Raw genomic sequence first — 57,671 nt, forward strand, 5'->3', positions numbered from 1 at the left:
GCCCTGCATTGCCAATCGGTGCATTCGCTTGGTCGCAGGGCCTAGAGAGTGCATTTGAGCTTGGCTGGGTATGTAATGAGGCTGAGCTTGGCGAGTGGTTAGAGGGCGTACTTGACGATGGTATGTCCCGCTGCGAACTACCAGTGCTGGCACGTTTGCAAACCTGCTGGGAGAATGGTGACAGTGAAGGCCTTGCCTTTTGGAATGACTGGATACATGCCAATCGTGAGACCGCTGAGCTCAGCGATGAAGACACACGTTTGGGCCAAGCATTGATGCGTTTGCTCAATAGTTTAGAGTTGCAACCGCAGACAGCCTTAGGTCATGCCAAGCTACCAGAAGAGCCTGGTTATGTGACCGTTTTTGCTTGGACCGCCCATCAACGCCACGTGCCGATACGCCAAAGTCTACTCGGCTTTGCTTGGGGCTGGCTGGAAAACCAACTGGCAGTCGCCTGTAAAGCGATGCCATTAGGTCATACCGCCGCGCAACGTTTAAATGAGCAATTACGCCCGCAACTGGTCGCTGCCGTTGATACCGCGCTGGCATTAACTGATGAGCAATTGGGTCCAATTTTACCAGGCTTAGCACTTGGTAGTGCCCAGCATGAAACCCAATATTCAAGATTATTCAGAAGCTAATCATTTTTATTTTGCAACCGTTTCTATTTTACGATCGCTTTAATTTTATAACAGCTTTTACTAATATATAAGGAAAGATAGCCATGAAACATTGTTTAAGAATAGGTGTCGGTGGGCCCGTTGGTTCTGGCAAAACGGCCTTATTGCGCCAGTTATGTGGCGCTTTAAAAGATCATTACGACATTGCCGTGGTCACCAATGATATCTACACCCGTGAAGATGCTGATTTTTTACTTAAGCACGACGCCTTGCCTGCTGACCGTATTCTTGGTGTGGAAACGGGCGGTTGTCCGCACACTGCTATCCGCGAAGATGCTTCTATGAATCTGGCCGCAATCGATGATTTGCAAACGCGTCATCCTAATCTAGAGCTGGTGTTAGTAGAATCTGGGGGCGATAATTTAGCGGCTACTTTTAGCCCAGAGCTTTCTGATTTAACCCTATACGTCATCGACGTCGCTGCTGGTGATAAAATCCCTCGTAAAGGCGGCCCGGGTATTACCAAATCAGACTTGCTAATTATCAATAAAATTGACATCGCTGAATATGTACACGCCTCCCTAGATGTGATGGAACGTGACTCGAAAAAAATGCGCGGCGAGCGTCCTTTTATATTCACCAACTTGTATGACGGTGTGGGCGTAGAAGAAATCATTAGCTTTATTTTAAAGCAGGGCATGTTACCTGAGCGTCGTCCTGACAAGCTAAGGGCTGATGCTTAAGGGCTGATGCTTAATTATCAGTGCCTTGTTCTCAGTGCTTAAACGCCTTTATAGTACAAGTAAGATATAAATAACAGTTATATACCAGTTCACAATAAACAAAAATAACAGAGGGAGAACACCATGAATAAGATGACCAAGTTGCCAGTGGCAAAGCTATTAATGACTATCGGGCTGATGCTGACGGCTACTTTAGCCATTGCCCACCCAGGCCATGGCGAGACCGTGAGCAATGGATTCATGAGTGGGTTATTACATCCACTCATGGGTCTTGACCACTTATTAGCCATGGGTGCGATTGGTTTTTGGAGTATTCGCCAAAACACCACGATGAAACGTGGCACGCCTTTATTCGTCGTCGGCGGCATGATAGCGGGCGCAGGTCTTGCTTGGGCTGGTGTCAATTTGGCTGGAATAGAGACAGGCATCGCCATGTCAGTACTGCTAGTCGGTGTGCTCATCGCAACGCTTGCCAAACTGCCGACGGCTGTTGGCGGCACGTTGGTTGCGCTGTTTATGGTCGCTCACGGTTATGCTCACGGAACTGAGATGACCCAAGGTTCAAGCTTACTGCTTTATATGGCAGGCTTCGTTGTCGCAACTTTAGCCATTACCTTTGTGGGCCGGGCTCTAGGCACAGCGATGCTCAAAGCCGATAATCGTATGACTCGTGCACTGGGCGGCGTGGTTGCTATCATTGGTGGAGTATTGGCTGCTGGCTAATCGCTACTAGCTGGTCCCTACTGATACAGCAATCCAGTTATCACGATAAATCTAAAAAGCCGCACAGATTTCTTGCGGCTTTTTGAGTTTAATTTTCTTGCCTTATTCCAAAGCTCGCTTTTTATGAAACACGATAAAACTTCATCAAACTGAGACTTATATAAAAACACATATCAAATAGGGAATATCGATATGAATGACACTATCATAAAAGTATCAAGAAACACGGACATTGCCCCGCAAAATTTACTCTCTACCCAAACCGTTGCTTTTTCGCACTACAACTATATTTCAGCGCAATTACCTGTCAATATTACCACTGGTGATTTGGTCGCGAATGATATAAAAGTGCAGGCCGCGCAGTGCTTAAAAAACATCAAAACCATTGTAGAAAGCATCGATCATGACATGAATGATGTGATTAAAATTAATATATTTTTGAAAAATATCGAAGATATTAAAGACATAGATACGATTTATCCTGCATTTTTCCAAGGCTATCTGCCGACACGGACGGTCATAGCAGTAGCAGCGTTACCTATGGAAAATGCTCTAGTACAAATGGACGCTGTAATCTCAAACGGTGAGGGTACTTATCCGCAAGAACCCGTCGAGCTGGTAAAAGTGCCAAAAAATAATGAAAAAGTACACAAGGATTCAGTATCGCCGCATACGATCGCTTTTTCTCATTACAATAATATCTCAGCGCAACTGCCTGTAGATATTGAAACTGGTGAGCTGGTCGCTGGTGGTGTTAAAGAGCAGACGCAGCAATGCCTACAAAACATCGAAGCGATTTTAGAAAGTATCGACGTTCCTCTCCATGAAATCGTCAAAGTAAATATCTTTTTAAAGAATATTGCCGATGTGGACATGGTAAATGACGTTTACAAAGAATTCTTTCCAGAGTCGACCAGTGATGGAAGCGCGGCCTATTTACCGGCCCTGACGATGGTTATAGCATCAGATTTGCAGCTGGATGCTTTGGTACAGATTGATGCTATCGTGTCTCACGGAAATGGCACGCCGCCACAAGCTGTTGAAGATAAACATGGCATCACTATTAAGGCTAACAATACCGATAAAGCGCCGAAGAACCCGCTATCCACACAAACGGTGGCGTTCTCTCATTACAATCACCTCTCAGGTCAATTACCTATCAATCCTGAAACGGGTAAAGTAATCGATGGTGATATAAAAGCGCAGACCAAGCAATGCTTAGAAAATATCAAAGCCATTGTAGAAAGTATCGACCATGTTATGGACGATGTGGTAAAAATGACCATCCAACTTACAGATATCACAGATATCGATGCGGTAAATGATATTTATAAGACCTTCTTCAATAGTGATCTGCCAGCAAGAACAGTGATTGGCGTCGCCGCTATTCCTATGGATGCTTTGATTCAGATTGATACTGTTGTATCTAACGCTGAAGGTACGCCACCAGCTTGAGAATAGTGATTCATGTTTTTCAGCAATAATTACTTTGACACTCACTTGCTAACGTCTCGCAATAGAGTTGTAATCAATAATTTACCTCAAATAGAAAAGGCCTTTAGATACTTGAAGGCCTTTGAATACTTAATTCGGTTGGATTGATTTCCATATTGTCAAACCCATATTAAGTGAGTCGCCTATATAAACTTAAAAATAGTAGATATCTCATAAGCCACAGTAGATGAATATCATCGATAAATTTGTAATATCAGAGATCCTAAATTAATCGACCACAACACTTAGTTACTAGGGCGTGTCCTCATTTTAAAAATGGTGATAAAAATGAGATAAATTGTGGCCAAACAAGGAAAATAGTGCCGTTAATATCGGGATATTACCCAGCTATTTGACGAAGTTTAGCCATTTTTAGCCCATTTAGATGTCCATCGATTGAATTGAGGACACGCCCTAGGTGTGATTTATCGCTTTATAGATGGATTAGTAATTATGATTGACAGTAAAGATGATTGATAATAAGAAGGTAATTTCAACTTCTTAAAATAGGGTAGTATTATTTTTAATACATTAATTTTATAGTTATGTATTAAAAATAACACATTAATGTGACCAAAAATGATTATGTATACTCAGTAAAAGGCTTTAATATACGCTAAAGGTCATTGCTATATTTTAGATTAAACCTTTTGCTGGTAAGGCTTTTGGTGTTGATATATATTAAAGGTGTTTAAGATAGTTTGTTGTTTCTAGCCTGTCACGCCGGGGGTATTCTCCGCTATCGATAATAATTTTAAAACTATATCTTGTAAGCTTTGGGCAAAAGGTCTAAAGAGGTAGCATGCTAACTTGTGAAGTATATATGATCGACATCTGAAACCTCGTTTTGGTTTACGTTAAGTATAAAAAACATGCTGCACTCTATGAGTTAGTTCTCTTGGTTATGAGCTATGCTGAAGAAAGCGTATAGATAAACTTGGTAAACTAACGACTAGATGAGGAGTTTACCATGAACAAAAAAACCAGAACTTATAGCACAGAATTTAAAGCAGAGGCCGTTAAGAAGATAGCGGACAATAGCGGCAACATCTCAGCGACCGCCAAACAGCTTGGCATTGCGGTGCAAACGCTATCCAACTGGCAGAACAAAGCCAATCAAGGCAAGCTTGTCGGGACTGAGCAGTATGCCCCTGAGCTTTAGCTGTTATAGAAGAGAACAAGTGCCTCAAACGACAGCTTAAAGTAGCTGAAGAGGAACGAGAGATACTAAATGAGGAGGGATAAAGCGAAGCACTGCTTCGCCCCGACGCAAGATGAGAGCTATACTCGAATGAGGCCACAGCGTACTTTGCGAAAAACAGTTAGTGAAGTATGCCTTTATAAAAACTAATAGACAGGTCTTTAGTATCGTCTCTATGGGCCGTGTACTGAGTGTTAAGCCGTCAAGCTACTACGACTGGATTAATCGTGATATCAGCGACCAACAAATACATCGCAACCATTGTGACAAGTGTTTAATAAAGACTGATAACTATGTATGGTAAGTGTTTAAAGGGCTTGAGGTAATGCGAGGTTATGTCTAAATACAATGATTGGTGCGCTTACAGGGACTCGAACCCCGATCGATCGCTTAGGAGGCAACTGCTCTATCCTGTTGAGCTATAAGCGCATAATGGAGTGCTATTGTAGAAAAAACCAGTTACAAAAGCAATGAGTAATCATTAAGCAGCGGGCTTTATGCTCACTTACCATTGCTAAGGGCGTCGGCGACATCTACTTTCAGCTCGCCTGTTGCTTGTTTGGCGCCTGAGCTCGGTTTGAATAAATTATCCATATCGTTCTTATAGCCATCGATATTGTTATAATCATGCTGGCTTAAGATGTCTTGTCCGGTACTTGAAAGTAAAAAGTTTCTAAAATTAATAGCAGCAGGGTTTGGCGTTAATACAACGCCATCTACTGCTTGCGTATCTTGTAACGCATAGCTAAATGAGATAAGGCTGCGGGTATCGGTATTGTCACTTTTAGCTTGAGTTGCCACTTCAGTATCAGTCTCATTATTTTCATTAAGAGCATCTTCCACTGTTGCCTCTTGAACGCTATTATTTTTCCCTTTGCTTTGATTGTGCTTATCTTGAGCTGCCTTTAATTGTTCTTGCAATGGAGATAGGCGCTCTTTTGACAGCTTGCTATTAGCAATAATTATATCGGTATTCACGACATAAGATGCGCGCTCATCGTCAGTGCGATGACTGTCGGCAAATTCACTGTCAGATAGCGTTAGAAGGGCCGCTGAAGTAACATAGTTTGTGACTATCTGCACATGCGGATAGCGTGATTGAAAGGTTGTGATAACAGCATCTAAAGGCACTTGTATCTTGTCTTCTGCTTGTATATGCAAGGTGCTTTTGGCAATGGCGTTTTCATCATCCGCTGTCGCCGTTGATGCGTCATTATCATTTGCCATAATAGGCAGAGGATCCATGTTTTTACGATTGCTGGTCCATAACCAAGTAAAGATGGCGATAAAAATAATCAGCAGCAGTAAAATAAGCCCGGCTAATAGCAGCTTGTAGTCTCTCATAAGTTACCGCTCTTTTTTTTGGTTAAAGTAATCAGTGATTTAAATGAATAACGAATGGTAGCAAATTTACTCATGCTGATTTAACACCTCATCCGCCAAATCAGCCAGCATATCAGCAAAAATATCTGTCGCTTCTACTGCAGGAGCTGTTGTTTGTTGCTCGCTACTTTTTTGTTTAATAGTACTGTTTTTCTTAGTGCTACTAGCGTTATTTAATGGCGCAGCTTGGTAGTTTGAAGGGGAAACCGTCTGCTTGTCAATCGCTTTTGCCACTGCTATTTTGGGCGCTACCGTTTGGTGTGCGGCTAAAGGCGATTCGCCTGTCGCAAGCTTATCTTTGAGCCATTTAAAACCATTTGTCTCCCACCATGCCTCAAAGCGTGGTAACGTACTGCCGCGAACCGCCGCTGGCAAGTTTAAAGTACGCAGTTTTTGGGCGAGCACGGGGTCGCTAATGGCTTGATGAATGCTTAAATAAAGCGAGCTGCTATCATCGGTATAGGGCTGTCTGTTTTGCCATGACCTATCATCAATTTTCATGCGCGGCAGTGCCCACAGCTCACCGCGATAGTATACAACATATAAACGTCGTTTAGGATGGACAAAGATGGCATCAATGGGACGCAAAGGCATAGTGTTATAGTATCTTGTCAATATAAAAAGATTAAATAGTTAAGTATCAACAACGGTAAACAGCGATATAAGACAATCAATTAAAATAACAACATCTTGTCTTGCAGAAAAATAGTCTTCAAGCAAATTAAGCAGCATAATAGCACGACACTTACTGTCGCGCGGTGTTTCTACCGCGATGAATAGACTGGTAAATAACCAGCATCAATGGCACACTAATATCCGCTTATTTTACAATTTCTCAGGCTTATGATTAATAAGTTGCTCGTCGTTAACTGTTGCTGTTATTTTTATGCGGCTATTTATTAGATTACGCTCAGTATGCTAGCAGAAATACAGTGCAGTAACGACCTAGAAACATAGATTGGTGAGTACTGCTTGTCGCATTTCTTAACCGCTATCAATGTGCGCTGTCTACTAAGAAGCTACTACAAAGACGGCGCTATAATAGTTAGCCATACTTCTCCACGTTACTTTTTTTCAATGTCAATTTTTTTTAACGCCATTTTATTATTCACCTTATCAATTCAATCAGACTATTCTTTATGTTTAAAATCATTCAGTCCCACCGTACCGAGCTTTTGGTTGAGCAGTTATTGGAGGCTTATAAGTCCAAAAACCAACCCATTTTTGAAGAGTTTGTGGTCATTGTGCCGTCAATGGTACTTGGTGATTGGCTAGATAAGTCTATTGCAAGCCAAGCGGGTATTAGCACCTTAGTGACGACAACGTTTTGGGGTCAGTATCAGTGGACATTGATGCAGGATGTGTTGAGCCGTCATAACACCTATATATTAGAGCAGAACCCTGACGCGGCAACGTTGAATGTGCCTGAGGTGGCAGTGCTGTCACCAACGGTAATGCAGTGGCGCTTATTTGGGTATTTGACCTACTATCAAGAGGCAATTGTCGCTGATGAAAAACACCCAGTTCATCCATTACTGGCATCTTTGATTGATGAGCCACAAGAGAAGATTCAGCAGAACAATGCTCAACAAGACAATGTACGACAGGATAAAGCGCAACAAGATGCGCGTATTTGGCAGCTAGCAAGTGATTTGGCAAGGGTGTTTAACCGCTATTTGACCCATCGTGAGGACTGGTTAGATCTGTGGTCACACAATAAGCCGCTTAATGTGGATGCGCTGATAGCAGATAAGGATGCACTATCTCTGCGCTTTGATAAGTATGCACGCGGCACCCCTGAGTGGTTGGTGGCGCATTATGAAGAGTTAGAGATCGCGCAGCGTTTCTTGTGGTCGCATTTGTTTGCCGATGTGCATCAGCACCGTGTGGCGCTTGAAGATACGTTTTGGTCAGCCTTAAAGGACAACAAGGCGAATGAGCGTGCTCAGTTGCCCAAAGTACTGCGCATTTTTACCATTCAGCAATTGCCGCAAACCGAGCTCGACTTTTTGCAGCGCTTGTCACAATACATGGATATCACACTACTGCACTACAACCCCTCCAAGCTATTTTGGGCAGATATTGTTGATAAGTCGTGGCTACAGCGTCAGCAAATTATTAACCCTGAAAGTGTGTTTTTGCGTGATTATGGTCACAGTTTGCTATCGCGTTTGGGTAAGCAATCACGCGATACCTTTGCCATGCTCGCTAATTTATCGGGTAATGAGCAATACCAAGATGCACTCGTCGAGTGGCAGGACATCTTTAATGAGGGCGATGATAACAATGATGGCTTGAGCAATGAGTTCAGTATTGGCTTTGATGACAGCGCTCACTATGTGCAAGATAGCCCAAGTTTATTAAAGCGTTTGCAAAATGATGTGTTGATGCTGGATGAGCAGTCTACCCAGCAAGCAACCGCAGCAAAAGTTTCGCAAGCAGTCAGCAAACAATTAGAGACAGGCTCTGATCAAGACGAGAAAGAAACGCCGTGGTATGACGATGAAGTGTTAGAAAATAAACGCTTTGAGAAGGAGCGTTTTTGGGCAATGTCTTCGCAAGATAATAGCCTAAGCATTCATTCGTGTCATAGTTTGCAGCGTCAGCTAGAAGTGCTGCGTATCATGATTGGGCGCTGGCTGAATGAGCCATTAAAACTTGGTGAGAAAAAACGCCATATATCCGATATTGTCGTTTTGCTACCCGATGTTGAGCGTCACCATGCGCTGATCAGCTCTATTTTCGTCAGTGGTAAAGGTCAAGACGGTTTGACCCTGCCCGCAAAGGTAACGGGTGTTGTCGATGCGGATATTCGTCAGCTATGGGAAGCCATTATTGGTTTTTATAAGCTATTAGGCAGCCATAGTGCCCGCTTTGAAGCGGCAGAGGTGCTTGATTGGCTAATGCTACCACCGCTGTATGAAAGTTTTGGCTTAACCCATGACCAGATGAGCCGTGGTTGTGATTTGCTGGTAGAGGCAGGCTTTATCCGCGGCTTTGATGAATGGCATCTTAAACAAACCCTAGATTGCAACGACTATGACTACCGATTTACCTTTGCTCAAGCGCTAGATAGATTGACCTTGGGTCTGGTGATGCCGGAGGCCAGCTTAAGCGATTGCTTATATCCTTTGGCACAGGAAGATTGGCCAAGCACTGCCTTGCCAGAGATGAGTTTGCCGCTGCCGCAAGTGAGCCTAAATGATGCGATGATTGTTGAAGCGCTTTGTCGTATCTATGCCGGCTTGACCGCGCGCCGTGATGATCATACACAAAAACTTAAAGCGGAGGATTGGCTCGATCAGATTGAGACACAGGTCATTCATCGCTATTTTGGTGATGTTGATCAAACGCGTACGATGCGCGCCATCTATAATGCGATGAATGGCTTTAAATCAAGCCTGAGGGCCAATCGGCACTATAGACAGTACGCCAGTAGCGATAGTGTCAGTAATGCTAACAAAAAAGAAGTAGAGCAAAGGCTGGCAGGCGTTGAGCAGTTGCCATTAAAGCTGAGTTTTATGTTGGACAGTATTGAAGCGGAGCTTGAGAGTCAGCAGGTCAGTGCCGAGCCGACTGGGGTGATTACCTTTGGTCGATTTGGTGCGTTAAGAAACGTGCCTTTTGATTTGGTGGTGATGCTCAATATGGATCTCTCTGAATTCCCTGGGCGTGATCTTGATAATCGCTATGATTTGATGAAAGCCACCAATGCCCGCCGCGGTGATAGAGTCAGTGAAGATGATGATAATGGTGCGTTCTTAGACGCATTGCTTTGTGCGCGCAGTGCTTGCTGGATATTTTATAACGGTCAAAGTCTGACGGATACCCACGAGCACCTGCCAGCCAACCCTGTCAGTGAGCTATTACAGTTTTTGCAAGGTGAGGTGCAGTGGCAGGTCAACTCGCTTGAAGCGTTAGACACATTACCTGAGAGTGTTGATTCTACCACCGAGAGCCTCAAACGCTATTTACCTAAATTGATTAAACAGTGGCTAGTGACTGAGCATCCAGCTTTACCTTTTCATGAGAGTTTGTTTGAAACAGACATTGAAGACGCAGATGTTTCTGAGCAAGCGTCTGACACTCTTAACTCTAATTCTAATCCCAATCCAAAACAGAGCGAGACTGTCGATAATCAGGATAACGTTCATAATAACAGTGTTATCGGTAATGCAGATGAGCTGGATGCTATTTTAAATACAGCCATGCGCAAAACCAAGCTTGCGCAAAAACGTCAGTTTCCACCTGCACCGCTTTGGCAAGCGGTGTTTCATACCTTAAAAGGCCGAGCATCTAGTGAGCATACACAACTGGTTGGCTTGCCTACCAAAGCACAGTACGAATCAATCGCTCAGCTGCTTGGTCAATCTCTAGGTCAGTTAGGACAAGTAGACAATCAAACCTTAGCTACATTGGCTGAGATGTTGTCACTAGAAGCGACAGCTGTCTCCAGTGATTCTGGTGAGGTTAATGACCTTACTAAAAAGGCACTTTCCGAAACTGTATTCGATACCATATTTAACATTGGAGAGATAGACGTTGAAGGCGTATTGGCCTATCAAGTGCGTCATCCTGCCAAGGCATTTTTACGTACTCAAAAGGTGCATGTGGTGCAAGGCGAAGAAGCTATGGCACATCAAGAGCCGCTATTCCTAGACAATCTGACGACTTATCAGATTAAAGAGTATTTGATTAACGAGCTGGCGAGCGATGCAGCTAATAACAGTACCGACAGCACAGCCACGCAAGACAGTCCAATTCTAATGTATCAAAAAATTATGCCAGCAGGTGTGGCGCGCCAAACGACCTTGCCCAATCAACAACAAAAACTGCAACAGCAATGTCAAGAATTTAAAGAGCAGCTAATTGCTAATGGCTGGGATAATGGTTTAGATGATGCTCAGATATTGGAGGCAAGCGAGATAGGTGGTTTGCAGCTACTAACCCCAACCACCGAGCATCCCGTTCAGCTAGAGTTAGCGGCTGTGCTAAATCATGCTGATAATGCGCCATTACTGAATCTATTACCTAAAATGGTTAAGATAAAAGGCTCAGTACCAATATCAGTTCCTACATCAATACCAACATCAGTAGCAATAGATGCTAATAACAATCGCGCTAATCTACAGGCTGGCGTGTGCTATGCCGAGCAATCACCCAGGCAATGGTTAAATATACTGCCCAATTCTGCTAGCCCTAAGCATTTAATCAAGTTTTGGTTGTCGCATCTGTATTGGCAAGTTGCCAGACGCACGACAGCCAAGCAAGTAGAGTTAAATGATGGGGTGAGTATTTGGCGTTTTAATAAGCCCAACTCACAAGTCAAAAAATATGAAAAAGTAACCGCCTTTAAGATAAACCCTATTGTGTATGAAGATGCCGTAGCTGAGCTAATAAAATGGGCGATGTTTGGCAAGCTAGTCGGTCAAGTGCCGATTACCTTATTGCCAGAATATGCGCTCAGTTATCTTGATAAGTGCGCAAACGCGGCAGAGAGTGAAGACGAGAGCGGCAGCTATTGGCCAAAACGCGCAGATTTCTCAGATTGGCTAAGACCTAGCTATCACGTAGACACGGTATACGATACCTGCTCGCAGCATGCCATTTGGCAATACGTACTGCGTGATCAAGACGCCTTTAAAGCTCTATCAGCAGCGTTAACGACGTTAGCACAGCCGCTGTATGAGCCGATGTTTACTGCCCTACAAGGTCTAGATAGTTAGCTGGCTAGCTGGTTATTTGAAACGGTTCGTTTTTTGCCCTTTGGCTTAATTGATAATAAAAAGTGTACGCTCATATGACAGAATTTACCGCCACCACTCACATGATGGACATTTCTACCCACCCACACTCATCCGCTGAGCACCTGAATGAATCGCCTCACTTATTTGATACATATCATGGTATGACTGACAGTGAGGTTGCGAATGACGACATGACCAACCCTAAGAATAAGGCGGATGTGATACCAGCGGTTGATGTTGCATTGACGGGTCGGCATCTTATCGAAGCGTCAGCCGGTACTGGTAAAACGTGGACACTAACTGGCATTGTACTGCGTCTGTTGATTGAAGCACGGCGTGCACCAGAGCAAATCATTGCGACGACCTTTACTCGCGCCGCTGCAGCTGAGATGCGTCAGCGCATTCATGATCGTTTGGTGGATTTTTATCAGCTGCTGCAATGGGTGAATAGCCTGAGTGCTGACCCCGCTAATAAAGAGAGTTTGTATCCGTATATACTACAGGTGACGCCTGACAATGATAGTGATAAGGATAAAAAGGCGAGCAAGAACTTAAGCACGGATTCAAACGCTGAAATAGATGCTGATGAACTAAATCAAGACGTTGTTTATAACAACGTTCATGACAAAAAAACCGCTGTTGAAAAGCGCGCACAAGCAAAAAAAGATCGTGAGGATTGGTTGGTCGCGCAGGCTAAATATGCGCGCTTAGATGACATCATGCAAGACCCTATTAACCTGCATTTGGTCGGCTACTTGCTTGATCATGTTTACAGCTATCCAATGACGGAAGCCATTCGCCGTACGGCGCTGGTATTAACCACCTTGGACAAGCTGTTTGTCGGTACCCTCGATAGCTTGGCGCAAAAATGGTTGAAGGAATACAGTAGCGAGACCGGTCATCAGCAAGGCATGGCTATTATTGAAGACAGCAGCATTGAGCAAGTGACGGACAGTATTATTCATGATGAACTGCGTCAGTTTCAAAGCAGGTTATATCACGAGCAGCCCAAATTGTATGCATTGATGGATCAGCAAGGTAAGCTGACGGCGGTTGGCGATCATAAAAATTATGTGACTCGGTCGCTGAATTTTGTTTCTGCGCCGATTAATGAGGTTGTGAGCAGTAATCTTTCTTTTGAGGGTTATGAGCGGCTTATCCACAGTATCATTGAGCGCAGCGACGAGCTTGATGCTTTCTTTAAGCCTGACGGCGAATATTATGAAGTTCCCAAAGGACAGTTGCAGAATAACAGAGAGTCTTGGCCGAAAATCATTCAAGTGTTAAAGGAGTCTGGTCCAGCCGCTTATAAGTTCATATCAGACAAAAAAACTTATACTGGGAAGTTAATTGAAGCGTTTCAGAAAACTGATGATATAGGTAAACAGTTCTACAAGCCAAAAGATGGTGAAAGAGTTAATTTAATATTTAATGAGTTGCAGGTGGTTCAGGACTTTAAACGGTATATTGAAGAAAGTAAAAAGCTTGATGAATATATCATTACTGTCTTAGCCAATCTAAATCGCCATATCGTGCTGGCGGTACGTGACAGGCTGCCGGTTATCTTAGAAGAGCGCGGTGAAACCACCTTTAGCTTGCAGATGGTACGCTTAAACCAAGCATTAACGGGTCGGCAAGGAGAGAAGCTGGCGCGTTATATTCGTCATCACTATCCAGTGGCATTGATTGATGAGTCGCAGGACATCAATGGCGAGCAAGCCATTATGATTGAAAGCATCTATCTGCCAAAGCGTAAACGTAAACCGTCGGCCAATGACAAGCAGGCTACTAGCAATAAAGCCAACCATGAGTTTTTGTTGTTGGTTGGTGATCCTAAACAGGCCATTTATGGGTTTCGAGGCGGTGATGTCGCCAACTACAACTATATGAAAGCCCAGTTTGACAAAAGCAGCCTTTGGACGCTCGATACTAACCGCCGTTCAAACGCCAGTGTGATTAATGCCCTAAACTGCTGGTTCGGTATGCCGGCGCCAGTGACTAATGAGAATAGGCTCGCACAGTTAGGTAGTGGTATTTATTACCAGCACATTAAAGCACATAAAGAAGAAAATCAGCTGTCTTGGTTTAATGAGCCAGACATACTAACCAGTGACCTAAATAGGGATTTAGTGAGTAACTTGGTGAGTGACGTACTCTCTGCTCAGCCAGTGAGTGTGTTGCACTTGCCTTATGATAAGGACAAAGAGCTTGAGTACGATGAGCATGAAATCACAGCGCGTCATATTGCGACCTTACTCAGCAGTGGTCAGACATTAAAAGGCAAACCGATTCAGCCGAGTGATATCGGCGTGCTGGCACGTGCCAAAAAAGATTTAAAACGGGTCGAAGACGAGCTAGTAAAGCTCAGTGTGCCGACCTTGACCACCAGTGATGTCAGTATCTTTGAAACCGTCATGGCAGAGGATGTGGCAGCGCTGCTGAATGCCATGCTATATCCGTATCGTCATGACATGATTAATCGGGTGCTGACCAGTCATTTGTATGGCCTGAGTATAAAAGATATTAAAGCCATGATGACTGACCATGAGTCAGGGGTTGTAGATTTAAATAACGCTAATACAAAAGCCATTGATAATCAGAAAAGCTATCAAGACTTTATTAGCTATTTAAAAGAAGGCACACAGCGTTGGCAGCACTTTGGCATATTATCGGCCATGCATTACTTGTTAGATCAAAGCCCTGTGCAGCCGCAAGGCGTTTGGCAAGCATTAGCCGCGCATCCAGAAGGCGCGCGTCATATTATGGATTTGCGTCATGTGATGGATATCTTGGCACAGTATGGTATCGGCATGGGTGAATATGAGCTGCTAGCCTGGTTTAGACAAAACATAGATACCGCGCCTAGCAGTGATTGGGCTAAGCAGTATCCGCTACCGACAGAGTCTGGTGTGCAGCTGATGACCATTCATAAATCAAAAGGGTTGGAGTTTCCCATTGTTTATGTGCTGGGTATGGGCGATGCCAGTAGGAAGTCAGGTAATAAAGAAGAATATGGATTGTATCTCTATAACGCGCAACAAAACCCTAGCCAGCAAGATGATACTCAACAAGACGCTATTCAACAAAATCAGTCAGCGCTAGCTCAGCAATCGACAGGCAATCAGCGCCGATTCTCGCCTGTACAAGGCTCTGCGACCACAGAGGGCTACTATACCGATATGGAGACGCAAGAGGGCTTTGATGAGATGCGCCGGCTTGGTTATGTGGCATTTACTCGCGCCAGTGAACAGCTTTATGTGGTGCTGCGAGATCCCCATAACAAAACAGGTTTTGAATTAAAACCGGTGTTCTACTGGTTTGATTCACCAGAGCCAAAATTTGAATTGCCTGATAGACTCAAAGGCACCATAGGTATGATTAGAGGGCATAAGGTCAATGATTTCTATAACGATAACTGTGCTGCAGCTAAAGCAGGCGCATTAACGGATAATGGAGCGCTTGCTTCGATTAAGCCCAAAACAGAGCCGATTAAGTATGATGATTTTTCAGAAGTTATGAAAATTAATTACTTTTATGGTTGGGCTAAAACCAGTTTTACCGCCTTAGCGCGTCAACTAGACGAATCAACGCAGACAATGGCTATCATGGATGAGCGTATTGATGATGCGATAGATATTGATATGACCGAAACCTCAGTTTCAGTTGTGCCATCACTGAATGATAATGAGTCTGTTGAGCAAGTCGATGAGTTAAATCTCAAGCTAGAGGGTGATATTCGTTTTACTTTTGTGAAAGGTGCCAATGCGGGTACGTTTTTGCATGAGATATTTGAAAAAATTGATTTTAATAATAAATCGCAGTGGTCTCAGGTTATCGATAGAGCGATCAGTAGCTATCAGCTGCCATTGGTATATAGCAGTGCCGAAACCCAAAGCCGTCGATTACAAGCAAAGAAGCAAGAGCAAGGCGATAGTGCTTCAATAAATACTGATTCATTGGATTCGGACTCGATAGATGCTAGCAAGCATGCAGCTCTCATTGGCTGGATTGAAGAGGTGCTACATACGCCGCTATTAGCGTCCAATCAACCGTTACGCTCTATCGATGCAAGTCATAGGTTCGCTGAATTAGAGTTCAATATGGGGCTGTCAGAGCGTTTTAAAGCACAAGATATTAATAGACTCTTTCAACAGTACCTGCCTAATGAAACCGACAAACATGTCAATCTTGTTCCGCAAAACAAAGCGCATTTGTATCGTTATTTACGTGGTGAGATCGATTTGGTGTATGAGCATGCTGGCAAGTATTACGTCGTCGATTATAAGAGTAATTTTTTAGGAAATAGCCTAAGCGATCATGACGAAACTACTCTTAAGCAAGCAATGTCCAAAGCAGGATATTGGTTGCAAGCAGCGATTTATCAGGTAGCGTTGCATCGATTCTTATCGATGCGGATTAATGACTATGCAGGCAATGAAGATAAGTATTTGGGCGCTGTGGAGTATGTCTTTTTACGGGGCGTATATGATCCAGCTGCCTCGTTAGCTATTAAGGCAGCTGAAGAGGCTAATACGCTTGACGGTAGCAACTTAATGCACAGTAATTCAATAAGGCATAAATCAATAAGCAGTACCCGCTATGGATTGGTGACTTGGGACATACCTATTGATTTTATTAAAGCCTTAGATACGTTGTTTGGCATGCCAAGTTAGCAGGCTATACAAAATGCATGCAATCACGAATTTGATGCAACAAATTACTATAGCGATTAATCCTATAAATATAGAGAAAAACAGACCATGAGTAATAATCTATGAATAATAATAAGAGCAGGGCGGATATAAGTTCACAAGAAAGCTGGGCCAGCAACATCAGTGATTATATTTTGCTGCGCCGTCAGCAAACGTATTTAGCGTATAACGTGACCGATGCCAAGCCTAATACTGATAGCGCAAAAATATATAAAACACCAGATAGTGGCTTATTTACGGCTTTATTCACTATGTTGGCGACGCATTTAGAAGAGGGGCATACTGTACTCACCATTCAGGAAACTGAGCATGAGGTGCCGCTGAGCGGTCAAATCAATGGCGAGCTGGTGAGACTATATGCTTGGCAACAGCAGCTGTTAGAGATGCTAGCAACGCCGATTATTGCCTTGATTGACACTCAAATAAACGTTCAAGCAGAGGTCGATATTACGGCTAAGGCATCGATATTTGTATTGCTAGAGACTTTATTTGCTAAACAAGACCAGTTATGGGCGCAGCTGGCACTGAGTAATCATGAAAAAGAGATGTTGGTTAAAAGGTTCGATGCCGTTGCCTTACTTTATAAGTTATTGAAAAATAGCAACTTAACGTCTTTTGCTAAGTTAATCGATGAGCACACTTTGTTTGCTAACGTAAACCATAATGAAAATAAAAATAGCCTAAGCAAAAATAATCAACCTATCGTTTATCAGCTTATCAATAACAAAGAGGCTGATAAACAAAACACAGCAATCACTTTTTGGTTACACCGAGCTTGGCAAGCAGAATTTAACTTAGCCGCGCGCATCAACACTATTTTAGACCAGCAGGTAACACCGCTAGAGATAGCAATACCTGAAAATCTCCATGAACATCAAGTGAAGGCGATTAATGTTGCTAATAACAACGCCTTTAGCATTATTACTGGTGGTCCAGGTACAGGAAAGACCTACACCGTTGCTCAACTAGTGATTGCACTGCAACAGGCGACAGAGAGTGGGGGAGGTGCGTCTGAAAGCATTAGGTTTAGCACTGACAGTGCCAGCTTGGCATTAGCAGCACCAACAGGTAAGGCTGCACAGCGCATGCAAGAGTCTCTGCAGGCGGCGTTAGACGCAGCGGATGTTGAGCTACAGTTGCAAGAAGCAAAAACCATTCATCGCTTGTTAGGTATCGGTCGGACGGGCAGACCGCGTTACGATGCCAATAATCCACTTGGCGAAGATGTTATCATCGTCGATGAGGCATCGATGCTAGGGGTTGAGCTGGCGAACTATCTTGTGAGTGCGGTAAAGCCTGGCGCAAGGCTGATATTGTTAGGAGATGAGAACCAGTTAGCAGCGGTAGATGCAGGGGCGGTATTGGCTGACTTGTGCCGTATTCCACTATTACAACCCATTCATGCAGAGCTAACAGAGAGCCGCCGATTTACAGCAGACTCGGGTATCGGTAAGCTTGCTTATCAAATCAACAAAATGGAGACAGATACTCATGCTATTTGGCAGTTGTTAAAGCATGATAAGGCACTGAGCTTTCAATATGTTAATAGCATCAACACCTTACAAACTGAAGCTTCTCTAGATAATAAGATAGAAAATAGCCTAAGCAAAAATAAAATTATCCCAAACCTCACCTTAAATTATCATCCCTACATAAAAAAAATCAAAACGTTGCTAATAAATCCAATAGAAAAATTCGTGCCAGAATCAGTTAAAGATACCATTGCTTCATTAATGGAAACCTTTAATCAGTTCAGGGTGTTAACTGCCGGCCATAATGGCGAGTGGGGCGACCATTATATTAATAATTACTTTACTCAATGGCACCTTACTGAGCTTAAGCTACCACTGGGTCAAAACACATGGTTTCATGGTCGTCCCGTTATGGTCCTTCAAAACAACTATGAGCTAGGATTATTTAATGGCGATATTGGTTTTTGTTTGCAAACTGGTGATGAGCGTAATCGACTCGAAGTGTTCTTTGAAAATAAGAAGCAGGGGATAGCCGTCAATCTACTTAATGAAGAGGTGATTGCCACCGCCTATGCGATGACTATTCACAAATCGCAAGGTTCTGAGTTTGATCATGTGGCCATTACTTTTGATAATAGTCATGCAAGATTGCTGAGCAAAGAACTTATTTATACCGCTGTGACCCGTGCCAAAAAACAGGTAACCATATATAGTACGAAATCTGCTTTGGAAAAGGCCGTCCAGACACCCACTGAGCGTCATACGGGTTTGGCATTACAGTTCACCAAGCATTAAGGAACATAAAGATAAAAGAGGGCTAAAGTTGTATACCTTTTATACTGTGCTAGACCATATTAACGAAGTCATTTATAAGCCTAATCAATTAATTGTTGCTTCAATTAAGGAGGAGCAACAAAATATAGAATATGCTGCTAGTACGTTTCAGTTAATCAACAAACTGGCTGTTAAAACGGTTAGGTTTAGAGCAGCTAAGCAAACACCCACCAAAGTGGGGCAGTTTGTTACTTTTTGGGAAAAAGATGCTAAAGGTATGAATCAGCCTTTTCAATATAATAAGTCACCAGACTTATTAGTAATCACTACATTTAAAGATAACAATACATTCGGACAGTTTGTTTTTCCAAAGGATATCTTACTTAGAAACGATATCCTCCAGTCTCATTCTACGAAAGGTAAAATGGGCATAAGGGTATATCCTAGCTGGGATAAGCCAACCAGTAACACTGCTATAAAGACTCAAAATTGGCAGTTAGATTATTTCTTTAAGGTTAATGATACAGGCATTCTACCTACAGAAAAAATACGAGCCTTGTATAAGTAAAGATTAACAGTGAGAGCAAAATATAAGCAATAAAAAAGCACCCAGTGGGTGCTTTTTTATTATGCTGCAAAATTAGTCAAAGACTGACTAGATTTTGTCTTCTTTAATAGCATAGATACCAGGCAAATGACGCAAGTAACCATGGAAATCCATACCACAGCCATAAACATAACGGTCTGCGACATTGATACCAACAAAATCAACGTCAAAGTCTGCAACCTTGCGATCGTGCTCTTTATTAAGCAACACGCAAGATTCGATAGATAAAGGATTCTCTTTACCCAATTCTTTAACGATGGCTTTTAACGTAATACCTTCGTCAAAAATATCGTCAATTAATAAGACGTGTTCGCCCTTAATGCTCACATCAGGCTTAAATTTCCAATCAAGCTCATTCGTACCTTCGTTATCACGATAGCGTGACGCATGGATATAATGCATGCGATGGTAGAACGTCAGATGCGTCAATAATTGACCGGCTGGGATAAGTCCACCGTTCATAACGACCATAACGATTGGATTTAAACCGGCATAATGTAGGTTGAGCTGGGCGGCAAGGCGCTCATAAGCAGCGGCTACTTCAATACTGCTGATAAGGCACTCTGAGTTGCGCAGGGTTTTTTCGATTTCTTGATTACTAATTTGGGTCATGAGTTGCGCCTTCGATAAAAGTGCCGCCTATTTTAGCAAATTTTAGCAAATTTGCCCAACACTACATTCTTAATAAAAATATAATATTCGTTATTCAGGCTTTTTTACGATAAAAGGACGATAATAATTGGCCAAACGGTTCAAAGAGCTGTCCGGTAAGTCAGGTAATAGCTTGTTTAATGCCATGGACATGCCTTTATCGATAGCTGCCTTTGCCATTGGCACAGACTTGCGTTTAATCATGCCCAATTTTAACGTATCAGCATAGCGGCTGATAAAATGCGTTAAAGTCTCTTCGTTTACCGTTTCAAGTGCTTTTTTAAACAGCGCTCTATCAACGTGCTCAGGCGTAATCGCCGCAAAACCGTCATCAATAGTTTTAGCATCTGCCTCTGACAATTTAAAACCGATGCGCTTGACGCCTTCGTTATCAATGAATGTCGCTTGATCCCTTAAAAAATGAAAACTTGGCATCACTTCTTCATTGTTCTCTTTACCCAACAAGATATTGAGTAGGGTATCCGTCGCACGCTCGATGGTGCCAACGATTTTACGCATAGAGGCTTGGCGCTCAGGATTTGGAATAATATCTACCAATCCAACCAATAATTTATCAGTAAGGTCGCGAGCCGTTTGATGGGTCAGGGCATCACGATAAGGGTAATAGTCTACTTTTTCGTTTGATTCAACGACTTGCTCTGCCTCAATAATTAATTCTTTCAATTTATCTGAAGGTACGAATCCAAAATAGTGTGTCATTCTAACTCCTTTATTTGTTGTTTTTAACGTCTTATCAACGTTACATCCCTCATCAAATCAGTTACTATTTAAAAAGAATACTAAGAAAGGATTCAGGCAATCGGTACTCATTAGTGAAGTGCCTCAATCTTAAAATATAATGCTTTGTTGGTCAGTAATAATATGGCGAAGATGCTTCTATTTGCCTAATAACGGGTGCTCTGAGTCGCTCACCGCCCACTAATCTAGCATATTTTTAAGATTTTACTTTAAAAAGCTTGAACTTATAAGGCTATCTAATACTTGTCTAGGGAGAGATAAGATGAATAGTGCTATTGTACTGTTGGTTGCGGTTGCCGCCATGCTTTGCGGTTATCTGTTTTATTCAAAATTTATCGCCACCAAAATCTTGGCATTGGACAACAGTCGTCCCACGCCAGCGCATACCATGAAAGATGGGGTAGATTATATCCCCACCAATAAATACGTACTATGGGGGCATCATTTCACCTCGGTCGCAGGGGCGGCACCTATTATTGGTCCTGCTATTGCGGTCATTTGGGGCTGGGTACCCGCCATTATCTGGGTCGTTTTAGGCACTATCTTTATGGCTGGTGTCCACGATATGTCTGCCATTTGGGCCAGTATGCGCAATCGAGGTCAATCGATAGGTTCTATTGCCGGTACTGTCATGGGCACACGTGTGCGCAGCTTAATGATGGTGGTTATCTTTTTATTATTATTAATGGTCAATGCGGTATTTGGCGTTGCTATTGCCAATATGATGATAAAAACCCCGTCTTCGGTGTTGCCGGTTTGGGGCGCTTTAATCGTAGCGTTTATCATCGGTCAGTGTATTTATCGCTATAAGATGAATCTGGTTTGGGTCTCCATCATTGGGGTCACCGCTTTATACGGGCTTATCTATCTCGGTCCTATGTTCCCTATCGTATTACCTGAGACTTTCATGGGCCTACCAGATAATGCGCTCTGGATTCTTATTCTATTTGCTTATGCAGCAATCGCGTCTTTGTTGCCTGTTTGGATGCTACTGCAACCGCGCGATTACATCAATGGCTTACAGTTATTTGTCGGTTTGATTTTATTATACGCTGCCATCTTTATTGCTACGCCGAACATTGTCGCGCCAGCGATAAACACGGCATTGCCAATTGGCACACCCTCTATGCTGCCTTTATTATTTGTGACCATTGCTTGTGGTGCAATTTCAGGCTTTCATGGTTTGGTGGCGACGGGTACGACGTCCAAGCAAATTGATAAAGAAGAAGATGTACGCTTCGTTGGTTACTTCGGTGCCATGGGTGAGGGTATGCTGGCACTTGGTGCGATACTTGCGGCAACCGCAGGCTTTGCAACCCTTGGCGACTGGCAAGCCGTTTATCAAAAATTTGGCGACGGCTCGATTGGTGCCTTTATTGATGGCGGTGCGACTATCTTGAATGCCGGTGTTGGCATTGATATGGTGTTATCACAGACGATGCTGACGGTAATGGCAGCCTTGTTTGCTGGCACCACGATGGATACTGGCGTTCGATTACAACGTTATATCTTCCAAGAGTTTGGCGAGATTTATAAGCTGCCGGTATTGAATAAAAGTGTGGTGGCAACGTTTCTTGCCGTTGGTAGCTGTCTGTTACTAGCATTTGGTGCTGGTGGCATTGATGGCGCGGGCGGTATGATTATTTGGCCGCTATTTGGTACAACCAATCAGCTCATGGCTGCTTTAACCTTAATGATTGTGACTGTCATCTTGTTACGTAAAGGCAGACCTGTATGGTATACCTTAGCGCCATTATCGTTCTTGTTGGTTATGACCGTTTTTGCGTTATTGATTCAGCTAAAAACATTCTTTAATGACGGTAATTGGCTGCTTATCATTATGGATATTATTATCTTAATAGCCACGATTTTAGTGACATTTGAGAGTTTATCAGTACTGCGTAAAGAATGGACGTTACATAAAGGAAAAAGCAATCTTTAAAAGTGATTCCTAATTGATAATAATATAGGTATAAAAAACATAGGTATGAAAAAACGCTAGCAGCAATTGCTGGCGTTTTTTGTATGGTATAGGCATGATAGATAAGAAAGAATAAAGAGAGTATGAGAAAATCATGGAAGATAACAAGACACCAAATAACCTAGAAAACATGCCACACCATCTAAAAGACAACCAATCGTGGTGGCAACGGTTTGTGGCAGGACTGAATGAGTTTTATCATGCGCCATATCGGCAAACGATGGCACGTGCAGCGCGTGACGAAGAAGATTTCTTTATGCTGCTTATGTTTGCTGAGAGCCTCGGTATTGATAACCCTGCCAGCTTTTATACACTAGAATTGCAGCCATTATTTTTAGAAAATTTCCACGAATGGCACACACGCATGGGTATGGATAGATGTCCTTTTGATCACGTTGGTTGCTGTTAATCTGATGCTAATTTATTAATTGTTCCGTTCCATTGATTCAATATTGAGACACCAGTATGGCTTTACGTCCTCTGCACAAACTAATAGAACAACTGGCAACTCAGCCGATTATATTCGTCGGTGGTAAAGGCGGTGTGGGTAAAACCACCACTGCCGCGGCACTTGCCAGTCATTATGCTAGCCAGCAAAAAAAGACCTTAATTATCTCAACCGATCCGGCCCATAGTTTGGGTGATGTACTTAATATACGGTTAAGCAACGAGAAAACAGCGGTAACGCCTTATCTTGATGCTATCGAGCTAAACCCTGACGTCATCGTCGATGCACATTTTGCCCAAGTTGAGCGTACCATAACTGCCTATGCCAATCCCGATATGATGCCCAAAATTCGTGAGCACCTACAGCTGTCGAAATCTGCACCTGGTGCACAAGAAGCCGCCATGCTCGAATCCATGTGTCAGCACTTGGTTGCAGCAGCAGATGCCGGCTATGAGCATATTATTTTTGATACCGCGCCAACTGGTCATACATTGCGCTTATTGGTCTTGCCTGAGATGATGGGCGCGTGGACAGATGGATTATTGGCACAGCAAAGGCGGCAAGCTAAATTGCGCTCGGTCGCGAACCATTTAGACAGTCACAATCAAAAGAGCAATCAAAAAGACATCGATAATGATGTGCCAAATCCATTTGCTGCAAACAAAACTGACCGCTGGGAGCAAGCAGTATCCGTACTAGAAAAACGCAAAGCACTGTTTCGTCAGGCAGGAATATTGCTGCATGACCGTAGCCAAACCGCGATTGTATTGGTAATGACTGCCGATGTACTACCATTGGCAGAGACCAAACGCGCTATCGCACAGTTACAGGACAGTAAACTGCCGCCAGCAGCGATAGTGGTCAATCAACTGATAACACCAATACAAGCTGATCAGTTTTGGCAACATCGTGCCAAGCGCCAGCAGCAGCTAATGCACGATATTGAAAAGAGTTTTACGAATTATCCGCTGTATCCAATTTATCTACAGAAAACAGATGTGCGCGGTACTGGTGCATTAAGTACTTTACTAGAGGCATAGTTATATAAAAACAATTATATAAAAATAGCCGCATAAAGAAATGTTGTTACTTAACTGGTATTATTCAGCCCCACGTGACTGTAATTTACTTGCCAGCGACCATGCCATATCTGCGCGTAGTAACTGAGCCTGTTCAGACTTACCGCTACTGAGTGATGACCACTGCGGTTTGCCACGGGCTTTTTTGAGCTCACCTGGCAGTTTATGTGTCGGCCATGGTGTGATAGTATTGCTTTCGTCATCTAAAGACTGTTCAATACTGGATTTTTCACCTTTATACAGCAATTGCGTGGCATCAGTTGCTGCATGACCACGGTGACGCAGAGCGGTGAGTAAATCTATCGCTCGAGTGGCCAGCAAGGTTAGGGTGGCAGGGTCGATATAAAAGCGTTTTACCCCAGTGATTCTATCGGCGATGCTACTGGTATTAGACAATAGCCCACCTGCGATACCACCTATCGCGGCACCCAATCCCAACGTCGTGCCTAATGCTGCCGCATCAATACCCAAGCCTAATAATGCGCCCGCTGCCGCGCCAGAGGTGGTGCGAATACCATAGCTTTTGAGCAGTTCAGGGTCAAAAGGGTCTTGCTGATACGCTTGTAATTCAAGTGGGGTTGCTGCCACGGCATTATCATAAAACTTATATAAATTGAGTAGGTTGTGCTGCATCGCCCGTTCACTTTGTCTAACGGCCTCTTGCATTTGTTCCAATACTGGCATTGGGTCATCATCTTCATTAATCTCATGGACGAAAGCGGCGACATTTAACAAAAAGTCGGCAATGATGATATTGGCCTCATCATAGAGTTGCGCCCAGTTCTCCGTACGACGCGTCATCAGTTGCTCAAGCATCTCCGAGTGAGTGAGCATGGTGGCGAGATTTTGCCATAGGCGCATTTCATCTGCAAATTCAAACGCCACTGAATCAAAACGGGTCGAGATATGCAGATTACGTCTGGCGAGCATCGTTTGCCAGTCATCGATATTGGCTTCCTGACTGTCCGTAAAGTTAAATACCGGCATGACAGGTATCGCGGCCCACGATAAAATAGCCAGCTCGTCTTTGTATTTACCAAGTACTGGCTCACGCGCATCGACGACATAAATGGCCATATCACTTGCCAGCAACTGACGGATAACTTTGGCTTCCTGGCTATAGTCCTCATTGCCACTATTGCTAGTTAGCGCATCACCACCTTGGGCAATGTCTGCTGCCAAAAACTGCTGCAAACGTTCAATACCATCACGGCGGCTGGCCGTATTGTCTTCCAGCCAATCCATCAGCCCTGAGGCATCCTCTAGACCCGGAGTATCATATAGTATGACCAAATCTTCACCGGTTTGGCTGTCTGTTAGTTTGGCTTGCTCCACATGACGCGTGGTTGCAGCCTCGTTCTTGACCTCACCAAAATAGACATCACGTAATAGTGTGCGCAGGATAGATGTCTTGCCCGTATTGGTATGACCAACGACTGCTAATTTAAGTGCTGCACCACTGGCTATCGTGGTTTTTTTGCTAGAGCGCGCTGTCAGATTTTCAGATTCATCAGCAGAATAATCTATGGGGGTGGTATGACCATTGTCCTGAGTAGATGCTGTTGCCTCTGGGTTCATTAGGTTGCTGCTAGGGTCGTCTTTTAATGCCTTGTCAGCAAATAAACCGACGGGTTGACCATTGGTCTTATTATTATCCATCTTATGTTTCCATATCATTTGTATAAAAGCTATTGAGTAAAGCTAAGGACATAACGCTACTTAGTGTCCACCAGACCAATTTTTCGCGCAGAGAGTGCGGTTTGCCACTGTTGATAGCGAACATCCTGATTTCCCGCAACCTGCGCCGATGTTTGCTTTTTTAAATCTGCCGTATTTGAAATATCAGCATTAATATTAATACCATTGTCAGTCAAGCTAGTATCACCAAGCAGTTGTACGATTAGCCCATCTGTAGCATGTTCTGCGATACGATCGAGTTTACGTAGGGTGCCACGGTCAGGCAGCGCTTTACTATGAATACCTAATAACACCTGCACTGGGTGCTTATCAAGATAGCTTGTCAAGCGATCCATATCATCGCGATCATCAACGATACCGAAATCCTCTATCTTGCTATTATCATTGATATTGGTATCCAGACCCTCAAGCCACCAGTTATCCAGCTCTGATGGGTATTCGAGTAAAGCCACCAATTTCTTGCCAGTACTGACCGTCGCTTTTGGGGCGATAGGAGCGGGTGCTTCCTTAAAATCATCAGCATCAACCACATGACGCTGCCAAAAATTCAAAATCTTTTGATAATAAGGCTGCTTGATATCCAAACGCATCTTTTTACGACGGAACATCAAGGCGCAAAACGCCCAAGCGATTGCCCTTGGTACAATACCGTACATCAGCAGACTACCAACCAATAACCCCGCCCATTGCCGCGCAACAGAGAGCGGCATCGCATCGGTTACCAAGCGACTCTGAACGATAGCGGTACTGTCTGGCACACCAAACCCTACCAAGCTTGGCAGCCAGCCGAGTATCTGAGTCAACGTAATAAGCGCCTGATCAGACAGTAGTGTCGACTCCCAGCTAAAACTGTACTGACGCACAATCAATAAAAACACAATCGCCAGCAGCATACCGGTTAATGTAGCGAGCCATAATTGATGGCTAAAGCGTCCCAAATACCAACGCATACCGCTGTGCTGTAATTGACGCTCGTACAGGTCAACGGCCGCCTTAGTCACATCATCCTTGCCACGGATGAGATAGCTAGGACTGACAAAATTGGCAAACCAATTCGAGGACTGCTTGCCTTGATTGATTAGCGTCATCACTAGCCAGCCTAAGAGCATAACGGTATGGAAGCCGAGCAGACAGACCAGCACATAAAAGAAATTAACCACATTGGTCTGAAGTAGGGTAAACAATCCCAAAAATCCTGAGATGCACCACACCACACTCATAACCACCATGATGCCCTTTATGCGACCGTCAATCTTACCGAGCACACGTGCCAGCGCGCCGTTACTATCAATACGCGAGGCGCGGCGATGCAGTTTTTGGATAGGTTTTCCATCCTCACCTTGCAGTTTTTCAGTAATCAGTAGCGGGTCAGTAGCAAAAACATGCTGCTGCGTCTCAAGCGTACGTACCAGCTCAGTCAATTGGTCTTGGGGTGATAGCATAGTGCGATGATATCCCTATAAAAGCGTTGGTTAAAAAGTATAAGTATGATTTTAGTATGTCAATGTTTACTTAAAAATGTTGAGTATTCTATCCATCATTGATTATTGTAGCTCATATAGCGCGGCGATAACCTCTATTATTCTTAGCGTTTTATCATAGTAAATGTAAAGTAAATGCGCCAAAATGAATGCAGGTGAGTAATAGATAATAATACAGAGAGCAATAAGGAAGACCTTGTGAATAATAAGAATTATTTAATTATTGGTGGCACCGGTGGTATTGGTCAAGCGATTGTGAAAGAGCTACTACAACGGAGTGCTAATGAACAAAGTGATGAAAATATAGGAAATGCAAGGGTATATGCCACTTATCACAAAAGTCAGCCTGACTTTGCGGCAGATAATTTATATTGGTTACCGATGGATGTGAGCGATGAGGGTAGTATCGAACAAGCCATTGCTGATATTAAGCAGCAAACTTCCCATATCGACTGGGTGATTAACTGCGTCGGCTTATTACATACAGCACACAATCAGCCAGAAAAAGCACTACGACAACTGGAGACGGACTTCTTTTTGCAGAGTATGCAGATTAACGCTTTAGCAGGTTTGCTGATTGCCAAGCATATCAAGCCACTACTGGCAAAAGCTGAACGTGACGCTGACCAGCCTGCCATTTTTGCGACCATATCAGCCCGTGTTGGCAGTATTAGTGATAATCATCTGGGTGGTTGGTATAGCTACCGTATGAGTAAAGCGGCACTAAATATGGGTATGAAAAATTTGAGCATTGAATGGAGTCGGTCGCTAAAGGATGTCTGCGTGGTCGTCATGCAGCCAGGTACGGTTGATACCCAGTTGTCTTCACCCTTTCAAAGCAATGTGGCTGACGAAAAGCTGTTCTCGCCAGCCTATAGCGCCGAGCGTTTATTGGAAGTAATTGATAGGATGAGCGCTGCCCAATCTGGCAGTTTTGTCGATTGGGCAGGTGAGTCCATACCTTGGTAAAAGATTGGTAAAAACACGATTCATAAAAACAAACAGGCGCTGAATTATTTATGCGCTTTAAAATTAATTAGCGACAAATAAATCCATAAACTCATTGACCGGTGTTTGCTCTAAGCGTTGTTGGTCATCACATAGCGCAAAAATATCCGCACAGCGACTGTCAATAAAACGCGTTGCCAAACTGGCTCGGAACTTTGCTTCTAATACAGGGATGCCTTCAGCGCGGCGACGTTTATGGCCAATCGGGTATTCAACAGCGACTTTATCAGTACTACTGCCATCTTTAAAGAATATTTGAATGGCATTGGCAATCGAGCGTTTGCTTGGGTCATGATAATCTTTTGAATAATCGGTATCCTCTACGACAATCATCTTACGACGCAACTCATCAATCAAAATATGATGCTGTTCATGATAGTCGTCTTCGTAGTTTTCTGCCATCAAGTCGCCCGTTAATAAAGGTACGGCGACCATATATTGCAGACAATGATCACGATCGGCAGGATTATCAAGCGTGCCTTCTTTAGAAATGATTCGAATGGCTGAATCATGGGTAGTTAGGACGATTTTTTCGATCTCATCAATCCTATCATCGATACGCGGATGCAAAATGACTGCCGCTTCACAGGCAGTTTGTGCGTGGAACTCAGCAGGGAAGCTTATTTTAAATAAGATATTTTCCATCACATAACTGCCAAACTCGCGTTGGAATGTGAAGCGGCGCTCGTTTTCAGGTTTGAGTGCCCAGTCTTTATTGGTATGGCTAAATAAGACATCATAAAAGCCCCATTGCGGCGCAGTAAGTGCCCCCGGGATACCCATCTCGCCGCGGCGGGTGATATCGACCAAGCGTACCGCACGACTGGTCGCGTCACCTGCCGCCCAAGACTTACGACTACCAGCATTTGGCGCATGGCGATAGGTACGTAATGCTTGACCATCGACAATCGCTTGCGAGATGGCAGCCATGATACGCTCGCGTGGTAAGTCATATAATTTAGCAACCACTGCTGTCGAGGCGAGTTTTACTAGAAAGACATGGTCAAGCCCAACGCGGTTAAATGAATTGTCTAAGGCAAGCACGCCTTGAATCTCATGCGCCATAATCATCGCTTCTAACACGTCGCGCATGGTGAGCGCAGCGCGACATTGGCTGACGTGTTGCTGACTGATATAGTCTGCCACTGCCAAAATCCCGCCTAAATTGTCCGAAGGATGACCCCATTCGGCAGCAAGCCATGTATCGTTATAATCAAGCCAGCGCACCATACAGCCAATATCGAAGGCCGCTTTGATAGGGTCGAGCCGATGGGAAGTGCCGGGGACGCGCGCGCCATTAGGGGTAATCTGATCGGCGCAATCGGGTCCTAGGTGCTTGGTACATTCAGGAAAGCGCAATGCCAGTAGTCCGCAGCCTAGCGTATCCATCAGGCAGTAGCAGGCGGTATTCCAAGCATCAGCGCTATTAGGCGAGTCGTTATCGATAGAGTAATTGAGCACGTAATCGGCAATTTTTTGAATCTCATCGTCGTACTCTGGACGAATATTGCTCTCTACGGTGGCATTTTGAGTGTTAGACATAATCGTTACCCCTTCCTTGAGTCGAATATTTGAGCGATCAATAAATCTAACTTATTTACTAAGCGATTTATTCATCAACCATCCATCAAAAATAACATACTCAATATCGAACAACAGTGAAGTCGTGTAAGACTGTTTTATCGTTTAATAATTTTTGATGAATCTATTCAAGGTAAAGGTAAAAAGACGCGCGGCTATCAAATCATGAGATAAACCAAGCCGACAATGAATAAAAGCGCCAGTATCAAGAGTAAAAAACTGAGGATGCTACTTACCATTCCTGAGCTTTCTTTTTTTACTTTTACTTTTTTAATGACGGGCAAAGCCATGGTGACATGCTCAAGGCCGTCTTCAAGATAGCGCTCACCTTCAGCAATAAAGCCGAGTGATTCATAGAAGTGTAGCAAGTAAGTCTGGGCGGAAATGATGATGGTTTTTTTACCATACTTTTTACGGCAGTACTTGATGGCCTCAAGCATTATTTGACGGGCAACGCCATTGCCTCGGTGCTCTGCTAGCACCAAAACTCTGCCAATCGCAGGTATGGGACCTGAAGGGTTAACCGAGGATCTTTTGTGATTAAATTGCGGCGGGATAATGCGGCAATAGCCAATCAAGGCTTCATTTTGATGGGCGACCAGATGTAAGCAATCAAAATCTACCTCGTCCATATCTTGATACGGGCAGTTTTGCTCCACCACAAATACTTGTGAGCGGGCTTTTAAAATATGATAAAGATCAACGGTGGTCAGCTCATCAAAGGTTTTTATAGAAAATTCACAGGTCATAGTCAAATAGCTTCTAACGATTTAAAGGGCGTTCATAGGGTAACAATATAAATTTTAAATATTCTAAATATAGCAATAATGCATCAAAGACTGAGCATTATAACGATTTCGCCCTGCATTAACTATTTAAGGTTTGACTGATTTTATCTAAATTCAAACTATCGGACATGGCATTAAATATCTCATAGTATTTACCGTGATTGGCATAAAGCTCGTCGTGCGTGCCAGTCTCCATCACACGGCCATTTTCAATCACCACCAAGTCATCGGCATCGATAATTTGCGAGATATTATGCGAGACGATAATCACCGTACGGTCTTTTTTAATTAGATCCAAGCTGTGCTTAATCTGCTGGGTGGCGATGGCATCAAGGCTAGCAGTTGGCTCATCCAAAAATACAATCGGTGGGTCTTTTAAAAACATACGTGCCAGCGCAATACGCTGCTGCTGACCGCCAGAAAGCAGTTTGGCCTCACTTTCATAACCTTCAGGCATGCCAAGGATTTGCTCATGAATAGAAGCTTGTTTAGCGGCGTCAATAATTTCTTCATCGGTGGCATCCATCGCCCCGTAACGAATGTTGTCAGCAATGGTCCCTGAGAAAATATGGTTTTTTTGTAGTACCAAGCCGATTTGTTCACGCAAGTTATGGGTGCTGTAGTCTTCTAGATTGCGACCATCAAGACAAATAGTGCCGCTACTGGGGTCATAAAACTTGACTAGTAAGTTAATAATGGTGCTTTTACCTGCGCCACTTAATCCAACCAAAGCGGTAATGCGATTGGGATAAATGTTAAAGCTCACATCATGCAGCGCCTGTTTGCCATTCGGATAGGAGAAATTGACATCTTTTAGCTCAATATGACCTTTTAAATCGGTACATTTGACTTTGCCTTCGTTTTCAATCGCTTGGTCATCGTCCAAGATATCAAAGAAGCCTTCCGCATACGTGAGTGCATTATTGATTTGATCATAGATACGGTGCAATTCGCGAATGGGGGCGGCGACGTTTTGAAATAGTAAGATATGAAACATAATCGCGCCAATGGTCATCTGCCCATTGAGCACAAAATACGAGGTCAAAACAATAATGACGACCACGCCGATTTGCTCGATAAAGGTTTTGCCAGCGTTATACATAAACGCGATACTGCGAATACGTAGCTGATTGGCGGTCATATCCTTTTGGATTTCCCAGTGCTTATCGGACTCAATCGGCTCACGCACAAACGACTTAATAACGGTGATAGAGTCAATAATCGAGATTACCAAGCCGCTTTTGGTCTCACGGTATTGGCGCATTTGTTTGCGGAATCCTTGCAAACGATTGGCTTGGCGCTGACTGACAAAAAAGTAAATCGGCACGATAACCAAACCGACCATACCGACCCAAAAATTGGCATTAAACATAATGATTAATGACACGATGGCACTGGCAAACAGCGGCAGCATGTCAATAAAGAAGTTTTGCACCAGTTGCGTGAGGCTGCTGACACCCAAATCAATACGGGTTTGCAGCTTACCGCTAGCGTTCTCATCACTGGTATAAAACGCCATTTTATAAGACAAAATACGGTCGACCACTTTTTGAGACAAATCACGCGATAAGTTAATACGAATACGCTCACCAAAGTAGCGCTGACCAAAGGTGATGATGACGTTTAGTATCTCTTTCACCAATAAAATCACACTAATCAGCGTGAGTAGTCTTATACCTTCTACCCATGGGTCGGGCAAATCGACAATATTGGTTAAGGTATCAATGGTATATTGCAAGACAAAGGCGTTAACCTGCGCGGTAAACGACCCTAATACCGTTAATATCAAGGTTAAAATGAAAAGCCCTCGATAGGGCCTTGCAAACTCTCCCAGCCTTTTTAGGATAGACCATAGCAAAGCCCCCCGTTCTGCTTTCTTAGTGGGAGGCTTATTATCTAAAGGAACACGGCGTGGAGAAGTACTCATAATATTAAGGCGCTATTTAATGTCAGTTAAACCATTACCATTGATTGTAGTACACTTTATAAATAGACCGCTATTATAAAGGCTTTAATTGGTATCCTAAAATATGCTGACTAAAAACTATCATTTGGCACAAAAACTTCACCAACCATAATTCGGCGAGCAGAGCGGCTCATGGATACTTTTTTGGCTTGCCAGCGACCATCGACTTGTTCGGTTTTTCCGCCGACGAGTAGCGTTCCTGATGGATGCCCAAAGCGCACTTCACCTAATTCGCTACTACCAGCTGCTTCATTGACCAATGTACCCTGGGTGGTCGCTGCTGCGGCAATCGCCACCGCTGCTGTACCCATCATCGCATGATGCAATTGCCCCATACTCATGGCGCGTACCACTAAGTCAATGTCTGCTGCCTCAACTGCTTTGCCACTTGAGGCGCTATAACTTTGTGCAGGGGCAACCCAAGCAATTTTTGGGATATGCTGACTGGCTTGTGCTTCAGAGACGTCTTTAAATAAGCCCATTGCAACGCCACCTTTAGCACGGATTGCCTCTAACTTAGCTAAGGTTCCGCTATTACTATTAATATCACCTTGCAGTTCCGTACCAGTAAAACCCAAATCTTCTGCTTTCATAAAGATGGTTGGAATACCGGCACTGATAAAGGTGGCTTTGACGCTATCAGTATTTAGACCACAGCCAGACACATCAAAATCATCGATTAAATTGTTGGTCGGGAACATGTCACTAGAGGAGTCAACCGGATCGATAAATTCAATCTTCACTTCGGCAGCAGGGAAGGTGACGCCATCTAATTCAAAATCGCCGGTTTCTTGCACTTGTACTTTGCCTTGCTCATCTAAGTAAACAGGCACATGAGCGATAATGGTTTTACTAATATTCTCTTGCCAAATACGCACTTCGCAAATGCCGTTGCTTGTATTATTACTGACACTAGCTTTCACTTTAGCCGCGTCAATCAAGCCCATATTAATCGCACAAGCGCCAACCGCAGCGGTTAAATTACCACAATTTCCCGCCCAATCAATCATAGGCTTGGCGATATTGACCTGTCCAAACAAGTAGTTCACATCGTGGTCTGTTTTATCAGACTCAGATAAGATGACGGTCTTAGAAGTGCTAGAGCTACCATTGCCCAAGCCGTCGATTTGCTTACCATAAGGATCAGGGCTACCGATGACCCGCAATAGAAAATTATCGCGCGCCTTGCCAGCAACTTGGCAGCGCTCTGGTAAGTCGGATAATTTAAAAAATGTCCCTTTTGAGGTACCACCGCGCATATAGGTAGCGGGGACAGAGACTTGTGGGGTAAGTTTTGGTGTGTTTTTTAAAGGTGTATGTTGTGAAGTTGATTGGGTCATTTCTTATTCCTTATATCTGTTTATGAGGATGAGAGTCGTTAATGCACTATTTTTGTGGTAAAATACCACAAGGATTAATATTTTGAATATGGAGAAATTTATGTCCACTGCAAGCATACGTCTTAACAAGGCGCTGGTTGATAAAGCCTATGCGATATCTAAAGCACAACATCGTACCCCGCCAAAGCAAATAGAGCATTGGGCTACCATTGGACAAATTATGGAAGACAACCCTGATCTGTCTTACGAATTTGTTCGTCAGCTTTTGATTGCTCAAGCAGAAGTTGATGCTGGTATGGTTGAACCCTACGAATTTGGATAGTTTATTTTGGATAAATAATGACTCAGTCTTTAAGTGTTATTCAATCACATAGTTTTAAAAAAGCCGTTAAAAAATTGCACAATAATCAGAAAGCTGATTTAGATGATGCTGTACGTGCCATCATTGACAATTCTGAGCTAGGTGTGCAAAAGGTAGGTGACTTATCATCAGTACGAATTTATAAGTTTAAAATGCTAAAGCAGTTAACATTATTGGCTTATCAAATCGATGATGGTCAGCTTGTCCTTACCTTGTTAATGTTTGGCCCACATGAGAACTTTTATCGTGATGTTAAATTAATACTTTAATGCTTGTTATATGGCACTAGTCTCATTATTTTTCATATCCAAAGATTAAAAAACCGATGCCGTATAATTTATACAACATCGGCTCTTTAATTATTTAACACTCATGACACTTACACAATATCTAGCGTGCCATCGATAAACTCTTTGGCAAAGCGTTGTAGCATACCGCCTGCGTTGTACATTTTGACTTCATCAGCGGTATCTAAACGGCAGATAACAGGTGCTTTATCAACGGTGCCGTCTTTACGATGAATCACTAACGTCATCTCACCGCCAGCAGATACTTCGCCTTCGATATCAAATACTTCGGTGCCATCAATATTTAGGGTGTTACGATTGACACCTTCTTTAAACTGTAAAGGTAGTGCACCCATACCGACCAAGTTTTGACGATGGATACGTTCAAAATCTTCTGCGACAACCACTTCTACGCCAGCTAAACGCACACCTTTGGCAGCCCAGTCACGGCTTGAGCCTTGACCATAGCCGTCACCGGCGATGATGATTAGCGGCTGCTCGCGGTTCATATAGGTTTCAATCGCTTCCCACATGCGCATGACCTGACCTTCAGGCTCGACGCGAGCCAATGAGCCTTGGATAACGTCACCTTTTTCGTCACGTACCATCTCATTCAATAGCTTAGGATTGGCAAAGGTTGCACGTTGGGCGGTTAAATGGTCGCCGCGATGGGTCGCATAAGAGTTATAATCTTCCGCAGGCAGACCCATAGTATCAAGGTACTCGCCAGCTGCTGAGTCACCCAAAATCGCATTAGACGGTGATAAATGGTCAGTAGTGATGTTATCACCCAATACCGCCAATGGACGCATTCCTTTCAGCTTATTCATCGCCGCCATTTTGCCTTCCCAATACGGCGGACGACGGATATAAGTGGTCTGCTCGCGCCAGTCATAGAGTGGGCTTAATGCTTTTCCGGTGTCTTTTTTGGCTTCATCAAACATCGGGATATAAACGGCGTTAAATTGCTCAGGCTTCACGGCTTTGGCAACGATAGCATCAACTTCGTCATCATCAAACCAGATGTCTTTTAGATAAACATCATTGCCATCCGTGTCTTTGCCCAATGAGTCTTTTTCAATATCAAAACGGATATTACCGGCGATAGCATAGGCAATCACCAGTGGTGGCGACGCTAAAAACGCTTGCTTAGCATACGGATGGATACGACCATCAAAGTTACGGTTGCCTGATAGTACCGCGGTGGTAAATAGGTCACGCTCGATGATTTCTTGCTCAATCTTAGGATCAAGGGCGCCACTCATACCATTACAGGTAGTACAAGCAAAGCCAACCACATCAAAGCCGATTTCTTTTAGCTCTGGCATCAGACCGGCTTCTTCTAGGTACATTTTGACGGTTTTTGAGCCGGGTGCTAATGACGATTTCACCCAAGGTTTACGCAATAAGCCTTTTTTATTAGCATTACGCGCGACAAGGCCAGCAGCAACCATATTGCGCGGGTTAGACGTATTGGTACAACTGGTAATCGCTGCGATAATCACCGCGCCATCTGGCATTAAACCATCTTTTGGTTCAGGTAATTTATCACCTTCACCGTGAGCAATGCCTTTCGCAACCAAGTCTGTGGTTGATACGCGTGCATGCGGACGTGAAGGGCCTGCCATGTTACGGACAACAGCCGATAAATCAAACTCAAGCACACGGTCGTAAACTGCATTTTCCATGCCGTCAGCCCATAGACCGGTCTGCTTAGCGTATTGCTCAACCAATTTAATTTGAGCCTCAGAACGACCGGTTAGGCGTAGATAATCGATGGTTTGCTCATCGATATAGAACATCGCTGCGGTGGCGCCATATTCTGGGGTCATGTTTGAGATAGAAGCACGGTCACCAACGCTTAATTGGCGTGCACCTTCACCGAAGAATTCGATATAAGTAGAGACTACGCCTGCATCACGCAAGAACTCGGTCATCGCCAGTACCAAATCGGTACCAGTAATGCCTTTTTGCAACTTGCCGGTTAATTTAACACCAACGTAATCTGGGAGGCGCATATAAGACGGGTTGCCTAGCATGACGCTTTCCGCTTCAAGCCCGCCAACACCAATTGAGATAACGCCTAAGGCATCAACCATCGGGGTATGGCTATCAGTACCAACCAAAGTATCGGCAAACGCCACTTGTTCACCAGCTTTATTTTGTACCACTTGTACAACCGGCGACATTTTTTCTAAGTTGATTTGGTGCATGATGCCGTTACCGGGCGGTACGACGTTGACGTTATCAAAGGCATACTGACACCAGTTGATAAAGTGAAAACGGTCATCGTTACGGCGCTCTTCGATAGCGCGGTTTTTCTCAAAGGCGTTCTCTTCAAAGCCTGCATGTTCAACGGCTAGTGAATGGTCAACAATCAATTGCGTTGGAACGATTGGATTCACTTTAGATGGGTCACCGCCTTGCTCAGCGATGGCGTCACGTAGACCTGCCAAATCAACAAACGCAGTCTGACCTAGGATATCATGACAAACGACGCGAGCAGGATACCACGGAAAATCTAAATCTTGCTTGCCTTCGATATGTTGCTTGAGCGCTGCGGTTAAGTCTTCTGGTGGGCAGCGGCGTACCAAGTTTTCACACAATACTTTTGAGCAGAACGGTAGCTTGTCATACGCGCCAGCTTCGATATTTTCGATGGCTTCACGAGTATCAAAGTAATATAAATCTGTGCCAGGTAATGGCTTTTTAAAGGGTTCATTCATCGGTTGTACAAGGGCGTTGTCCATAAGTCACCTTTAGCTGTTGGCTGGTTGCAATGAGGGCTACTCGTAAAAGAGTTTTTGATAATTTTGATAAAAAGAGCGGTTCTTTTAGCAAAGCATTATCTAGCGTTGATGATTAAGCGCTAAAGAATCAGCTTTACTAAAAAAACGAGGTTCATTAGAAAAATATGGCTAAGCTCATGAGAAGTAATTGTAGGATGTGCCTTACACATTAATAAGACAGCACACCCTACAAACCTTCTATATCACGAAAAATTAACGCGCACTCATCTCTGGTACTGGGCGCAATTCTTCACCAGTATATTCCGCACTTGGGCGAATGATACGGTTATTGGCACGTTGCTCAAACACGTGTGCTGCCCAGCCTGTTAGACGCGAGCAAACAAAGATTGGCGTGAACAGTTTGGTTGGAATGCCCATGAAGTGATAGGCAGAGGCATGGAAAAAGTCAGCGTTACAGAAGAGTTTTTTCTCGCGCCACATGACTTCTTCACAGCGAACTGAAACAGGATAAAGCACTTCATCACCAACATCGGCTGCTAGCTTCTCAGCCCAACCTTTTATGACGACGTTACGTGGGTCTGATTCGCTATAGATAGCATGACCAAAGCCCATGATTTTGTCTTTACGCGCCAGCATTGCCATCATCTCAGACTCTGCTTGGTCAGGAGAGGTAAAGCCTTCAATCATATCCATCGCCGCTTCATTGGCGCCGCCATGTAAATGACCGCGTAATGAGCCAATCGCGCCAGTGATACAAGAATGAATGTCAGACAGGGTAGACGCACAGACGCGAGCGGTAAAGGTTGAGGCGTTAAACTCATGCTCAGCATAAAGAATCAGTGATACGTTCATTACCTTAGTATATAGCTCGTTTGGTTTTTCACCTTTTAGCAGATGTAAGAAATGACCGCCAATGGTATCGTCATCAGTTTCAGTTTCGATACGCACGTTGTCATGGCTGAAGCGATACCAGTAATTGATGATTGATGGGAAAACCGCCAGCATACGGTCGGTTTTATCGTTCTCTTGTGAGAAGTCAGTTTCCATCTCAAGGTTACCAAGCATCGAGCAACCGGTACGTAATACGTCCATCGGATGGGCGTCCGCAGGGATACGCTCAAGCACATCTTTTAATGCTTGTGGTAAGCCACGTAAACCTTTCAATTTAGTTTGATAAGCATCAAGCTCGCTTTGGGTAGGTAAGTTGCCGTATAGCAACATATAAGCCACTTCCTCAAAGATGCATTTGTCAGCAAGCTCTGAGACATCATAACCACGATAAGTCAGACCAGAGCCTGATTTTCCAACGGTAGACAAAGCGGTCTTACCTGCTACTTGACCACGTAAACCTGCGCCCGAAAGTTCTTTTTGTGCTGCCATGATAAATTCCTTTTGTTGGTAGCTTGTGTTGGATAAAATATAAAGGTACTGCAAATATTAGATAATGCGCTGGCATGTTCATTGATAGAAAAACCAACGCTTTTAACCGCTAAAACTACTTATTATCTGCAAATAACTTGTCTAGCGTTTGTTCAAACTCATGATAGTTTAAGAAGTCATACAGCTCCATACGGGTTTGCATGGTGTCGACAACTTTGTCTTGCGTGCCATCATCAAGCAGATGCTGATAAACGTTTAATGCCGCTTTATTCATCGCACGAAACGCTGACAATGGATAAAGTACCATATCAACCCCAACCGCATATAACTGTTCGGTAGTATAAAGGTCGGTTTGACCAAACTCAGTCATATTGGCAAGGACTGGAATATCGAGTACATCGGTAAACTTACGGTACATCTCGATATCCGTCAATGCTTCGGCAAAAATCATATCAGCACCAGCTTCTTGGAAAGCAACCGCGCGCTCAACCGCTGCATCAAGACCTTCAACAGATAGGGCGTCTGTACGAGCCATCACCACAAAGTCTTTATCCGTTTTTGCATCAAGTGCCGCTTTTAGGCGATCAACCATCTCAGAGATACTCACGATTTCTTTATTTGGGCGATGACCACAACGCTTTTGTGCGACTTGGTCTTCGATATGTACCGCTGCAACGCCTGCTTTTTCCATTTTCTTAATGGTTTGGGCGATGTTAAATGCGCCGCCAAAGCCGGTGTCGATATCGACCAATAATGGTGTATCAACCGCATCGGTAATACGGCGCGCATCTTCTAAAACGTTATCAAGGCTGGTCATACCCAAGTCCGGCAGACCAAATGAGGCATTGGCCACGCCAGCACCAGAGAGGTATAACGCTTGATGACCGACTTGGGTTGCCATCATCGCCGTATAGGCGTTAATCGCGCCAGCAATCTGTAGCGGTTGGTTGTTATCGTTTTTTTGTTTCATTGCACTGCGAAAGCGAGCGCCTGCTGATAAAGTCATGTCGTAGTCCTTACGTGGAGGGATAATCTTATTAATATGAGGCAAGGTGTTATTGTTGTGCCTAATTATACCCAATTATCCATGATTACAAAGCGGTGTTTTATATCAAATCATTAGTAATGTTTAATATAATTAGTAGTATAGTTAAACTCATTCATATTATGAATAGCTATATCCAATTTTTAGAGATTTACTGAGATTACTATTCATATTGCTAAAGTTACAAAATCTTCGCCATACTATTATTTACATTTAGTTACAAATAGCTTAGTTTTTTAATCTACTTATTCCTTTGGCAATAAATAATAAACGAGAGGACTTATAAATAAAAAGCCCTGATAGCTAAGCTAAAAGGGCTTTGATGATAAAAGGTTTTCTAAGTACTTTTAATCAAAGTTAACCAAATTTAACCAAATTTAACCAAGAAATCCTGCAAGATTGGCTAGGAACAATAGCGCAAAGCCTGCTAAAAATATCAGTCCTGCAATGGATAAGGCATTCATACCGGCTGATATTTTTTGATGACTGCGTACCAGTGAGTAGTTGAGCCAACCAAAGATAGGCGCAGAGACAAACGCCGATATCATGGCAAATTTCAGCATTGAGCCTAATTGTCCGGTAAAGAAGGTGATAATCACCAGTCCGCCACCAATCGCATAAGTGGTCCAAAAAGCGATTTGTTTCTTATTAATCTCGCTTTGACCTTTAATCAAACGCCAGCATTCGGCATTGGCACGGCCATAGCCATCAGCACAAGTAATGGTAGTACCAAACATACACATAAAGGCGACGAACGCGACCAGTAGTCGTGACCATTCACCAATGGTTGCCGTATACATATTTATCAGCTGGTTGATATAAGCGCCACCGACCAATTCAATCTCTTGACCTGAACCATACTGGACAAACACCCCTAACGCTAAGAAAAACAGCGCTAAAATAGCCGAGACCGCATAGCCAACGTTAAAGTCCAATAAGCCTTGGCGATGGGTGGTGTTGTCAGCTTTTATTTTTGCTGAGGTCCACATCGAGGTAATAGCAGCAAACTCAAGTGGCGCTGGCATCCAGCCCATCAGTGCCACAATGAAGCCTAAAGTTGCTAAGTTCCAAGGAGAGGCGGCAACAAAATCTACCGCCATAACCGTTGGCTTGCCCGCGGCAATCACAACCGCTGCTACCGTGGCTGACGTCAGGGCAATCATAATCCACTTAGTCACGCCATCGAGCAGCTTATAATGACCGGCAATCAAAAAGAACCATGAGACCGCAACAATGATTAAAGCCAAGCTCATGGTGGATAGACCAAGAGAGGCGGGTAGCATAAAGCCCAATATCACCGCTGCAATCAAGGATACCGCACCGGTACTAATCACCGCTGATAGGATAGAGAGGAGAAAGTAAATCCAAAGATAGGCTTTTGAGCGTTTGGCATAACCTGCGATTAAACTCTCGCCGGTGTCATAAACATAATCAGTACCGAAGCGAAAAAAAGGATACTTAAACACGTTGGCTAGAATAATCATAATCGCTAGCTGCCAGCCATAAAGTGCACCAGCCTGTGTCGATGAAATCAGATGCGAGCCACCGATAGCAGCGGTCGCCATTAAGATGCCGGGTCCAAAAATCCGCCAGCTAAATCCTTCTTGCTGCGCGGTCACGGTAGCGCCATCGTCCGTGGCGCTCGGGTTGTTGAGTGGTTGTGTGGTCATGAATACCTCGAAATGGTTAAAACGGCAAATTATCACTTACCTGTGTCAGCTTGCCAATGATCATGAGAGAAACGATTTATCAGATAGCTGAATATAAAACGATTCGTCTTGTCTCGACTTTAGCATAATGCTGCTAGACAGGATAATGATTATTCTAATTATTATTACTAATAGTTTGCATGCCCATTCTCGATAGTTAGCATAATAAGTTATGAATATCAAGGGTTTTGAGCAGGTATTTTTTGCCGGTTCTTTATAACACAATACGCCGCCGATATCTGCCATTTGGCGCTATTTAGAGCGGTTTAATGCGGTTTAACGCTGTAAGGTAAAGCTTTGCTTGCGATAAGTGATACCGCGGCGCTCATATACCTGATAAATCGCGCTCAGTAGGTCAGGGATTTTAGGGTGGACAAAGTCTTTGAGAGTATGCAGGTAAATAGGAGAGGTGGCGTTTTCATGCAGCAGGCGTCGATAGACGATCTGCTCGGTGCGCACCGTTTTTAAGCTGGCAGGTACCAAGGTGATACCTTCGCCCGCGGCAACCAAGCCAAGCGCCACTTGTAAATCGCTGACGGTGGTGGTCATAAATGGCGAGATGCCATATTGCGCAAACAGATGCAGCAAGGGTTCGGTCACCGGTTCAAGAGAAGGCTGCTCGTTAGATGACTGTTTATGTCGGCTGCTGCTTTTATCGTTAGCAGAGATATGGTTAGTGGAGTTGCTAATAGATGTATTAATAGGTTGGGTGGTCGTTGATATAGGCAGGTGGGTTTGATGGTATAAAATCAAACGGTTATTTGCCAGATCAATCAGACGTTGCTCATCAATATGAGCGAGCGCATGCGCTTTAGGAAGCGCCACCATATAACGCTCATGACGCAATAATATCTGCTGAATCCATGGGTCTTGATGGGCAAAGCGCCCAAAACCTATGTCAATCTCACCGGTTTTTAAGGCTTCGATTTGCTGATAAGAGCTGATGTCCTTGAGATTGACCTCAATATCAGGATTGGACTGCTTGAGCTTAGCGATGACTTCGGGTAATAAGCCGTACAGCACCGATGGCACAAAGCCGATATTTAAGGCAGTACTTGGCGCCGATAAGCGCTGGGTCATGCTAGTAACCGTATCAATCTCTGTCAGTATTGCGCTGATTTTATCGTAAAAGAAGACACCCGCTTCTGTCAGATGTAGCGGTCTATGATAACGGTCAACCAACTCTACCCCCATGTCGGTCTCAAGCTGCTTGAGCAACCGGCTGAGCGTCGGCTGTGACAACCCTGTTTTGGTGGCAGCGGCGCTAAAGCTTCTTAAGTCCGCGATAGCAATAAAAGCATTGAGCTGTTTTAAATCCATATTGTGATGCCCATCTGTCTATGACGCTTATTTAACCGGATATGTTGGCTATTTTATATAAATAGGAGGAACAAGCGTAAAATTATACTTGAAGGAGAGCAGGCGACCCACTATATTGTGTGGTAACGATAGTGTTACAATTTAGCAAACAATTGATGTAAATTAGCCATACCAACAAAACGTGCAAACAAGCTGTATTTACTCTCATTCTAGCAATTTTCTATTTTTCGTGGCATTAACTGTTCTGGTATCACTTCATGAGCGATAAAAAAAGCAACCAAAGTGCGGATTTAGAGGCTAATTTAGCGAAAATTGCTAATGCTAAGCCGCGAAGACGCTCTCGTAAAGACAATATTTATGAGCGCTTTATCACGCGTGTCGAAAATGTAGACAGCAGCGATAATAATACCAATCGCGAACAAGCGAATGTCAACGACGGCAGGCTTGCGCCATTAAAACCGCTAAAAAACGCCGATAAGCTGTCATCATATGAGCCTTTGAGCGCCGCAGAGCTGGAATTATTTGCTAGCCAGCAAGATGAGTTGCGACAAGAGAGCAGTCTACAGGGAACGAATGCCACAAGCACGGGTGTTAATTTAGACTTTTCCGATGAAAACGAGAGTTTGGATAAAAGTCGTGTAGCCATAGCTGATATAAATGACTCATCAAATACTGAAGCAGATGACGACTATGCAGACAAGGCTAATAACACTACTGCCAGAGAGACATCTTCGTTTTCTAGTGCAGCGCCTTTAGATGATGCAAATCGCATTTCTGAAAGCTCTGAAATCTATGAAACCTATGAGAAAAATGAAAGTATTGATATTAAAAGCCTTGATATCGACGATATAGCCACACAAAGCTCGACTATATTAATCCCAGCAAATGATAAGAAGCTGGCAAGTAGCAAAAAGCCGCTTATCATCGGGATGGTAGTTGGCTCATTATTGATTGCAGCGGTCGTATTGACCCTTATCTTTACCGGCTTCTTATCTACCAACACATCGACTGAGCCGGCGCTACCTACTAATGCTGGCACGCCTAAAAGCAATAGTGACAGCAGGGGCAATAAGGTAGCTACAGCAAGTAATACGCCTGATGCTAGCAATCAGTCGACCGTAGATGCTCAAACCAGTGTACCAAGCACTGGCAATAAAGATCTTGATAATAAAAACACTGCCAAGAATACACAAGGTGCCGATGGTCAATCTACCGCCGCCACGACCAATAATTCAGAAAATGAATCGGCATCTGAGCCAGCTATTACATACGAGGATTTTAGAGAAGAGTCACAAAGTACGTTATTTCGTGAGACCAACGATTGAGAAGGTTTAATATACTAAAAAGGCATTAAATCTGTGCTTCTATACCGTTTATCCGCTAATCCTAGCGCTCATACCAAAAACCGTTGCATCGTGTCATAGGTTACGTATCATCATATAAAGACGCGGATATATACCGCTCATCATATATATGGATACGGTACTGACTTATGAGCCCCTCAAGTAATGACATAAATCCTGATACCGCTACAAAGCTGCTTAGCAATAGCTTTAACAGTGATGATGTTATCTTGAATATCGAGGGTCGAAAGCGTATGCGTCGGCCCTATGAGCGCTACATGCAGCAGCAAGCCATGCAAAAATCGTTAGAGCATACTGCAGCTGATGTGACTATGGTACATAAGCTACATAAGCAGAGCGAGAACCATCAATCCTCAGATATCATTCATTCTAACGAAACGGTCACCTCTCACCAATCAACCTCTCTATTCTGTGCTGACACAGCTATACCTACAAAGAAACCTAGAAAGATTAGCTCGCTTAATCATGCCAAGTTTCTCAGCGTCATGGCTATCTTTTGCGCTGTCTTCTTGCTTGCCGTATTTGCCTTCAATTACTTACTCTCAAAAAATTCTCAGGTACCACTAGGAGTTAACAGCGCGTCAGTTGCTCAGAATACGGCATCTGCCAAGCAAATGAATACAAACTTAGCAAATGCAGACATAAAAACCGACCCTAATTCTATTCCTAGTTTCATTTCACCACGAGATGAGACAAAAAATGAAAGGCAAAATGGTGATGAGCAAATCAATACTATGAATGCCATAAATGCTATAAAAGTTAAAACAACGCTTAGTGAGCATGATTTTAGACAAGAGGCGCAGAATACCTTATTCCGTGACTCAGAAAAACAGGCCAGCCAGAAGCCTGACATTGCCACTCAGCCAGAAATTAACCCGCAAGATTTTAAAGCAGAAGCTAAGAGCATCTTGTATCGGGATGAGACTAAAGCAGGTAAATAATCTGAGACGGTCTTAATTTCAACGCCTGTCAGTGTTGCATAAGATATGAGTTTAGTCTAAATACTCAATAAGGTAGCTTTAATATTGGCTAATCCTATAACTATAAATTTTGTAATTGCTCAATTAACCAGCGATGTATACCACTGTCACTGGTACGTGGATGCCATGCCGCGATTACCTTAAAGGTGGGCGGCAATGCTTCGATTTTAATCTCTTTGACTTTATTATTTGGTAATAGTCGCGCAGGGTAAAAGGCTATCATGTCGGTGGTGTGTAGGATATCTGGCACGGCTGAAAAGCTAGGAACTGACATCACAATATGGCGTTTAAGCCCTTTTTCTGCAAACCATTGATCATGCGATCCGCGCAAATTGGCCCGCGAAGGCGATACCACCAGCTGCGGGTGTGCGGCAACTTGCGCCAGTGTGAATATCTCTGTTGCAAAGGTGTTTTTATAACCCGTCACACATAAATGCTGTTCTTCAAATAGCGTCACATACGATAAATTATCAGGGATAAACTCTGGAAAAGTAATCAGCAAATCAAGTTCGCCTGCCGCAATCAGCTGATTGATATTGTCTGAGGCAAAATCTCTCACTATCAGCTTTAAATGAGGCGCTTCACGGCGTGTGATACTAAATAACTGCGGCAATAATGCCTGCGTCGCATAGTCGGTTGCACTAATCGTAAAGACGCCTTTGTAGGTTTGCGGCGTAAACACTTCTGGCTCTAACAATACTTCCAACTGTTTTAATATCTCGTCAATCGGTTGCCGCATCGCTAGTGCTTTTGGTGTTGCCACCATGCTATTACCTTGACGAATAAACAAACGATCATCAAACAAATCCCGTAGCTTACGCAACTGCTCACTAATCGCTTGTTGCGTCAGTCCCATTTTGCGCGCAACTTGCGAGAGATTTTTCAGATCAAGTAGTGCCTGCAATACTCTAAGCTGCTTGATATCTAGCCGATTCATACCATTCATAACACTTACCATTAATAGTTGTACCCTAAACAAGAAAGGCTTGTTTCTAATTGTACCTATAAAACTCTATGCTAACCAACATTACTTAAGCAGCCCATTAAACCTAAAAATAGATTCAGTGGCTCAAAGAATAAGCCTATCCGTTTGCTTTAAAAGAGAGTGTTATGAAACAAGCTATGCCAACTATGCCAAATACCAGTGCGTTATTTTCATCTGTACAACTTGGACCTTATACCCTTAAAAACCGTATCGTGATGCCGCCTTTGACGCGCTCTCGTAGCACGCAACCTGACAATATCCCTAATGATTTAATGGCAAGCTATTATGCACAGCGCGCCTCAGCAGGTTTTATGGTAACTGAAGGTACGCAGATTGAGCCACGAGGCCAAGGCTACGCGTGGACGCCGGGTATTCATTCGCAAGCCCAAATTGAAGGCTGGAAAAAAGTTACGCAAGCAGTACATGCTAAAGGCGGTATTATTTTTGCTCAGTTATGGCACGTTGGCCGCGTATCTCATACCAGCTTACAACCAAACCAAGCTCAGCCTATCGCTCCATCTGCCATTACTGCCACTAACGTCAAAGTATTTATTGAGACAGGTCCAGGCGAGGGCGCTTTAGCCGACCCAAGTGAGCCACGGGCACTGAGCACAGAAGAAGTGGGTGAATTGGTCGCTATGTATGCACAAGCCGCGCGCAACGCACTAGAAGCAGGTTTTGATGGGGTAGAGCTACACTGTGCCAATGGCTATTTGGTGAATCAATTTATCTCTGAGCATAGCAATACACGTGATGATCAATATGGTGGTTCGTTGACCAATCGTCTGCGTTTTTTAAAAGAAGTGGTCGCTGCCGTCAGTGATGTGGTTGGTGCTGATCGTTTAGGCGTACGTTTTGCGCCTTTATTTGCCAGCACGGATGAAACTCGTGTGTATCTAGGCTTAGTAGAAGCAGACCCGCATCATACCTATATTGAAGCGATTAAAGTACTTGAACAGGCGGGCATTGCTTACTTATCCATTGCAGAGGCTGATTGGGATAATGCGCCTGATTTGCCAGAGCCTTTTTATCAAGCGGTCAGAGCTGAGTTTTCAGGACGTATTATTTATGCCGGTAAGTACACTGTGCAGAAGTCGGTCGATATATTATCTAAAGGTTATGGGGATTTATTTGCTTTTGGTCGTCCTTTTATTGCTAATCCCGATTTACCTGAACGCATAGCCAATCATTGGCCACTCAATGAGGCAGATCCTGCCACGATGTATGGCGGCACTGCCATTGGCTATAGTGATTATCCTCGCTATCAAGAATAGTCAAAAAAGTAGTGCATAAAACAAGGTCGATCACGGCCTTGTTTTCACCGCAGCAAGCGATGGGTATAAGCAGTGCGATGACGCTGCAAAAATGCACATAATTCTAAAGATATTCTATTTGTCAGTATTTATCAGTTGGTAGACGCAATGAATAAAAGTTTGAAAGACAGACTGATACGCATATTAGTAGGATATGTCGGACTTTATCCGACGCTCTTAATCGTATTAACGTTATTAAAGCCTGTGACTCATGGTCTAAGTCTGCCAGTGGTGGTATTGATTGAGACCATAATACTCGTGCCGTTGACGCAGATGGTGTCATTTCCACTAGCAGGCTGGCTCATTGAGCGCTTAAGAAGATAACAATCTAAAACCCATGCTATCAGTGACTCTAAAACAGTCTATTTAACATAATATACATTATGCGAAAACAAACCAACGGTCTTAAGGGTAAAGCAGATAATATTTTAGACACTGCATCTTAGACACTACGATTTGCAAATACTTCCATTGATTTCTATTTGTGCTTATTCATAAATATTTTTATCAGCATTTAAAATTAATACCAGTATCGGCGCACAATCAATATTTCAGGTTTCAGTTAACGACAAGCGTTTTGCAAATACTCTCGTAAAGATGAACCGTCCTCATCTAAGATAACGTCTGCCACTTGGCAGGTAGAATCATCACAGGACAATTCATAATACACATCATTGCCTTGCGCCAAGCTGACTTGAACCAATCCTTGCGTGGTCACTGAAAACTTTTTCTCTTGCCCATAGTCAGGATCTTGGGAGCTCCACAGCACGTCATAACCAATATGACATGAGGTTTGCTCTCTAACAAAGTAATCTTGCTCAAGCCGCATGGCCGCCTGTAGCTCTTGGTTGCCATATTGTTGTAATACCACCGGATAATCTTGACCCTGATTATTCACATCTTGCTGGTACATATCAGCGATGGTTGTGACTTTCATGGCGAAAGCCGTCTGTAAGGCCTCTGTTAGATTGGCGGTCGCAGAAATAGCAGAAAACCCTAGGGATAACATCATTATAGAAAATAGTTTCTTCTGCATGGCGTCCTCCATCTGCTATCACATATTTAGTAGTATATTCATTAAAACACATATAAACTACCACTTTACTGCACAATTGTGTTGGTAAGGTTTATCGGACAAAAACCTTGTTTACACAGCACCATTATTAACTTTGAGCAGTTATGAGTACTATTGATGAGCAAAACCTTATTTAACTCAGTACTTATTTAGGTCTCAGGTCTAATGCCGCTATTATAATTTTAATAAGCTACGATAAGGATATTCTTATGATGCCGTCATCTCGTTTTAATATTTTTCAGTCAGGTTTGTATAAATTAACGACTGCTGCATGCTTTGTCTCCATACTTGTTGCGACTGGCTGCTCATCTTCTGCTGAATCCAATGTCAAAATACCCAGTCAGCAAAATGGTAATACCTCAGCGCCTATCGTCTCTGATGCCAGCCAGCAAACACTTAGACAACAAGCATTACGTATTCAGCGTGCCCTAGCGAATGACGACTTTGCGCGCATCACCAATGATATCCATCCGACGCGCGGCGTACGTTTTTCAATGTATGCCTACGTACGCCCTGAGACCGATAAAGTCTTTAGCCGTGAACAATTCGCCCAATACTTACAACAAGCCAAAATCCGTTTTACTTGGGGTGATTTAGATGGCTCTGGCGACACATTGGTGATTCCGCTACCAGAATACTTAGATACGTGGGTCGCTGGTGAGAAATATAATAATGCCAGTATCAGCGTTAATGAGTTTAAGCATAACGGCAGTATGATCAATAATTTAAAAGAGATTTACCCCAATTCAGAGTTTGTTGAGTTTTATCATAAAGGCTCAGAGCAATACTCTGGTATGGACTGGCGTATCCTGCGCTTAGTGTTTGATGAGTACCAAGGCAAACGTTATCTGGTCGCTATTGTCAATGAACAATGGACGGTTTAAATAATTTTTACCTATAAAAACAAGTGCTTATATTCATAAAAATCAATAACGGGCAGTGTTATTAAATCAATACACTGCCCTTTTCATCTGTTTTTTAAGCTATTAAACGGATAATTAAGAAATTAGCGACTGAAAAATCCGTAAAAACACTTATAAACTGAGTAAACATTGATGATTTTTATAGGTCATATAGAAGGTAGTAGCAGTACCCTTATCCTCTTTGCTTTCATATACTGGATAATCATACGCTTCCTCAAAAACGCCCTTATAACCATCTAGTTTACCCAAGCCTTTTGTAGTTAAATCTGCTTTGTTGTTTATATTCATTAAATGATAAATATCACTATAATCAACCCCTTTTTGTCTCATCTCCATAATATTGAAAGCAAAAGCTGACTGAGTTGAGCAAAAATCTTCATTATTATCAGGTATATTTTGGACTTTATCGAGGGTTGAATCTATATATACTCCTAATTCTTGCAGCTCTTTAGGATATTGTGAGGGCGCATTGATAGCATATGCTGTATGCGTTATCAGTAAAGCATAAATTAAAATTAGCAATTTTTTCATGAAATTCATATTCTCGTAAGTATGGTTTTTTCTAATCGCTTTTACCAAGACACCTTTCATTCATAGCGGCGTTTGCCGAAAAAACTTCACCATTATGTCGTAAATATCAGGATAAGCATCAATCAGCTTTTGCGGCGTCTCAAAAAATACCTCACTGAGTACCGCGAAAAACTCCGCAGGATTGGTCGCGCCATAACGGTCGAGACCTGATTTATGATGGCTTTGAAAATCCTCAAAGTCTCGGCTCATAATCTCAGTCCAGCGCGCAGGATCCATATCCGCTTGCAGCGGCGGAAAACCATTGGCACGACCATTTAGCATATCAAGTTTATGCACAAACTCATGAATGACAACGTTGTGACCATCGCGCTCCCCTGAGTGTTTAGCATCCTTCCATGACAGAATAACAGGACCACGCAGCCACGCTTCGCCGCTACGGTGCTGACTGCCCTCATGGACAACCCCCAACTCATCGACAGTGGTGGTTTCGCTTTTGTAGGAACCCGGGTAAATAATAATGGCCGACCAGCCAGCGTACCACTCAAGGCTTAGGTTTAAAATAGGCAGGCAAGCTTGTAAGGCGATAGATTGCCTAACCGCATCGGTAATCTCAAAACCCTGCGCGCCAGTAATCGACTTATCCGCCAAAAACAACGTCGCCAGCTCAAACAAGCGTGTTAGCTCATCTTCGTCTAGCCTATCAAGTATCACAATACGCTTGGCCGCTTGCAGCCAGTCAGCATGGGTAAACTCGCTGTTGTCCAATATGCGCTGCTCGCGCCAGTCTTTTATCATGCTAAACATATTGAATTTCCTTTAATTTCGTCGTTAGACTGTGCTTTTTATTATTGGCGTTATGTGTTTTTTAAGAGGTTAAGTGATGCTGACAATAAGCCTATTTATCAAGATTCTAACGACAACATATTCATAATTAATTTAATCAAGGTTTCTTTTTGGTTGGGGTCAGACTCGGCAACCAATAACGTTAATGCGGCAAGGCCTGTGTTATTAATAACCATGTCACCTTTATCATTGAGCAGTCGATTATTACGATGCAGAAAATCTACAAACAAAAAAGCGCCGCTGCGTTTATTGCCATCGGTAAAAGGATGGTTTTTGACCATAAAGTACAGCAGATGCGCCGCTTTACTCTCGATGGTCGGGTATGCAGGCTCGCCAAACACCGTCTGCTCTAAATTACCCAGTACACTGTCCAACCCATCACCACGAGGCTTGGCAAATAGCTCAGTCGCCTCGCCCCTTGCTATCAGCTGCGCTTTCAAATCCGTCAGCGCTGCCATCGCCTCAGTCGGACTGGGTAAGATACCGCCATCCTCCCCTGCAGGATTATCAAGCAATCCTTCATCATAGCGCTGCAACCATAAAAATGTCTGTGTATAACGGCTGATAATCTCAACCAAGCCGCGACCTTCATCGGTTTTCAGCTCAGGACTTTGCGCGGTTTTTCTGATCAAATTTAACGCTTGTTGTAGCTCGCTTGAGTTTTTATCAAAGCGCTCTTGATTAAGCGTATAGCCTTGGACCAAGTATTCACGTAAGCGCTGGGTTGCCCAGCGTCTAAACTGCACACCTTGAGGGGACTTGATGCGATAGCCTACTGAAATAACCACATCTAAGTCATAAAACGTCACAGGGCGATCAGAATTTGCAATATGCATTTTTTGCATATTGCTTTTTTCAGCAATTTCTTCATCGTTTATAGCATTGGCAATATGACGCGAAATCACTGATTGGTCACGACCAAACAACTCGGTCATTTGTGCTTGCGTGAGCCAAACAGTCTCTTGCTCGAAGCGAACGTCTACCTGCGCCTCTCCATCAGCGCTTTCATAAATCTCTACTTTTGCTGTTTTATCATTCGTCGCATCAGTCATCTTGGTTTTTCCTTAACTTAATATACGCGCTTATGCTCAATATATAAATCATACAGCGACTGCATGACAGAGTACATAACAATGACTATTCTGTGCCTGTGCTTGGAGTATCTCGCGGCGTATAACCGAAATGCTGCTTATAAATGCGTGAAAAGTAACCTTGGTCACCATAACCGACTCTATGCGCCACTTCATCGATGGTTACGTAACTTTTGGTTTTTAAAATATGATTGGCCTGCTTTAAACGTAGCTCTTTTACCCATTCCGAAAAACTATAGGGCAACACAGCAAACAGTTTATGCAAGTATCTGACCGATATATGACAAGCAGCAGCGACCATCGCTGGGGTTAAAGCGGGGTTTTCTAGGTGCTGATGGACGTAATGCTCGATGCGCTTTAGATGTACCGACTGTATGGACGAGCTGCTACTCATCATCACCTCTTTCGGGGCGCTTAATGTCAATACAATAAGGTTAAGCAGCTGTTGCTCTAGGATTTTAACCTCTAAAGCCGCCAATCGATGCTGCTGAATCAGCTCTAATATCTGTCTGATTTGAAAAACCAGCAACCTGCCTGCCCCTTCATCAATAGACAGACTGCGGGCAAACTGCCGCTCTATAGTGCCCATTTGCGGGGTTAATAGCGCCAAAGGCACCTTAATCACATATAACGACACTTGCTGCAGATGATAAAACTCATAAGGTAAGTTTGATAATTCAATAAAGAACTGACCCGGGCTTGAGGTTAAATGGCGGTTTTTTTGCGCAAAACGGACGCTACCGGTCACAGGAAAGGTGATTAAAATACTGTCATCGCTACTATTGGCATTAATGCCGTCACTAGACCGATTGCTTGCTAAGCTGCGTTTATAATGCACGGTATTGGCATGATAATGAGACACGCCGATATCCAAAAGCTTGGCGTGTTGCAAGTAACCAGAAAACTGACTTGGCTGGCGAAAGCTTACATTGAGATCAAAATAGGTGTCATTGATGGTGCGCTTCCAATCAAACGCGTCTAACGTTTGAGGAGCACTTATAGCCGGCGTTGAAGATATTGCCGAAAACGGGGTTAATAGTGGTGATAATATTGCCGAATTTGAAATAGAATGGTCCCCTACAATGTCTATGAGACTATCGCTGTTTGCTGTGCTATTGGCATTGGTATTGTCTGTATCGCGACTTGCATTCATCCTTGAATACTCTATGAATAAAAAATGAGCGGTAATCGCTGCTTATACACTAAGCGCTATTTGTAAACATTTTATTAAGCGGTTATTTTTATATCATAAACGTATTATTACCCTGATGTCTAAATATGATACCTAAAACAAACATCAGGCATTAAACGAGGTTTAATGCCTGATGGGAGAACTATAAAGCGATAACGCTGAAAACAGCAAGCTAAGCGGCTTTGGTTAGCTTATAAGTGCCCGTCTCATGCAATTCTGCTTGCCAGCCTTTTTTAATCACAATCGTGGTGGTTGGCTCTTGAATAAGCGCCGGTCCTGCAATCAGCGCCCCTGCCCCAAATTCCTCACCATTATAAATAGGCGTATCAATCCATTCGTATTCTTGATCCATGATCATCTCACGGCTGCCAACTTGCGCTTGACTGATATCACCTTGTTGCTTAGCAAGCTCTGGTAGCTTGGGCTTACTGATTTTACCGATGACAGCGACTTCGATATTGACCAGCTCGACCTTATTGTCACGCTCATCATAAGTATAGAGCTCTTTATGACGATGATGAAAGGCTTCCAAAATCGTTTGCACGCTATCGGCATCAAGCTTGCCATTGGGTATCAGCACATTACACTCATGCACCTGCCCGACATAGCGCATCTCCATGGTGCGCTCGATGATGATATCATCTTCTGCAAAACCATCTTCTAGCAGCTTTTGCACGCCCAAACTTTCTAGCTCATGTAAGGTGGCATTGAGTGACTGTAGCTCTGAATCTGGCGCAATAATCATCATCTGCGTGGCAAGATAGTTATATTTAATATCAGAGATGATTTGACCAAAGGCGCAGAGACAAGAGGCAATCTTTGGTATCAAAATAGTACCAATACCCATCTCTTCTGCCAAATCAACAATATGCATACCAGCAGCGCCGCCTGCACAGATAAGCGCAAAGTCGCGAGGGTCATAGCCTTTTTCAATGGTAATACGGCGAATACCATTTGCCATATTCTGGTTGACGATGGCACTGATACCAAAGGCTGCATGTGCCAAGTCAATTTTTAGTGGATCGGCGATATGTTTTTGTACCGCTTGTAGCGCTTTGTCTTTATCCAAGGTAACACAGCCGCCTAGCACCGCATCGGGCTCAAGATAGCCTAAAACCAGATTGGCATCGGTCACCGTTGGCAACTCACCGCCTTTACCATAAGAGGCTGGACCTGGGGTCGCGCCAGCACTTTGTGGACCGACCTCGAGCATACCAAAGTTATTCACATGACCAATAGAGCCGCCGCCTGCGCCTAGCGTTTCGACATGAATCATCGGCACGCCAATACGATTGCGTAAAAAATCAATATCACGGTTTAGGCTGGTTCGGCCAGATTTGGCCATAGTGATGTCAAAAGACGTCCCGCCCATATCGACGGTAATAATATTATCAATACCAAAGGCGCTGGCAATATACAGTCCTGCTTGCGGTGCTGACGCGGGTCCTGAGTTGATGGCATTAACCGCCCGTTCACGCATGATGTTACCGACTGCAAGCCCGCCATTTGACTGAAAGTAACGAACGGGCTGCTCAGCGCCGAGCGCCTTAAAGTAATCATCAATCTTATGCACATAAGACGCCATAACCGGGCTTAGATAGGCATTAACTAGTGTCGTTGAGGTACGCGTATACTCCTTAATCTGCGGATATACTTCACTACCGCAGCAGACAAACACCCCCGGCATATGCTGCTCAATCAGCTCTTTGGCACGCTGTTCATGCTGGGTATTGCGGATAGACCACACAAAAGAGATAGCAACCGCTTGCACGTCTTGCTGTTTTAACACTTCAATCGCATCGAGGATATCTTGCTCATTTAACGGCTCGTGTTCGGTGCCGTCTGCTAAAATACGACCACGGATAGGAAAGCGGCGGTCACGGGTGGCAATCTGCGGCGCTGGCGGGTAACTGGCATCATAGCGGTGCCCTTCTTCTTTGTGCCCTAAGCGTATCTCGATACTGTCTTCATGCCCTTTGGTACATAGCAAGCCCACTTTCACGCCCGTCATTTGAATCAATGCATTCAGTGCGACTGTCGTACCATTAATACACAAGTCGCAGGCTTGAATAATGTCTTCGATAGGACGGTTAAATTTGTTGGCAATTTGCTGTAGACCATTGGCAATGGCTAAGGTGCCATCCTCTGGGGTCGATGGCGCTTTAAACAGATGAATGTCACCGGTTTTTTCTGCCAAGACAAAATCTGTAAAAGTCCCACCAGCATCAACGCCAATACGAAAATCGTTGTTCATAAGTTATCCTTAACTCAATCATGAAAGTTCAATGTGTGTTTTATGCGGTTATCTGGCGGCGTAAGCACTCAGTCTCAGCTTCATTGAGCGCCAGAGTTTCTGGGTCAATTACCACGCCGTATTCAATCTTTGCCGCAGAGATTGAGATAATCCTTTCTTGTACATCCTTGATGACCGCTTGAATATCGCGATCAAATGAGCTGCCGTAGCCGCCGCCACCCGGATTGGTATTGCGCGCGCGTTCACCCGGCGTGATTTCCGTAACGGTGTTTTTTCTATATAAGTCCGTTTGTCCGTCTTTATGTAGTATCTCTAGACGCCCAACTTTCAGCTCGGGTGAAATTTGTTCCGCGCCGCCGGCACCCATAGTAGGATGCTGACGACCTTCGCCAAAGGCAATAACCGTCATAGTATGGTCTAATGGCTCAACTTCCCAAACCGTACCACAGCCGCCGCGGTACTCGCCTGCGCCGCCACTGTCTTCTGCCAAGCCATATTTATGGATTAAGATAGGATACTGGTACTCCAATAGCTCAATATCTCCCGAGCTTAGCGCCCCAAAGCAGCTCAATGGCCCACAAGCATGCCAGCCATCCATTTGCTGGGTGGCGCCTGCGCCTGAAATAATAGACGCCAAAATCATGGTGACGTATTGCTCGCCAGTTTTTGGATCGATACCAGCGATATTAATCCCTGACGAATGTCCCCAAGAGGCGGTAACGCGCTCAGGTGCCGCTGCTTCAAATGCCATACGTACCGCGTCAGTTAAAGTTTCCATCGGCGTGGTCGTACAGTTGACATGCGGCGCCGGTTCTTTGGCATTACATAAGGTGCCATGCTCACCCAAATCAACGGTCACACAGCGATATAAGCCTTCGTTATATGGCGGCTCTACTTGGGCAAACATCATCAGCCCAAGTAATACTCCTGACATCGAGTTACCGGCATAAGAGTTGATAAAGTAAGGGACTTGCGGTGGACTGGTGATTTTAATATGCACGTCGCTGTCTTTGATGACAATGTCGGCGCTGATGGTCATATCGCCCAAGCCATGACCTGAGTCTTCTAACACCGCCTCGCCATGATAATCGCCATCTGGGATAGAGGAGATTAATGAGCGCATATGGTGGTCAGCCATGTTCTTTAGCTCTTCAATCGCACCGCGCACTGTTTCAACGCCGTATTTGTCTAGCAGCGCAATCATATTACGCTCGCCGACGGCACACGCCCCATACTGAGCATTGAGATCGCCTTCTTGGTTACGGCGTGAGCGCATATTACTGTGTATGAGGTTAATCACATCACGACGTCTGACGCCTTTTTCCCAAATCTTAATAGGCGGAATGCGTAAGCCTTCGGCATATATCTCTTTGGCGTCAGGGTTATAGCCGGCTGGCACAGGGCCTCCGATATCAGTGACATGACCTTTACAGACTGTCCAAAAGACCAGCTCACCTTTATAAAATACCGGCTTATACATACAGCAATCTAGGATATGGCTGCCCATCATCACAGGGTCATTATGATAAATGACATCGCCTTCATGAATGTCATCACCATAATATTCGGCAACGGCTTTCATGGCAGGCATGAGTGAGCCTAAATGAATGGGAATATCTTGCCCTTGCAAAATCATCTCAGGCAAATGATCAAACAGCGCATTACTGTAATCATGGGCTAAGTTAAAGACACTCGAACGTGCAGTTTTTTCTAAGGTGGTTGTCATCTCACGCTGCGCCGTTTCTAGGGCACCACGTACGACAGACAAGGTAATAGGATCTATAGAGGGGTGAGCGTTGCTCATGAAAGACTCCTTGTCGAGAAATTTGGGTCAAAATAAGCGCGTTTATATGGGCGAAATAAAAGAATATGCCGGTCTATACGACCACTTATCCTTACCCTTCAGCGCGCGCTTTATCTGGCTTATCATCTATCCTAATGATCAAGCTTTTTCACTATAGCGAGGTTTTGGCAAAATAGATTGACTGTACGTGCAGAGTTTTTGACTGTGA

The 57,671-nt window shown here is 43.8% G+C and carries 42 protein-coding genes, 1 tRNA gene and 1 pseudogene (1 of these 44 cut by a window edge); 20 read left to right on the forward strand and 24 right to left on the reverse strand.

The features are described from left to right. The 5 genes and pseudogenes from B3Q63_RS09740 to B3Q63_RS09760 form a co-directional block, all read left to right on the forward strand. On the forward strand, nt 1-641 hold the 3' portion of the coding sequence (locus B3Q63_RS09740; RefSeq protein ID WP_296176124.1) for an urease accessory protein UreF. It extends 82 nt beyond the left edge of the window; only the last 641 of its 723 coding nucleotides appear in the window; its start codon lies beyond the left edge, outside the window; it ends in the stop codon at nt 639-641. An 83-nt stretch (nt 642-724) separates the two neighbouring features. Then, nucleotides 725-1,363: an urease accessory protein UreG gene (ureG, locus tag B3Q63_RS09745; protein ID WP_296176126.1), complete on the forward strand. Its 639-nt coding sequence runs from the start codon at nt 725-727 to the stop codon at nt 1,361-1,363. Between the two features lie 123 nt (nt 1,364-1,486). After that, nucleotides 1,487-2,086, forward strand: coding sequence for a HupE/UreJ family protein (locus B3Q63_RS09750; RefSeq protein ID WP_296176128.1), 600 nt, complete (start codon nt 1,487-1,489; stop codon nt 2,084-2,086). Between the two features lie 192 nt (nt 2,087-2,278). Next, on the forward strand, nt 2,279-3,541 hold the full coding sequence (locus B3Q63_RS09755) for a RidA family protein (RefSeq protein WP_296176130.1): 1,263 nt from the start codon (nt 2,279-2,281) through the stop codon (nt 3,539-3,541). 1,009 nt (nt 3,542-4,550) lie between these two features. Continuing rightward, nucleotides 4,551-5,049 (forward strand): annotated as a pseudogene (locus B3Q63_RS09760) (transposase); the annotation flags it as partial. Nucleotides 5,050-5,134: 85 nt separating this feature from the next. On the opposite strand, the gene B3Q63_RS09765 reads toward B3Q63_RS09760, so the two are convergent. From B3Q63_RS09765 to B3Q63_RS09775, 3 genes are all read right to left on the reverse strand, one after another. After that, a tRNA-Arg gene (locus B3Q63_RS09765) sits at nt 5,135-5,210 on the reverse strand. A 72-nt stretch (nt 5,211-5,282) separates the two neighbouring features. Next, on the reverse strand, nt 5,283-6,125 hold the full coding sequence (locus tag B3Q63_RS09770) for a hypothetical protein (RefSeq protein WP_296176131.1): 843 nt from the start codon (nt 6,123-6,125) through the stop codon (nt 5,283-5,285). A 66-nt stretch (nt 6,126-6,191) separates the two neighbouring features. Next, complete coding sequence (locus B3Q63_RS09775) at nt 6,192-6,758, reverse strand: hypothetical protein (protein ID WP_296176132.1); 567 nt, start codon at nt 6,756-6,758, stop codon at nt 6,192-6,194. A 545-nt stretch (nt 6,759-7,303) separates the two neighbouring features. Between B3Q63_RS09775 and B3Q63_RS09780 the strand changes: the two genes are divergently transcribed. From B3Q63_RS09780 to B3Q63_RS09795, 4 genes are all read left to right on the forward strand, one after another. After that, a complete protein-coding gene (locus B3Q63_RS09780; RefSeq protein WP_296176133.1) occupies nt 7,304-11,890 on the forward strand; it encodes an exodeoxyribonuclease V subunit gamma in 4,587 nt (1,528 codons plus the stop codon). 74 nt (nt 11,891-11,964) lie between these two features. Then, the gene (locus tag B3Q63_RS09785; RefSeq protein ID WP_296176135.1) at nt 11,965-16,584 is read left to right on the forward strand and encodes a UvrD-helicase domain-containing protein; all 4,620 of its coding nucleotides are present in this window, start codon (nt 11,965-11,967) and stop codon (nt 16,582-16,584) included. A gap of 101 nt (nt 16,585-16,685) precedes the next feature. Then, entirely contained in the window at nt 16,686-18,890 is a 2,205-nt protein-coding gene (gene recD / locus B3Q63_RS09790) for an exodeoxyribonuclease V subunit alpha (RefSeq protein ID WP_296176137.1), read from the forward strand. Between the two features lie 28 nt (nt 18,891-18,918). Next, nucleotides 18,919-19,437, forward strand: coding sequence for a MepB family protein (locus tag B3Q63_RS09795; RefSeq protein WP_296176139.1), 519 nt, complete (start codon nt 18,919-18,921; stop codon nt 19,435-19,437). A gap of 87 nt (nt 19,438-19,524) precedes the next feature. Here B3Q63_RS09795 and B3Q63_RS09800 read toward each other — a convergent pair whose 3' ends face one another. Then, nucleotides 19,525-20,088, reverse strand: coding sequence for a hypoxanthine-guanine phosphoribosyltransferase (locus tag B3Q63_RS09800; protein WP_201564134.1), 564 nt, complete (start codon nt 20,086-20,088; stop codon nt 19,525-19,527). Nucleotides 20,089-20,178: 90 nt separating this feature from the next. Next, nucleotides 20,179-20,847: a hypothetical protein gene (locus B3Q63_RS09805; RefSeq protein ID WP_296176142.1), complete on the reverse strand. Its 669-nt coding sequence runs from the start codon at nt 20,845-20,847 to the stop codon at nt 20,179-20,181. A 301-nt stretch (nt 20,848-21,148) separates the two neighbouring features. On the opposite strand from B3Q63_RS09805, the gene B3Q63_RS09810 reads away from it, so the two are divergent. The 3 genes from B3Q63_RS09810 to B3Q63_RS09820 all read left to right on the forward strand — a co-directional run bounded on the left by B3Q63_RS09810 (nt 21,149) and on the right by B3Q63_RS09820 (nt 24,355). Then, on the forward strand, nt 21,149-22,828 hold the full coding sequence (locus B3Q63_RS09810) for a carbon starvation CstA family protein (protein ID WP_296176144.1): 1,680 nt from the start codon (nt 21,149-21,151) through the stop codon (nt 22,826-22,828). Between the two features lie 133 nt (nt 22,829-22,961). Further along, entirely contained in the window at nt 22,962-23,276 is a 315-nt protein-coding gene (locus B3Q63_RS09815) for a cory-CC-star protein (RefSeq protein ID WP_296176146.1), read from the forward strand. 56 nt (nt 23,277-23,332) lie between these two features. Next, nucleotides 23,333-24,355: an ArsA family ATPase gene (locus tag B3Q63_RS09820; protein WP_296176147.1), complete on the forward strand. Its 1,023-nt coding sequence runs from the start codon at nt 23,333-23,335 to the stop codon at nt 24,353-24,355. A gap of 60 nt (nt 24,356-24,415) precedes the next feature. On the opposite strand, the gene B3Q63_RS09825 is transcribed toward B3Q63_RS09820, so the two are convergent. Continuing rightward, the gene (locus tag B3Q63_RS09825; protein ID WP_296176149.1) at nt 24,416-26,053 is read right to left on the reverse strand and encodes a DUF3482 domain-containing protein; all 1,638 of its coding nucleotides are present in this window, start codon (nt 26,051-26,053) and stop codon (nt 24,416-24,418) included. 56 nt (nt 26,054-26,109) lie between these two features. After that, nucleotides 26,110-27,534, reverse strand: coding sequence for a DUF2868 domain-containing protein (locus B3Q63_RS09830; RefSeq protein WP_296176151.1), 1,425 nt, complete (start codon nt 27,532-27,534; stop codon nt 26,110-26,112). Between the two features lie 237 nt (nt 27,535-27,771). Between B3Q63_RS09830 and B3Q63_RS09835 the strand changes: the two genes are divergently transcribed. Next, nucleotides 27,772-28,542: an SDR family oxidoreductase gene (locus tag B3Q63_RS09835; RefSeq protein ID WP_296176153.1), complete on the forward strand. Its 771-nt coding sequence runs from the start codon at nt 27,772-27,774 to the stop codon at nt 28,540-28,542. A gap of 63 nt (nt 28,543-28,605) precedes the next feature. Here B3Q63_RS09835 and B3Q63_RS09840 read toward each other — a convergent pair whose 3' ends face one another. The 4 genes from B3Q63_RS09840 to prpF all read right to left on the reverse strand — a co-directional run bounded on the left by B3Q63_RS09840 (nt 28,606) and on the right by prpF (nt 34,256). Then, nucleotides 28,606-30,123, reverse strand: a complete 1,518-nt coding sequence (locus B3Q63_RS09840; RefSeq protein ID WP_296176154.1) for a bifunctional 2-methylcitrate dehydratase/aconitate hydratase — start codon at nt 30,121-30,123, stop codon at nt 28,606-28,608. 197 nt (nt 30,124-30,320) lie between these two features. Further along, complete coding sequence (locus B3Q63_RS09845; RefSeq protein WP_201625976.1) at nt 30,321-30,911, reverse strand: GNAT family N-acetyltransferase; 591 nt, start codon at nt 30,909-30,911, stop codon at nt 30,321-30,323. 118 nt (nt 30,912-31,029) lie between these two features. Beyond that, nucleotides 31,030-32,877, reverse strand: coding sequence for an ABC transporter ATP-binding protein (locus B3Q63_RS09850; RefSeq protein WP_227670884.1), 1,848 nt, complete (start codon nt 32,875-32,877; stop codon nt 31,030-31,032). 110 nt (nt 32,878-32,987) lie between these two features. Beyond that, nucleotides 32,988-34,256 (reverse strand): 2-methylaconitate cis-trans isomerase PrpF, encoded by a 1,269-nt coding sequence (gene prpF / locus B3Q63_RS09855; RefSeq protein ID WP_296176160.1) that lies wholly within the window; start codon nt 34,254-34,256, stop codon nt 32,988-32,990. Nucleotides 34,257-34,356: 100 nt separating this feature from the next. Here prpF and B3Q63_RS09860 point away from each other — a divergent pair, with 100 nt between their 5' ends. Together B3Q63_RS09860 and B3Q63_RS09865 are read left to right on the forward strand one after the other, a co-directional pair. Then, the gene (locus B3Q63_RS09860) at nt 34,357-34,578 is read left to right on the forward strand and encodes a TA system antitoxin ParD family protein (protein WP_068404729.1); all 222 of its coding nucleotides are present in this window, start codon (nt 34,357-34,359) and stop codon (nt 34,576-34,578) included. Between the two features lie 17 nt (nt 34,579-34,595). Then, on the forward strand, nt 34,596-34,886 hold the full coding sequence (locus tag B3Q63_RS09865) for a type II toxin-antitoxin system RelE/ParE family toxin (protein WP_296176163.1): 291 nt from the start codon (nt 34,596-34,598) through the stop codon (nt 34,884-34,886). 110 nt (nt 34,887-34,996) lie between these two features. Here B3Q63_RS09865 and acnD read toward each other — a convergent pair whose 3' ends face one another. The 5 genes from acnD to B3Q63_RS09890 all read right to left on the reverse strand — a co-directional run bounded on the left by acnD (nt 34,997) and on the right by B3Q63_RS09890 (nt 43,108). Continuing rightward, complete coding sequence (gene acnD / locus B3Q63_RS09870; protein ID WP_296176280.1) at nt 34,997-37,630, reverse strand: Fe/S-dependent 2-methylisocitrate dehydratase AcnD; 2,634 nt, start codon at nt 37,628-37,630, stop codon at nt 34,997-34,999. Between the two features lie 276 nt (nt 37,631-37,906). Further along, the gene (prpC, locus tag B3Q63_RS09875) at nt 37,907-39,034 is read right to left on the reverse strand and encodes a bifunctional 2-methylcitrate synthase/citrate synthase (protein ID WP_296176164.1); all 1,128 of its coding nucleotides are present in this window, start codon (nt 39,032-39,034) and stop codon (nt 37,907-37,909) included. Between the two features lie 115 nt (nt 39,035-39,149). Continuing rightward, nucleotides 39,150-40,040, reverse strand: a complete 891-nt coding sequence (prpB, locus tag B3Q63_RS09880; protein ID WP_296176166.1) for a methylisocitrate lyase — start codon at nt 40,038-40,040, stop codon at nt 39,150-39,152. 416 nt (nt 40,041-40,456) lie between these two features. Further along, on the reverse strand, nt 40,457-41,749 hold the full coding sequence (locus B3Q63_RS09885; protein ID WP_296176167.1) for an NRAMP family divalent metal transporter: 1,293 nt from the start codon (nt 41,747-41,749) through the stop codon (nt 40,457-40,459). 315 nt (nt 41,750-42,064) lie between these two features. Continuing rightward, nucleotides 42,065-43,108 (reverse strand): LysR family transcriptional regulator, encoded by a 1,044-nt coding sequence (locus B3Q63_RS09890; RefSeq protein WP_296176169.1) that lies wholly within the window; start codon nt 43,106-43,108, stop codon nt 42,065-42,067. A gap of 257 nt (nt 43,109-43,365) precedes the next feature. Here B3Q63_RS09890 and B3Q63_RS09895 point away from each other — a divergent pair, with 257 nt between their 5' ends. Beyond that, nucleotides 43,366-44,433 (forward strand): hypothetical protein, encoded by a 1,068-nt coding sequence (locus B3Q63_RS09895; RefSeq protein ID WP_296176170.1) that lies wholly within the window; start codon nt 43,366-43,368, stop codon nt 44,431-44,433. Between the two features lie 167 nt (nt 44,434-44,600). Further along, on the forward strand, nt 44,601-45,413 hold the full coding sequence (locus B3Q63_RS09900) for a hypothetical protein (protein WP_296176173.1): 813 nt from the start codon (nt 44,601-44,603) through the stop codon (nt 45,411-45,413). Nucleotides 45,414-45,513: 100 nt separating this feature from the next. Here B3Q63_RS09900 and B3Q63_RS09905 read toward each other — a convergent pair whose 3' ends face one another. Continuing rightward, the gene (locus B3Q63_RS09905; protein ID WP_296176174.1) at nt 45,514-46,398 is read right to left on the reverse strand and encodes a LysR family transcriptional regulator; all 885 of its coding nucleotides are present in this window, start codon (nt 46,396-46,398) and stop codon (nt 45,514-45,516) included. 185 nt (nt 46,399-46,583) lie between these two features. Here B3Q63_RS09905 and B3Q63_RS09910 point away from each other — a divergent pair, with 185 nt between their 5' ends. Together B3Q63_RS09910 and B3Q63_RS09915 are read left to right on the forward strand one after the other, a co-directional pair. Next, nucleotides 46,584-47,711: an alkene reductase gene (locus tag B3Q63_RS09910; RefSeq protein ID WP_193031190.1), complete on the forward strand. Its 1,128-nt coding sequence runs from the start codon at nt 46,584-46,586 to the stop codon at nt 47,709-47,711. Between the two features lie 147 nt (nt 47,712-47,858). Next, nucleotides 47,859-48,074: a hypothetical protein gene (locus B3Q63_RS09915; protein ID WP_193031187.1), complete on the forward strand. Its 216-nt coding sequence runs from the start codon at nt 47,859-47,861 to the stop codon at nt 48,072-48,074. A gap of 238 nt (nt 48,075-48,312) precedes the next feature. On the opposite strand, the gene B3Q63_RS09920 is transcribed toward B3Q63_RS09915, so the two are convergent. Further along, the gene (locus B3Q63_RS09920) at nt 48,313-48,786 is read right to left on the reverse strand and encodes a hypothetical protein (RefSeq protein WP_296176177.1); all 474 of its coding nucleotides are present in this window, start codon (nt 48,784-48,786) and stop codon (nt 48,313-48,315) included. Between the two features lie 248 nt (nt 48,787-49,034). On the opposite strand from B3Q63_RS09920, the gene B3Q63_RS09925 reads away from it, so the two are divergent. Further along, nucleotides 49,035-49,709 carry a hypothetical protein gene (locus B3Q63_RS09925; RefSeq protein ID WP_296176179.1) on the forward strand — a complete coding sequence of 225 codons (675 nt, stop codon included), beginning with the start codon at nt 49,035-49,037 and terminating at the stop codon, nt 49,707-49,709. 150 nt (nt 49,710-49,859) lie between these two features. Here the strand turns inward: B3Q63_RS09925 and B3Q63_RS09930 are convergent, their stop codons facing one another. The 6 genes from B3Q63_RS09930 to B3Q63_RS09955 form a co-directional block, all read right to left on the reverse strand. Then, nucleotides 49,860-50,339 carry a hypothetical protein gene (locus B3Q63_RS09930; protein WP_296176181.1) on the reverse strand — a complete coding sequence of 160 codons (480 nt, stop codon included), beginning with the start codon at nt 50,337-50,339 and terminating at the stop codon, nt 49,860-49,862. Then, nucleotides 50,340-51,083, reverse strand: a complete 744-nt coding sequence (locus B3Q63_RS09935) for a zinc-dependent peptidase (RefSeq protein ID WP_296176183.1) — start codon at nt 51,081-51,083, stop codon at nt 50,340-50,342. Between the two features lie 98 nt (nt 51,084-51,181). After that, nucleotides 51,182-52,174, reverse strand: a complete 993-nt coding sequence (gene rhuM / locus B3Q63_RS09940; RefSeq protein ID WP_181210386.1) for a RhuM family protein — start codon at nt 52,172-52,174, stop codon at nt 51,182-51,184. 85 nt (nt 52,175-52,259) lie between these two features. Beyond that, nucleotides 52,260-53,366, reverse strand: coding sequence for a helix-turn-helix transcriptional regulator (locus B3Q63_RS09945; protein WP_296176187.1), 1,107 nt, complete (start codon nt 53,364-53,366; stop codon nt 52,260-52,262). Between the two features lie 211 nt (nt 53,367-53,577). Beyond that, nucleotides 53,578-55,659 (reverse strand): hydantoinase/oxoprolinase family protein, encoded by a 2,082-nt coding sequence (locus tag B3Q63_RS09950; protein ID WP_201618442.1) that lies wholly within the window; start codon nt 55,657-55,659, stop codon nt 53,578-53,580. Between the two features lie 40 nt (nt 55,660-55,699). Next, nucleotides 55,700-57,463, reverse strand: coding sequence for a hydantoinase B/oxoprolinase family protein (locus B3Q63_RS09955; protein ID WP_296176191.1), 1,764 nt, complete (start codon nt 57,461-57,463; stop codon nt 55,700-55,702). Between the last annotated feature and the right edge of the window lie 208 nt (nt 57,464-57,671).

It is taken from the genome of Psychrobacter sp. UBA2769 (assembly GCF_002352555.1).
GTDB classification, from domain to species: domain Bacteria; phylum Pseudomonadota; class Gammaproteobacteria; order Pseudomonadales; family Moraxellaceae; genus Psychrobacter; species Psychrobacter maritimus.

What these genes read in the sequence shown, in the direction of transcription:
- ureG (WP_296176126.1), top strand. Translation starts at nt 725, where the DNA reads ATGAAACATTGTTTAAGAATAGGTGTCGGTGGGCCCGTTGGTTCTGGC.
- B3Q63_RS09750 (WP_296176128.1), top strand. Translation starts at nt 1,487, where the DNA reads ATGAATAAGATGACCAAGTTGCCAGTGGCAAAGCTATTAATGACTATC.
- B3Q63_RS09755 (WP_296176130.1), top strand. Translation starts at nt 2,279, where the DNA reads ATGAATGACACTATCATAAAAGTATCAAGAAACACGGACATTGCCCCG.
- B3Q63_RS09770 (WP_296176131.1), bottom strand. Translation starts at nt 6,125, where the DNA reads ATGAGAGACTACAAGCTGCTATTAGCCGGGCTTATTTTACTGCTGCTG.
- B3Q63_RS09775 (WP_296176132.1), bottom strand. Translation starts at nt 6,758, where the DNA reads ATGCCTTTGCGTCCCATTGATGCCATCTTTGTCCATCCTAAACGACGT.
- B3Q63_RS09780 (WP_296176133.1), top strand. Translation starts at nt 7,304, where the DNA reads ATGTTTAAAATCATTCAGTCCCACCGTACCGAGCTTTTGGTTGAGCAG.
- B3Q63_RS09785 (WP_296176135.1), top strand. Translation starts at nt 11,965, where the DNA reads ATGACAGAATTTACCGCCACCACTCACATGATGGACATTTCTACCCAC.
- recD (WP_296176137.1), top strand. Translation starts at nt 16,686, where the DNA reads ATGAATAATAATAAGAGCAGGGCGGATATAAGTTCACAAGAAAGCTGG.
- B3Q63_RS09800 (WP_201564134.1), bottom strand. Translation starts at nt 20,088, where the DNA reads ATGACCCAAATTAGTAATCAAGAAATCGAAAAAACCCTGCGCAACTCA.
- B3Q63_RS09805 (WP_296176142.1), bottom strand. Translation starts at nt 20,847, where the DNA reads ATGACACACTATTTTGGATTCGTACCTTCAGATAAATTGAAAGAATTA.
- B3Q63_RS09810 (WP_296176144.1), top strand. Translation starts at nt 21,149, where the DNA reads ATGAATAGTGCTATTGTACTGTTGGTTGCGGTTGCCGCCATGCTTTGC.
- B3Q63_RS09815 (WP_296176146.1), top strand. Translation starts at nt 22,962, where the DNA reads ATGGAAGATAACAAGACACCAAATAACCTAGAAAACATGCCACACCAT.
- B3Q63_RS09820 (WP_296176147.1), top strand. Translation starts at nt 23,333, where the DNA reads ATGGCTTTACGTCCTCTGCACAAACTAATAGAACAACTGGCAACTCAG.
- B3Q63_RS09825 (WP_296176149.1), bottom strand. Translation starts at nt 26,053, where the DNA reads ATGGATAATAATAAGACCAATGGTCAACCCGTCGGTTTATTTGCTGAC.
- B3Q63_RS09830 (WP_296176151.1), bottom strand. Translation starts at nt 27,534, where the DNA reads ATGCTATCACCCCAAGACCAATTGACTGAGCTGGTACGTACGCTTGAG.
- B3Q63_RS09840 (WP_296176154.1), bottom strand. Translation starts at nt 30,123, where the DNA reads ATGTCTAACACTCAAAATGCCACCGTAGAGAGCAATATTCGTCCAGAG.
- B3Q63_RS09845 (WP_201625976.1), bottom strand. Translation starts at nt 30,911, where the DNA reads ATGACCTGTGAATTTTCTATAAAAACCTTTGATGAGCTGACCACCGTT.
- B3Q63_RS09850 (WP_227670884.1), bottom strand. Translation starts at nt 32,877, where the DNA reads ATGAGTACTTCTCCACGCCGTGTTCCTTTAGATAATAAGCCTCCCACT.
- prpF (WP_296176160.1), bottom strand. Translation starts at nt 34,256, where the DNA reads ATGACCCAATCAACTTCACAACATACACCTTTAAAAAACACACCAAAA.
- B3Q63_RS09860 (WP_068404729.1), top strand. Translation starts at nt 34,357, where the DNA reads ATGTCCACTGCAAGCATACGTCTTAACAAGGCGCTGGTTGATAAAGCC.
- B3Q63_RS09865 (WP_296176163.1), top strand. Translation starts at nt 34,596, where the DNA reads ATGACTCAGTCTTTAAGTGTTATTCAATCACATAGTTTTAAAAAAGCC.
- acnD (WP_296176280.1), bottom strand. Translation starts at nt 37,630, where the DNA reads ATGAATGAACCCTTTAAAAAGCCATTACCTGGCACAGATTTATATTAC.
- prpC (WP_296176164.1), bottom strand. Translation starts at nt 39,034, where the DNA reads ATGGCAGCACAAAAAGAACTTTCGGGCGCAGGTTTACGTGGTCAAGTA.
- prpB (WP_296176166.1), bottom strand. Translation starts at nt 40,040, where the DNA reads ATGACTTTATCAGCAGGCGCTCGCTTTCGCAGTGCAATGAAACAAAAA.
- B3Q63_RS09885 (WP_296176167.1), bottom strand. Translation starts at nt 41,749, where the DNA reads ATGACCACACAACCACTCAACAACCCGAGCGCCACGGACGATGGCGCT.
- B3Q63_RS09890 (WP_296176169.1), bottom strand. Translation starts at nt 43,108, where the DNA reads ATGGATTTAAAACAGCTCAATGCTTTTATTGCTATCGCGGACTTAAGA.
- B3Q63_RS09895 (WP_296176170.1), top strand. Translation starts at nt 43,366, where the DNA reads ATGAGCGATAAAAAAAGCAACCAAAGTGCGGATTTAGAGGCTAATTTA.
- B3Q63_RS09900 (WP_296176173.1), top strand. Translation starts at nt 44,601, where the DNA reads ATGAGCCCCTCAAGTAATGACATAAATCCTGATACCGCTACAAAGCTG.
- B3Q63_RS09905 (WP_296176174.1), bottom strand. Translation starts at nt 46,398, where the DNA reads ATGAATGGTATGAATCGGCTAGATATCAAGCAGCTTAGAGTATTGCAG.
- B3Q63_RS09910 (WP_193031190.1), top strand. Translation starts at nt 46,584, where the DNA reads ATGCCAAATACCAGTGCGTTATTTTCATCTGTACAACTTGGACCTTAT.
- B3Q63_RS09915 (WP_193031187.1), top strand. Translation starts at nt 47,859, where the DNA reads ATGAATAAAAGTTTGAAAGACAGACTGATACGCATATTAGTAGGATAT.
- B3Q63_RS09920 (WP_296176177.1), bottom strand. Translation starts at nt 48,786, where the DNA reads ATGCAGAAGAAACTATTTTCTATAATGATGTTATCCCTAGGGTTTTCT.
- B3Q63_RS09925 (WP_296176179.1), top strand. Translation starts at nt 49,035, where the DNA reads ATGATGCCGTCATCTCGTTTTAATATTTTTCAGTCAGGTTTGTATAAA.
- B3Q63_RS09930 (WP_296176181.1), bottom strand. Translation starts at nt 50,339, where the DNA reads ATGAAAGGTGTCTTGGTAAAAGCGATTAGAAAAAACCATACTTACGAG.
- B3Q63_RS09935 (WP_296176183.1), bottom strand. Translation starts at nt 51,083, where the DNA reads ATGTTTAGCATGATAAAAGACTGGCGCGAGCAGCGCATATTGGACAAC.
- rhuM (WP_181210386.1), bottom strand. Translation starts at nt 52,174, where the DNA reads ATGACTGATGCGACGAATGATAAAACAGCAAAAGTAGAGATTTATGAA.
- B3Q63_RS09945 (WP_296176187.1), bottom strand. Translation starts at nt 53,366, where the DNA reads ATGAATGCAAGTCGCGATACAGACAATACCAATGCCAATAGCACAGCA.
- B3Q63_RS09950 (WP_201618442.1), bottom strand. Translation starts at nt 55,659, where the DNA reads ATGAACAACGATTTTCGTATTGGCGTTGATGCTGGTGGGACTTTTACA.
- B3Q63_RS09955 (WP_296176191.1), bottom strand. Translation starts at nt 57,463, where the DNA reads ATGAGCAACGCTCACCCCTCTATAGATCCTATTACCTTGTCTGTCGTA.